Source organism: Brevibacillus sp. NPDC003359 (assembly GCF_042878995.1).
GTDB lineage: Bacteria > Bacillota > Bacilli > Brevibacillales > Brevibacillaceae > Brevibacillus.
Genome location: NZ_JBIAOR010000001.1, coordinates 1,113,969 through 1,171,639 on the forward strand (window position 1 = coordinate 1,113,969; position 57,671 = coordinate 1,171,639).

Consider the following 57,671-nt stretch of genomic DNA (forward strand, 5'->3'; position numbering starts at 1 on the left):
AGGCATAGAACTCGTCTGACCTGCCATGATTTTTGAATAATGGGCAAAACACGCTTTCAATTGGATGAACGTATCGCGTTCATTCGGATAGCGATCAAGACATTGCTGATAAAACAGTTCCGCATCAAGACTCTTTGCTTGAGCAGCAAGTCGATATCCTCCTGCCACTTGTTCAACAAGGGAGGCTTGAACGACAAGTCCAAGCATAAGTTGGTAGATGTGTTCATTTTTTCCATCAAACTCTACAGCTTCACGCAATTCTTCCTGTGTATACACTTGACCCTGCTTGTGGAAAACGCCCAGTTGCTTAAAGCACGCAAGCGATGACAAGCCGGAATAAAGAGCCTCATCCTCTTCCAAACCAGTTTGTTTTTGGACATTCAACTGATGGAGCAAGCTTTCGCCGAACGTAAAGAATGTGGAAGCGATTTTATGAACATCAGATGTTTCGTTCCCATGAGCCTCTGGTACTGCAGCAACCGATCGTTCAACGACGTCGATTGCAGGCTGATCCGATTGGACCCAGTGACGGGTTTTGGCAAAGGAATAGGTTGGCAAAGGTACCTTTTTCCATTTGACAGAACGATAGTATTCATTCCAATTGATCGGCACCCCTCGCACATACTCTTTTGCCATTTCAACTGGGTCAGAGCTGTCTATTTGCATGCTGATCGGCAAAGAACTTTCTCCACCGGAATTCAGTACCCCGTAGAACACCTGGTTCCCCTCAAGAAGTGGAGCGCCATCCTCCGTCCGTTCTCCCTCGCACAGGAGATGGATCTTTTGCAAAAAGTCCTCTTTACTGTTGATAACGAAGGCAAGACGATACCGATAATGACCACGCCCAATATTAGCCGTAGCGCACATATCAAGAAGGGATTGCTCAGAAGGCCCTGATAACAATGCTTTGTATTTCTCAAGCAAGTCCCATAGCGACTCACTTGTCTTGGCAGATAACGTAAATAGGTAATCACCAGATTCCGGAACTTTTGTCTCCTCGCGCTTAGGAGGCTCTTCCAATATGACGTGGGCGTTTGTCCCGCTCAGGCCGAATGCGCTAACGCCGGCTCTCCTTACAGGTTGGTCCGCCTCTACGTCCCAAGCCTTTAGCACATCATTTATATAAACAGGTGAATCGATAAAAGGAATTAAGGTATTCGGCCGTTTCACATGCAGAGTCGGCGGAATCTGGCGATGCTTCATCATCAGAACCGTCTTAATGATTCCAGCCACACCTGATGCCGCTATTGTGTGCCCGATATTGCTTTTGACCGAACCTATCCCGCAAAATTGCTTGCGTTTTGAAACTTTCAAAAACGCATGCATGATCCCCTCAATCTCAACAGGGTCGCCTAGTCTTGTCCCCGTCCCATGTGCCTCAATATAGGAGATGCTCTCCGGATTGATTCGCGCCCGCTCCCAGGTTGTTCGCAACAAAGCAGACTGGGAAATCGCATTGGGCGCTGTAATACTGGTAGAACGACCATCACAATTGACCGCGGTGCTTTTGATCACTGCATGGATATAGTCGTTGTCCTTGACTGCTTGTTCGTATGACTTCAAAAGAACAGCGCCAAGACCTTCTCCCCATACAGTTCCATCAGCAAAGTCATCAAATGCTTTGGTTTTGCGTTCTACAGAAACGATGCCAAAGTCAGTATCTTGTTGAATCGGAAACAGTGAAAGGTTAACTCCACCTACGAGAGCCATTCGACAATCGTTATTTCCAATCGCCTGACATGCTTGATGCAGAGCGACCAAGGAGGAAGAGCAAGATGTATTAATCAGTTGACTCGGACCTGACAGATTCAGCAAATAGGAAATTCGTGAAGCGATAATCGCTGCAACATTGCCAGCCAGCGAAGACGAATCAATGTCTTTCAACACACGCTGGTATTGTGATTCATTGTCACAATATCCCAGAAATACGCCTGTAGGAGAACCGCTGATCATCTTCTCGCTATAGCCGGCATGTTCAAATGTTTCCCATGCCAACTCGAGAAACATCCGCTGATAAGGATCCATGGTTCGAGCCTCTGCAGGTGATATCTCGAAAAACGCATGATCAAATAAATCCACGTGATCGAGATAACCCATCCGCTCATACTTAAATTCAGTGTCATTAAAAAATTCTCTCGCTACCCTTTCGACATCTGGACGTCTTGCAGCAGGGATATCACCGATTGAATCGTGCCCCTGTTTCAAATTGTTCCAGTATTCTTCGAGGCTGCTGGCTCCGGGAAAACGACAAGCCATACCGATGATCGCGATATCTTGGCGTGCATTTACGTTGGTAGAGGACAGTTCTTTCAGCAAAGGAAGTGCTTCTTTCTCTTGCAGTCGATGAGCTGCCACTTGCTCCAAGATGTATTTTTTTAGCAAACTCATCCTAATTCCCCTTCCTTTTGTCGATCAGTTCGGCACCCTTGTCTACGGAGAGAACTCCCTCCTTGACCTCCCTCAGCAATTCCAGAAGGGATTCATCATCATCGCTATGATCTTCCATAGATGCAAATTGATCCTGTTTTCTTTGTTCGAGAAAATCCACAAACATGGCAATCGTATAGTAGGAGAACAAATGTGCGACGCTAATCTCGGCATCGATTTTTTTGACAATTTCCGCATGCATTTTGAGCAACAGCAGGGAATTCCCTCCCAGCTGGAAAAAGCTGTCGTGTACCCCCACTTTTTCGATTCCCAAGATTTCTTTCCAGATGGTAACCAGCTGCTCTTCCTTCTCGTTTCGGGGGGCTACATATTCAGCATCGGACGCCAGTTGTTCATCCACTTCTGGCAGTAACTTGCGATTGATCTTACCCCCTGCTGTTAAAGGCATTTTTTCGATGCTGACAAAAAAGGAAGGGATCATGTGATCGGGAAGCCGTTCGCCGAGATAACCTCGCAAGTCGCTAGCGGTCAATTCCTCCGCATTTGATACGTAGTACGCGCACAAACGAGCTTTCTCTTGTTGATATAGCACGGCGCACTCTTTTACTTGCGGGTGGGACAATAGCACCTCATCAATCTCGCCAAGCTCAATTCGGTGCCCGCGTACTTTTACTTGATGATCGATGCGACCGCAGAACTTGATATTGCCATTCGGCAAATAACGCCCAAGATCGCCTGTCCGGTACATCTTTTGATAACCAATTTCCGGATATGGGTTGTCAACAAAGCTGGCTGCTGTTTTCTCAGGATCATGCAAGTAACCATGCCCCAAGCACAAGCCTGTTATATAAATCTCCCCTTGATGTCCAGCAGGAACAAGTTTGCGATTAGCATCCAAGAGCAGGATTTTCGTATTGGCTATCGGTTTTCCGATCGGTATCGTTCCCTGATGGGTATGGTCGATCTCAAAGTAGATGACACCAATAGACGTCTCCGTCGGACCGTACAGATTCGTGATACGAATGTGAGGGAACCGCTGAAGAAACAGATGCACGGTGTGAGCCGTAATTTCCTCTCCCCCCAAGATCAAGTGGCGAATCGAAGAAAGTGAATCGTGTATCTCCGTCCGTGTTTCCATTTGATCTACCAGCAGATTGAAGACCGACGGCACAAAGTCCGTAATCGTAATCTGATAGGTTGTAATGGCGTTCAACACTTGATCGAGCGTCATTTCAAATTCAGGAATCGGCAATACCGTACGGCCACCATGCAAGAGCGGCCAGAAAAGTTGCCAGACCGAACTGTCGTAGTGATGGGGAGTCGTCTGGAAAATGGCGTCCTGTTCTGTACAACCGTAATGTTCATCCATCCAGCGGAACCGATTGAAAATACCGATATGAGGAACGACAGCTCCTTTTGGTTTGCCAGTGGAACCAGATGTATAGATCACATAAATCGGGTCGTCAATATCTACCTGGACATTCAAGTCTCCTTCTTCCCTGATTCCATCCGCATCGACGATGACAGCATGTGTCATTTGCACAAATGACGGTTCTGGATGTATTTCTGGTCCGATCAGCGTCACCGCACAATCCAATTCATCCAGTAGCTGCTTTTTCCGTTCGTTCGGACTTTGAACGTCTAGCGGGACAAATGCCGCACCTGTTTTCATCACAGCTAGCAGGGAAATGACCAAATTCAAGCTACGATTCATCAAGACTGGAATATGGCTTCCTCTTCCAATGCCGCGGTCCTTCAACATACGCGCAAGGGAATTGGCTTTGCCATTAAGTTGAGCGTAGGTAAGGGTTTTGTTGCCAAAGACAGCTGCTGTTAGATGAGGAGTACTCGCTGCCTGTTCCTCGATCAGTTGATGAATCGGCTTTGGAGCAGAATGAAGAACATCCGTATAATTGCGGGTATACAACAGATCAGTTCGCTCTGCCTCAGTCAACATATCGATGGTGTTAACCAACCGTTTGGGATCGGCGACCACTTCACGAAGAATTTGTTGATAATGGCTGATCATCCGTTCGATAACTGCCCCTTGGAACTGCTCACCCGCATACCGCACGCGTCCTGTAATTCCATCTTCTGTTTGCTTGAATACAAATACCACTTGCAGTGACAGACCTTCTAAAGCAGAAATATCCTGCATGTCTTCTAGTACGAAGGCAGTATCTGTCAGTGTCTTCAAATCCGTGTCGGATAGATCAATCCATTGCATCATTTGCGAAAACGGATAGTTCTGATGCTCAATTGCCTCTTTGACCAGTTGCTTACCCTCTTTCGCCACTTCTGCAAAAGTAGCTTCTTGATGCATCCGTACACGCAGCGGTAGCACCCGATTCCAAGCATTAGGGGGAAGCGGATTCTGAAAGACTGGCGTGAGAATGATCATGTCGTCTGTCTGCTTATACCGATTCAGCATGATTTGAAACGTCGATAGAAGGAACAGATAGAGCTTCATTGGATGATGATCGCAATGGGCCACAACGGCAGCGTTCAAATCATCGGGAAATACAAAAGCTATTTCTTTTGTCTCCGCCTCTTCCCCATCGCCTTCCTTGCCCGTCCCTTCGGTTGGAAGGAGGGAGAGTGTCCACTCCCCCTGTAACTTCTCGTGCCAGTACTGCTCCTCCCGGCTAAATTTCCGACTGGTTAGCAGAATGTTTTGCGAAATAGTAGTCTCCATATGCCTTCCCCCTCTTACTCACCGCTTGCTCTAAAATTCAAAATCCCAATCAACGCCCTGTGCCTGAATAAGGGCCACGTCACGGGTCAATTCAAAGTCCTGCAGGAGGCGCTTAGGATCTTCCATCACCTGCTGCAATAAGCTTTTGAAGTCACTCACAAACTGTTCCATCGTTTCTCTTCGGAACAGGTCACTGCGGTAATCCAGCTTACATGTAAGTCTGTCAAAAACAGGGTAAGCCGACAGATGAAGGTCAAGTTTAGCCGTGTCATTTTGCAGTGGATAGTTTTTGATGATCATATCCTCAAGCTCCAGTTCCCCTTCCGGATTGTCCATGTTTTGCAGGACAAAGATCGTATCAAAAAGGGGCTGGCGACCTATATTTGGCTCAAGGCCAAGTGTCTGGACAAACAGATCAATCGGGTAATCCGCTTGTTCAAACGAGGTTAGCGTATGCTCGCGGACCTCCGCAAGAAACTCCCGATAGTTTTTCTCGCCTTTTGGATAATTGCGTAGGGGAATGGTGTTGATAAACATCCCGATTACTTCATCAAACTCTGCAAATTTTCGCCCAGCTACCGGAGTTCCGACAACGATATCCTCTTGACCGCTGTATTTGGCAAGCAACATGTTGTAAACCGACAACAGCACCATGTAGAGTGTCGCATGTTCCTGCGCTGCCAGCTCCTGCAACTGCTGCCTCTCCTCTGCCGATATCTCGAACTCAATCGTCGCACCAGGAAACGTAAGAGCTTCTGGCCTTTCGTTATCAGTCGGAATCGAAAGAAGTGGAGCCGGGCTGGTAAACAAGTTTGCCCAATAGTCAGCTTGAAGCTCCCCTGACTCCAGTGCAGATTCCTGCCAAACTGCAAATTCTTTCTGCTGAACATCCAAGGCAGGAAGTGTCACGCCTGTATAGAGACGAACAAAGTCGTCCACGAGAATATCCATGGATACACCGTCTGAAACGATATGGTGCATGTCGAACAACAAGAGATGCTTTTCCGGTGCAATCCTGATTAGCCCTGCACGCAGCAAAGGCGCTTGACGCAAGTCGAATGGCCGTACAAACGTTGCCAGGCTGGCATCCAACTGTTCCGCACTTGTTTCGCTCTCTTCCATATGAAAGGCCAACGAATCGGGTACGATTTGAACCACTTGCCCGTCGATATAATCAAACGAGGTTCGAAGAGCTTCATGGCGGTCAATCAATCCTTGAAAAGCATGTTGTACCTTCTCTCGGCTCAAATCACCCTCGATGAAACGGGCAGCCGTAATGTGGAGACTTGTGTCAGCCGGATTCAACTGTTGAAGAATAAAGAATTTACGCTGGGCAGGAGTAACAGGATAGTACGATCTGGCTTCGACTGGGAATTGTCTTTTCATAATCATCTTGTCTGCTTCATCAATCACCTTGCCAAGCTCCTGAATAGTTGGGTGATTAAACATGGTTCGCAGTGGAATCTGTACGCCAAACTGCTGTGCAACCTGAGCAGTCACCGCGTTGATTTTTAACGAGTGCCCCCCTAGAGCGAAGAAATTGTCCCGTGCGCTGATTGTTTTTGGATCGAGCTGTAATACATGAGCCCAGATATCGGTGAGAACTTTTTCCGTCTCAGTTGTTGCTGACACAAAACTTGATGTGTCAACCCGATCCTGTGTGTCAGGCTTCGGTAAAGCCCCTCTGTCCACTTTTCCGTTCGGGGTGAGCGGCAAAACGTTTTGTTTTACATAGTGCATCGGCACCATGTACTCCGGAAGCACAGTAAACAGATAATCACGCACATCGCTGGCGGAAAAATCCTCCACTGGAACGACATAGGCACATAAGTACTTTGCGCCCGTGTCCTCTGAGAGCGCCAAGACCACTGCATCCTTGACCGCAGGATGTCTGCGCATAACCTGTTCAATCTCACTCAATTCGATTCGGTACCCCCGAATCTTGACTTGATTGTCCATTCTCCCGAAGTACTCAATATATCCGTCCTCAGTGATCCGGCCTACATCACCTGTTCGGTAGAGGACTTGATAATCAGGGTCTTCTACCCAGCTGGCATACGGATTTGCTACAAAGACTTTTTGCGTCCGTTCCTCATCTTTGTAGTAGCCGTACCCAACTCCCGGACCGGCTACACAAATTTCTCCTTTAACTCCTCGCGGGCAGATACACTGATGTTGATCGAGTATGTAAATATGAGTGTTCTGAATCGGTATGCCAATGGGAACCACTATCTGCTGTTCGCTGGGCATTTTCCGGATAATATGGTGGGTAATATCATCCGATGCTTCCGTTGGCCCGTACATATTCACCAATGGAATTTTCGAATAGCAGGCAAACCATCGCTGCACCAAAGGGGCAGACAGCTCCTCTCCTGTCACTGCCATCCACCTTAGATCAGGGAAGCTGCGTTCGGAATCGGGCCATTCTTGAACGAGGTCAAGCAACACGGACAGCAGAGATGGCACCACTTCCGCTACGGTGACGCGGTTGGAACGGAGAACGTTATGAAGGGCCTGCGTATCCATTACCGTCTCCGTATCGACCACCAGCACAGAGCCACCCACCAATAAAACAGCCAGATATTGCCAAACAGAAATATCGAAGCAAAGGGATGCCGTCTGTGTGACAAGATCATCCTCGCATAGGGATAGGTCGTTGATTTTACCGAAAATGTGGTTAATCATTCCACGATGGTGCACCATTACGCCTTTCGGTTGTCCAGTCGTGCCCGATGTGAAGATGATGTAAGCCAAATCTGTTGCCGCACTCTTCCGTTCGATGTTCTCTCCCGAAAGTGACTCTAGTGATTCAACTGATTGACCAAAGACATAGAGATACTTCAATTCAGGTGAGGATGCTCGAATCGGGTCCAGTCCATCTAGCAAATCAGGCTGAGTAATCAACCCAGCAATCTCGCTTTTTTGCACGATATACAGAATTCGATGCTGCGGATAGTCTGGATCAATCGGTACGTAGGCTCCTCCCGCTTTGAACACCGCTAGAATCGCAATAAGCGTATCCACGTTACGCTTCATATAAATACCGATTTTCGTGCCAGGTCGTAATCCTTGCTGGATAAAATGACGCGCGAGTCGATTGGAACGCTCGTTTAATTCCTGATAGGTTAAGGTTGTTTTTCCGTCTGTCACCGCTTTGCGATTAGGAGTCTTTTTTACCTGCTCCTCAAAAAGGCGATCAAAGGTTTGATCACGCGGAAAATCAACTCGGTTGTCGTTGAATGAAAGGACTAACTCCCGAACCTCTGACTCAGATAAGCACTCCATTTCAGCGATCTTTTGATCCGGTTGGGCTACGATAACCTGATAGATACGGACTAAATGCTCCATCATTCGTTCCATCATGGGGAGTTGGTATCTCTGGCCAACGTAACGCACGAGTAAGCCGAGCGAGTTTCCATTTTTAGAAAAAAGGAGCTGCAACTCGCTCGAAATTTGTTCTAGGTCGTCCTGATCATGAAGTACGTCCAATAAGCAAGTCGCCTCAAAGAACGGTGTGCTGTCCCCCTGCTGCGGTACCTGCAGTTCCTCGATTAACCGCAAGATTGGGTAGTTCTGGTGTTCCACAGCAGCCTTTAAGGTCTGCCGCACTTCTTGCAGCAGCTCCTTGATACTCCATTCCGGGAGTACCTGGTGACGCAAGGGCAGTACCTTGTTCAAAAACTCACCCGGCTCTGATTGACGAAAGATAGCTGTTCCAACGCATAGGTCTTGATGTCCCGTATATTTGGACAACAAGATGCAAAATCCACTCAGCAAAGCCATGAACAAACGCTGATCCGAGCCATTGCTCAATTGAATCAGTGCCTTGCTCAGCTCCTCCGGAAACGCGATGGTCAGCTCACGAAGCTCAGACTGACGCTGAAACGAGGCCCGAGAGTCTGTTGGAAGGTCAAGTGAATGAAACTCTCTCGAGAGATTCTGCATCCAATAGTCTTTTTCGCGATCAAACTGCCCACTGGCCAGCAAGATGTTTTGTGCAGTTATCGTTGTCAAGCCAATCCCTCTTTTCTGTCCCTCATGTATTTCTTAAAAAGCAAAGTCATCGTCGTCCACTTGTCCCTGTGCAACTTGTACTACTCCATGACCGATCTGAAGTTGTCCAATGGTTCGGTTCGGGTGGGCTACCATTTGCTCCAGAAGAATGACAAAGTCTTGAGCCATCCGCTCGATTGTGTTTCTCTTATACAAATTCGTGTTATATTGCCAATGCATGCATAAATGATCCTCAGCCTTAACCACTTCCAAAGCCAGATCGAGCATGGCAGCTTTGCGTCTGAACTCGTAGGGAGCAAACTCGATTTGATCGAGACGGACTTTTTGCTGCTCCGCTGCATGATGCAGAGTCAGCATGGCGTCAAACAACGGGTTCCTTGCTGGATCTCGAGGCACTTGAATCTGGCTTACGAGTTGATCGAATGGATAGTCTCCATGCTCAAAACCGCTTAGCACGTTTTGGCGTACCTGCCCGATATACTCTTGGACGGTCAATTCTTTCTTCGGCCAGTTTCGTAATGCCAAGGTGTTAACAAACATCCCTACAACAGAGGAAAACTCCGCTCGTTGTCTGCCATCCATGTCGCAGCCGATGACGATGTCTTCCTGATTGCTGTATTTGGATAACAACACAGAATAGACGGCCATAAGAAGCATGTACAGCGTCGTAGAACTCTGACGGGTGAACGAGTCGAGTTTTTCCAGCCATTCTGCAGACAGCTCAGTCAGCAGCTCGTCTCCATCAAAGGTCATTGTTTGTGGGCGAGGAAAATCGGTCGGGATTGCCAACGGTTGTGGCTGACCGGAAAAAGCATCCAACCAGTAGGCTTCATGTTCGACCCAACCGCTCTCGGCAGCTTGTTCCCTTTGCCACCAAGCGAATTCCTTGGCCTGTACCGACAATTCCGGCAACACCTGTCCTTGGTAGAGGGTACAAAACTCCTCAAGCAATATGGACTTGGATATGCCATCTGAAATGATATGGTGCATGTCAAAAATCAACAGATGTTCTTCTGATGAGCGCTCAATTACACCGATACGAAGTAAGGGAGCTTGCATTAAATCGAATGGCTGGAAAAAACGTTCGATGGTCTTTTCCACATCTTCCTCGTCTGCTGCCCATGTCTCGATCTGTACGGACAGGTCACTGTGTACTTTTTGCTTCACCTGACCTTCAATCAGATGAAACGAGGTACGCAGCGCCTCGTGTCGTGCGACGAGTTGATCCGCAACCGCTTGAAGACGCCCTGGATCGAGGGAACCCGTCAACTGCATAATTCCCGGTGTATGATAGCTGGTGGCATCTTCCTCCAACTGCCACAACAGGTAAAGCCGCTCCTGGGCACGCGTGACTGGATAATATTCCTGATCACTGAGCAAGACGATCGGTTTTTGCTCCATCTCTTGGAGGCTACCTGTGATCCGATTCGCCAAGCCTCGAATCGTCGGTGCATCAAATAGATCGCGCATAGACAGTTTCACTTGGAGGTCACTTTCAATTCTGGATAAAAGCTGAATGGCCTTTAGCGAATGTCCTCCCTGTCCGACAAAGTGATCAAGGACACCGGGCGATGGAATCTGTAAAACATCCGCCCACAATTCAGCCAGCTTTTGTTCGACAGCATTTGCCGGTGGTACGTAATCACTACTGACACTGGGCTTTACAGCGGGCAAAGCTTTACGGTCGATCTTTCCATGCGGGGTAAGCGGCATCTCGGACAGCTCCGTAAAGTAACTCGGGATCATATAACCGGGAAGCCACTCCAGCAGATGCGCGCGAAGCCCATCTGGATGAACTCCGTCGTTTTGCACTACATAGTAGCAAGCTAGTTCGGTCATACCCATCTGATCAGTCATAGCCATCACGGCTACCTGGTTCACAGCAGGATGCTGAAGAACCGCGCGTTCCACTTCTTTCAATTCCACACGGTAGCCGCGCACTTGTACCTGATCGTCCATCCGCCCTAGATATTCAAATACTCCCTTTTCGCTGAGTAATCCGACGTCTCCAGTACGGTACAGGCGCTCACCGGTAATGGGATGATAGGTAAAAGCTTTCTCGGTCAACTCAGGCTTGCCCAAATATCCGTCAGTGATGCCAATTCCTCCGATGCAAATCTCTCCCTTGACATCTGGGGGACAAATTTCCCCCGTCTGCCCAAGGATGAACATATGAGTATTGGCAATGGGAACACCAACAGGAATTCTGAGAGTTTCTTCATCGGGTTGCTCTGTGCAAAGATAGACGGAAGCGTATATAGCTGATTCTGTCATGCCGTAAATATTGGCGATTCGCGCGTTACGGAACAGACGATTCCATTCGCGAACCAAATTAGCCGTCAGTGCTTCTCCACCATTAAATACCCACTTCAAATGGGGCAACGGATCTGGTTCATTACGAGAATGCACATGAGCCAGAAACACATTCATCATCGCTGGAACGAACTGGGTGACTGTAATGCGTTGCTCGCGCAGCCAGTCATACAACGCTCCTGGATCTTTGCCGTCTTCCTCTTTCAAAATAGATAGCTTTGATCCAACCATCAGCGGCCAAAACAATTCCCACACCGAGTCCGTAAAAGAAATGGAGGTTTTCTGGGCAACAACATCTGTCTCGCTTAGTGGAAAAGTCTCCTCCAGCCAAAACAACGTATTCAAGACCTGTTTATGCGTAATCATGACGCCCTTTGGTGCACCAGTCGAACCAGATGTGTAGATGACATAAGCAACATCATCCTCTGAGCCTGCCGAGGCGATCGCCTCATCCTTTTGACCGCGAATGTCAGACGCCGTATAGACCTTGTATACATCGTGATGGAAGGAAGTCTCGTCCAAACAAATGATCGTTTCGATGCTGTCCGGTAGATCCGGTATGATCTCATCCAGATAAATGGATTCTGTTACAAGCACCTTGCAGCGACTATCCTGCAAAAGGTACCGGATTCTAGCTCGGGGATAATGCGGATCAACCGGGACGTATCCCCCACCCGCTTGGAGGATGGCAAGAACTGCCGCTACCATACGGGAGCTCCTGTCTGCGAGAATTCCAACGAGTTGCGAAGGAACTACACCCGCATCTTTCAAGATACGGGCTAGCTGGTTTGCTTCAGCGTGTAGTTCTGCGTATGTTCTTTCTCGATCCGCCTCTACCACAGCGACTCTATCAGGCGTTTTTTTCGCTTGCTCTACGAACAGTTCAGCGATTGTCACTTTGTTGCGATACGGTTTGTCTGTCTGATTGACTCGGGTTAACAAGTTCGCTTCATCATCAGTGAGCAGGTTAAACTCGTTCAGATCCAGATCGAGCTGCATACGTCCATTCATTGCGACTCTTCCCCTTTTTAGGTGGTGGTGAAAAATTCCCGCAAACGGTTAATTCCCTCGTTATACTTGGCAGCGGAGTATGAGAGGCGCAGTGTGTTCGGGATACCAAAATCAGAACCCGGTACAGTAGCCACATGTGTTGCCTCGAAAATTTGCGTAGCTAACTCCAACGACGTACTGATGCCTTTTCTCTTCATAAATGCTTCGCAGTCAATTGTGAAGTAGAAGCTGCCTCTCGCTGGAAGAGCGCGGACATCCGGTACATTTTGGAAAGCGTCAATCGTGTAGTCCCGACGACCTTTGTACAGTTGGACCAAATGATCAACCTCAAGCTGGTAATCAAGCGCAGCCATTGCTCCGAACTGTACGACTGGGTCAGCTGTGAGCAGTGTGTGGTGCTGAATGACCGTCAGTGGTTGTACCAGTTCATCCGGTACGATCGCATATCCGACACGTCTGCTATACATCCGATATGCTTTGGAAAACGCATCGGTTGTGATGAATGTAGACTTAGTATTTTTCAGCTGCATCACGGATTCGCACTCGTCATCGAAGTAGGTATTCGCATAAATTTCGTCATTGATAATAGCCGCACGGCCGTCTACGATGTCGTCGATCGTATACAATTCCTCTTTGGTAAGAATATTTCCCAACGGGTTGCCAGGCGTGTTGATCACGACCACTTTCGTCTTGTCTGTAAAATTCTCTTTAAACGACTCCACATCAAGTCTCAACGTATCCATATCAATTTTGTAATAACGAACTTTCGCACCGACTAACAACGCGCAGAAATGGTAAAGCGAATAGTACGGAAGCGGCAGCAACACTTCATCGCCCTCTTTTAGCAGGAGGTAGAACAGGTTACGGAAGAGTGTGCTGGTACCGACACTGATCACGAAATTCTCCGGTTTGATTGACACATCGTATTTTGTTTTATAGTGAGTCGAGAGCTTATCTTTCAGCTCCGGCAGCCCACCTGGATATACGAGTGAATATTTTTCAAAGCTGTTCAATGCCTGTTGCATGGAATTGATAATTTCGGGATGCAGCGGCATTTCTGACTTCCCAAGAGTCATGCGGATCGCTTCTCCACCGTTTCTCTCAAGCTCATTTGCCATCTGGTCCAGTACAAACATCAAAAAGCGTTCGTCGTGAAAATTAATTGAAGATCTGATTTCCATATTTCCCTACCCCTTTTACTTTATTTTGGATTTTTCTGCTAACATTTTTAAGATTTTCACATAGCGATCCGAAAGCGATTCAACATATGCCGTCTGAAGCATAGATGGGTCATAGGCAAAAACGACATGGATACCCTCTGAAGTTTCTGATACCTGAAGAACTAACGGACTTCCCGCTATTTCTGGCTCAACTGAACGTTTGACTTCACGTTTCCAGACTGCTGACTTAGCTTTGAACGGTATCGTCTGATTGACAAAAAGTGTCGGCCATTCCATGTGCGTTGTCGCTTGCCAGTGCTCTGACGGATACAAAGCGAACGTTTGCATCTGGGCATGTACCTGCTTCGTTTGATCCAATAATTGTGAAAACGAACTGATCGTCTGCATATCGATCGTGAGTGGTACGATGTTGTCAAAGTTACCTAGCGTTTGTTCCAACACATCTTGTGTCCGATTCGTCATCACTACCCCAAGCGTCAAAGTAGGCAATTGGGTAACTTGTCGAAGCAACAACAGGTAGGAGGCAAGCAAGATGTCTCCCAGCTCCTGATTGGAATGAGTAGCTACATGCAGCAAATCGGCGTGACCTGTCGGGTCGATATACTGCTCGACTTGTCGCGTCGCCACCCCTCCCGTACCAAATGGTTGAGCAGAATGTGGATTTACGGCTGTCAACCACTCGTGACGCTGGGACTCGAGATGTCCGTGATAAAGCATTTTTTTCTGCCAAACAGCGAATGCTTCGTAGCGAGGCTGTTCTTCCGCAGCTGGTTCACGTCCTTCTGCAATCGCCTGATACAGAGCCTCCCATTCCTCCAGAAGAAGGCCGAAACCTCGCCAATCACTCAAGGAACTATGAAGACTTCCAATCAACCGATAGCGGTCTGCAGCCAGCTTTATCAGTTCAAATCGAACCAAACGGCCTGCTTTGTCCTCAAACGGCCTCTTCTGCTCGGCAGTCAATCGTTCCCGCAACCATATCCTTGCCTCTGCATCGCTTTTCTCCTGTAAATCACTTAACTCCAGCGGAATCGGTTCGGAAAAGCCTTGTGGCGACAACTGAGGAAAACGTCGCACGAGAACTTGCAATGCTTGCTGCATATACGACAGTTCGATTTTGCTCTGAAGCTCAATGTCAAAACATCTGACAGCCACAATCCCATCTTCCCGTTCCTCTTTCAGCAAACGTTCCTGAACGAAGGAATAGATGGGTGCTGATTCCGAATGAAAATCGCCTAGAATCGGCTTAGGTCTTTGTGTTGCTGATTTTCCATCGGTTAAAAGTAGGTAAGGGGCATCTGTCAGTTGCAGATTCTGTCCTGTCCGGTCTGTAAAAGAAACGGGTATGCCACACGCTATCAGTGTGTCGATCCGTTCGGTCAGATTCGCTACCCTATCCTCGATTTGGTATACGCCACAACCACTTTTCATGAGCTCCCGCTGTTCTGGTGAGTTCTCCATTCGAGGCTCGACTAACTGGATGCTGCTCTCTTTCCCTTTGCCCAGTGTAATGATACTGGCTTGTGATTGCCGATCCAGATATTTCTCGTGAACACGGTAGCCGAGGAACGTAAAGAACGACAATGACTTTTCAGCATCTGGTGTAAGCAGTCGGACAACAGATCGCTGATCGCTGCTTTGCCATTCGTCATGTGTCATATTCTCGCTCTCTACAAGTTCAATCAAGCCCACTGATTCCAGAAAGAGGAAGGCCACGTGTCTATGATTGAAAAGTACCGCTGGCTTAGGAGCGCTGACCAAATCGTATTTGAATCCAAAGTCATCTAATTTATTCATAAAAAGTGTAATATTGGAAACGGAAAAACATAGATGGTATGGACCCGTCCCCTTCTCTTCCAACAAACGAACGCAAGGTGACGTTTCATCGACAGGCGCGATTAGCTCGATTGGCACACATCCCGGTTTCATGCACATCGAGAGATACACGTTTTGTTCCGGATCATGCAGAGAATCGCTTGCATCAAATCCGAGAGTGCCGTACATGATTTGAGCCGGACCCAGTTCTGGAACGGCAACCCCGACATGATGAAGGCAGTTCATCACGCCCTCTTTTTCTGCTTGCTGTGGGACAAAGTCAACATCGTCCAATCGCTGCTTCGGAAGCTTCAGAAGTGATGCGAGAATGCGCAAAAAGTTGTCAGCGAAGCTTTCCATTGTTTTAGCTTTAAACAACTGAGTATCGTATTCAAGCACACACCTGAACTGATCAGAGACTGGTGTAATATCCAGCTTAAAGTCAAGTTTCGACGTCTTCGATTCATGCGGAACCTCTTCAAATTGCACGTCGCCCAATGTAAACCGCACTTCTTGCTCTCGCTGGTTGTGGAAGATCAGCATCGTATCAAACAATGGATTTTGCGTTTGCTGGATACCTGCGTCACTGCGAGCAACGATCTCTTCAAACGGATACTCCTGATGTTCGTAGGCCAGTAGCAGACTGCGCTGAACCTCTTGTACAAAATCGGTATACACAAGATCGGCTCGAGGACGATTGCGTATTGGAAGGAAGTTGATAAAGACGCCGACGATTCGCTCCAAATCGTGATGGTTTCGTCCAGCTACCAGTGAACCGACAACGAAATCTTCTTGAGACGTGTATTTCATCAGCAACACGTAATAAGCTGACATCAAAACAGCATGGACAGTCACTTCGTTCAGCTTGGCAAATGCATGCAAATCACTGTACGTAGAATCAGTAAGGAAGAACGTATGGTGATCTCCCTGAAATGTCTTAACAGAAGGACGCGGATAATCCAGCGGAAAAGACATGAGCGGAACTCGTTCGTTGAAAATGTCCACCCAATATATTTCCTGCTGATTCCACTGCTCGCTACCCCGCTTCTGCCACTGCCAATCGGCATAGTCCTTGTATTGAATAGGCAGTGCAGGCAGCTCTTCACCCGCATACAGTCTAGCAAAATCCTCCATTAACACATTCAGTGAAATGCCATCCAAAATAATATGATGAGAGTTGAACAGCAGATAATGCTGAGTAGCTGTGACCTCGACTAGGCAAACCTGAAGGAGAGGTGCTTTCTTCAAATCAAAAGATTGCCGGAATTCTTCCATCAGTTCGTCCAATGTCCTGCCGTCGCTATGAATGGTTTTGATCTCAAATGGCACATGTTCGCTGATGTACTGATACACTTCTCCTTCCTGTACCGCAAACGAAGTACGGAATGCTTCATGCCTTTGGATGATTTCCTTAAATACACGTTTCACTCGACTTACATCCAGTTGACCGTTCACCGCGATTACACCCGACATGTTGTAACTAGTGCTTTCTCCTTCTATTCCATGCATCACGAAAATTCGTTTCTGTGAAGAAGAAGCCCTGTATCTCTCGGCTTGACTAACTCGATCAATCGGCGCGTAGGATTTCGGCTGTCTACCTCTGATGCGATCAGCCATTTGTCGAATGGTCGGGTTCTGGAATACATCCCTGATCGTGATGTCTGTTTTTCTCTCTTTTTGTAATCTGGTCACGAGTTGAGCGGCCTTCAGCGAGTGGCCTCCTAGCGAGAAAAAATGATCGTGCACGCTTATTTTTTCAACTGCCAAAAGTTCTCGCCATATTTGCGCTAATTGCTGCTCAAGTTCATCTGCCGGGGCCTCTTCCTTTCCCGTACGATACTGCGTGTAATCCAGACGTTGCAAAGCAGTCTTGTCTACTTTGCCACTCTGCGTCCGAGGCAACGCATCAAGATGGACAAAAAAGGCAGGTAGCATGTAGTCAGGCAGATAAGTCAGCACTGCTTCTCGCAGAACGTGCTCCTCAATCGGGTGCATTGCAACCAAACATGCAACCAAATAAGGATCGCGCTTTGACTCCTGAATGGCCACTACCGCTGCTTCCCGGACACCAGGCTGACGGCGCAGGACAGCTTCAATTTCCTCCAATTCAACGCGGTTGCCGCGAATCTTGATCTGGAAATCCTTGCGACCAAAATATTGCAGATGTCCTTCATCCGTCCAGCAAGCCAAGTCTCCTGTACGATAAAGCCTGCCATATGGGGTCAGTAGATAGTTCGCTCTGGTTCTTTCCTCGTCAGCGATGTATCCTTCCGTTACCCCCATACCGCCTACGTACATTTCCCCTATTACCCCTTTTGGCAATAGATGAAAATCTTGGTCCAGAAGAAAGACACGAACGTTGTAACTCGGATATCCAATCGGAAGCGGGTTTTCAAAAGGCCCTTGTTGTGGTACACAATACCCAGATGCCGAGATACTATTTTCCGTTGGGCCATACAAGTTGTACATCTGCGCTTGAGGCAGCAAGGCTGCATGTCGTTCCACTAGCGAAGAAGACAGCATCTCTCCTGTACACAGCACTTTTTGAATCGAATCTAGCGAGCCATCAGCCACGTGGTCAAGCAAAGCGTGATACATCGTAGGGACGACGAGTATCACGTTTGCTTGTTGGCTCTCGATGGCAGCCGCGAGCTTTTGCGGGGACTTGTTTTCATGTCGCTGCAACAAGCAAAGGGTACCGCCGCTGATCAGTGTGCAGAAAATCTCGACAACCGATGCGTCAAAAGTCAGTGTGGCGATTTGCATTGTTCTCGTCTGCTCAGAGAACCCGACAAATTCGATGTGCCACCAAAGAGCGTTGATTAATTGATCATGCTTTACACGCACACCTTTTGGCGTACCTGTCGAACCAGAAGTAAAGATGGCATACGCAGTACTCGAAGGTGCCGCTTGTCGCCGTGGTGTTTGAGTTAACTCCTGTGCCCAGCTTGCTGGTTCATCCAGACGAAACACCCGTGTTTGCAAGTCAGCGACGAGTTCCAGATAGCTGCCCTCTGTCACAATCAGAATAGGCTGAATCTGGCTTACGATCTGTTCGATTCGCGCTCTCGGCAAATCTGGATCAAGCGGGACATAGTAACAACCAGTTTTGAGGATAGCCAGCAGTGCAGTAATCATTTCAGGGGAACGATCACACATGATAACTATCGGTCGACCTGCATCTGTCACCTCCTTTTGCAGAGCCCAAGACAGGCGGTTCGCTTGCTCTTGTAACTCCTTGTAGGTCACAATCTGCTTTCCTTGTACGAGCGCTACTGCATCGGGAGTTTTTTCTGCCGCTTGATCAATCAACTCGTGTACGCAGTAGTTACTTGGAACTGGCACGACTTTCATCTGTTCCTCGATCATCTCGTGCCGCTCACGATCACTGAGCAAGGTAAGGTTACGAATCTCTTGTTCCGGATCAGCGGCAATTTGCTCAAGAAGGCTCTGAAAGTGAAGAGCCAGGCGCTCGATTTCCCTCGCTTGAAACTTCCATGCCTGGTAGTTGACATGAAGTGTCAATTCATCCCCTGGTGTTACTTCCAGCACCATTGGATAATCGGTTGTTTCATGTGAAGTGATATTCTCCAGCTCGAAGTCAAGATCCAATCCAGCCAGCGTCTTGTCGATTGGATAATTTTGGAAAACAAACAAACTATGCGCCAACGGGGTTTGTGCGTCCATCTCTGAGCAGTTTTTCAACTCGACTGCGGGTACGTACAAATGTGGGGCCATCTGGTGCTGTTCTTCCATCATGACACCCAGCAGCTCTTTAACTGTTGTCGTTTCTGTCCGCTTGACTCGGAGCGGATACGTCTTGATGAAGAGACCGACGATATCCTCCACTCCGGTGAGATGGGCAGGACGTCCGGCGTACGCCACTTCAAAAAGAGCATCCCGCGTATCGCTGTATTTTTGCAGCAAAATACCCCATGCAGCTTGCAAAAGTGTGCTAATAGTCACGCGGTAACGCTTGGATGTTTCCTCCAATGTCTCCGTAAGCGTTCGACTGAGCCGAAGATGATGAGAAGAATACCGCTGCTCTTCGTTACGATCCCGAATATATGGAAGCGGTGTAGGAGAGCTAATTCCTTGTAAGGAATCTTTCCAATACGATAACGATTGTTCTTTCGAAGTTTCTTTGAGAAAACGCAGATACTCCTTGTACTTCGCTTTCTGTTTGATCGCAAGGGGCAGACCCGCGCACAATTGACCATATGCTGTAAATATCTCTCTTAGGAGAATGCCGGAACTCCACCCGTCCATGAGAATGTGATGAAACGACCAAATGATTTCATAACGATAGAACTCCATCCTGACTACTTGAATGCGAATGGTATTGCCCAACTCAAGCGTGAAGGGTGTTTGCTTGTCCTGTGACAACAAGACAGACAGTTTTCTTTCCCGCTCTGTAGACGGTGACTCGCTCCAATCGAAATAAGGAATCTCCAGTGTCTTTTGCTTGAGAATCACCTGGATAGGGGCTTGAAGCCCCTCCCAGCGAAAAACCGTACGAAGCATTTCATTGGCCTCAAACGCCATCGTAACAGCTTGAGTAAACAACTCCAGTTGAAACTTGCCCCGAAGGGTTAGCCGATGCTGTTCAAAATACAGATTGGAATCCTGTTGAAGCCGGTAGTAAAACAGCATGCCCTCCTGCGTTGGACTTAACGGCAAAATGTCAGCTATATTGTTTTTGTCGATCTTGTTCATCACAATTCTTCTCTCCTGACTCCCTTACCGAACCGCTTCACTCGGCAGGTTTTCCACGATCTCCCCATCTGCATTCACATACGGCAAGCCATTGTGTTTGAACACATGGTCGAGACAAAACATCTCTCCCTGTTTGTAGTCCAAAATCATCAAGTCTTCTGAACGGGTTGGGATTAATTCTTTCAACCGCTCTGGAAGATAGTCTGGCCCCACCGCTTGATGCCATTTCAAAATAATTTTTTCAGGGCGCTCCGCTGTAGGATAAAAGCCACAAATCTCTAATTTTCCAAAGTCGTGTGAAGTAAGAAGTACCCCTTTTTTCTCCAAGCCACCCAAATTGCGTTTGGACTCAGCCACATTCCGGAACGCCTCGTCTAGTGGAATGGCATACTGCTCGACTCCCCTGACTGGCATAAACACGGTTAAATAATACGAAATGATTCGATTGTCGAGAAACTTGCGCTGCAAGTCGATCAACGTCTCGACAGAATCGTTAACTCCACGAATGATGGCAGGCTGCCCGCGAATCTGTACGCCGACGGATAACAGGGCTTGCGTTGCTTGGATCGAAACATCGCTAATTTCCCCAGGATGGTTGAACTGAGAAATCACACTCACCTGCTTGCCAGGTGTCTGTCTTACTTGGTCAAAAAACGCTAGTAGCTCTCCATCAAGAAAACGAGCCGGATCATAGGCCAAAGCCTTGGTTGCAAAGCGAACGAGTCGAATACTCTTTACACTCAAAAGAGTGCTGATCAGCTTGATTAAGTCAGAGCTTTTACGGAAAGAAGCTGGATCTCCACCGGTAAAGAGGACGTTATCGATGTACGGATGAGCTTCCAGATACTGCACTGCCCTTTCTGCTTTATCCATAATATTGGTGTATCCAATATCCTCATGGCGGATTTCATTCACTTTATAGCAGAACTGGCAGTTGGCAATACAAAAGTCGTCGATGTGCAGCAACAATGTCTTTTTGTACTTGTGTTGCAGGAAAGCTGTTTCATCCTGACGGTACGACTTGTTTCCATACGGATCAAAGCGACCTTTATAAGGTTTTTCTCCCGGAGGCGGAAGCACGATATTGATCATCTGGGTACGATACGGCTCTGTCTGACTCGCAATCAACTCAGCATAATAGCGAGTCACCTTAAATGGCATATAAGACTGCTCCAGTAAAGCACCTCGTTCTTCCTTTTCGGCTTCTGTAAAGCCGACAATTGTTGCGAACTCCTCAAATCCTTTTTTTCCCATTAATACCTTAACACTCAACGTAATCCCTCCCGTCATTCATAAACACTCGTCTTCTTTGCTTTCTCAGAACACTCGGTCAATCATGATTCGCTTGTTATCCGAACAGCAAATCCAGTTCTTTTTGTGTCAATTCCACATCTTCAAAATCCGATGGAGTAAATTCAGGTGCCTCCTGACTGCAGCAATGATCAATGAGTTGCTCCAATTCATTGTTAAACGACTCCAGTAGCTTCTCCATCGTCTCCTTGCGATACTTTTGCAAGCTGTAGGTAATAGAAAACTGAAGTTCTCCTTGCCGAATGAGAGCTGCCATGTCAAGCAGTGCTGTCAAATGGTTAGCCGCTCCAGCATCAACCGTCAAGTTTCCTCCCACCAGAACCAGATCATCTGTTGGTTGATTATCAACGGAACCCAGATAGTTGAATCGAACCTGGGATTTTTCCTCTGCTTCTAGCAGATGAGGCTGTAGCCAACCAAACCCAAGTCCCCCCATTGGAATCTGTCGCAATTTCTCCTTTACCTCTTTCAGGTGATCAGACCGATTGGTTGCATTCGTTTCGATCAGCACAGGATACATGCTCGTAAACCACCCTACCGTTCTGGTTACGTTCATCGCATGAATAGAGGACTCACGCCCGTGCGATTCCATTACCAGCAAAAAACGTTCCCTCTTAAACACATCATGCAATGTCCGGGTAAGTGCCGCTACCAGCAGGTCTTGGGGAACCGTGTTGAACATTCGGTTAGCCATTGTCAACAACCGTGACGTTACCTCTGCTGAAAGTGTGCGCGTAGATGTAGCGCTGTTTTCAACCAAGTCTTCGCCAAGATCGTGATCAGTTGGAAGTTTGTCTGCCGGGATGGAAACCATGTCCCAATACGCTTTTTCTTTGATGGTCTGATCTGACTGGTAAAAGGCGGAAACCTCTTGTAACCATGCTTGCATCGAATGTGTTTTCTCCGGCAGGACGATAGGCTCATTGCGTTTTAGACAGGTCAAGGCACTCATCAAGTCTTCCAGAAGAATCCTCCAAGAGACACCGTCTACAACAAGATGATGGGCCGTCAGAAACAATCGCTGTGGCTTATCCGGACCGAATTCAAAGAGACAACTGGTAAAAAGAAGCGATTCTTCCAAGTTGAAGTTAGCAGCGCATGCTCTCACCGCCTCAAGCATTCTACGCTCCTGTTCGTCTTGTGGTAAGGATGACAAATCGACGCAAGTTACCGACACACTACTTGTAAGATGGCGCTCGTTGTAAAAGAGCTTTCCATCTTTTGCAGAGTAATTGAGTCGCAGACAATCGTGATGATGGACCAGCGCAGACAGACTTGCTTCGAACTCTTCGAGCGTAATCTTTTCCATGCTTTCAAGGAGCAACGACTGGTTCCAATGATCAGCATTGCGGAAATGCTGTGACAGAAACCAAGAAATAATCGGCGACAGCGGCAACTCACCAGTACACGGCACCTGCGAGATCCGTTCCACTTCCCAGTTCCAGTCCCTACTCGCTTTTAGTTCTACGATCGTGTCATAGTGCAAAATGTCTCTCACTGGAATCTTGATTCCTCGCTGATGCAATCGATAGGAAACCTGAATCGCCTTGATCGAATCGCCCCCTAGTTGGGAAAAGGGGTCATGTAGGCCAAGTGGTGAATGGCCAAGTACGCTCTCATACACTTCAACCAATAGCTTGTCAAACTCGTCACGAGGAGTGGTCTCATTCTCCTCACCCATTCGCTCGATAACAGGTTCAGGTAGCTGCTTTCGATCCACCTTGCCATTTGAGGTCAGTGGAAATTGTTCAAGCTGCATGATTTGCGAAGGGATCATGTACGTGGGCAATCGTCGTACCAGTTCCTCGCGCAGCTCTTTCTCCTGGAAAGCTGTTTCCGTAATCAAGTAAGCACAAAGGTACTTACGCCCCCACATATCTGTCCGATCGATCACTACCGCCTCACGCACAGTAGGATGGCTAAGGAGCTGCTGCTCAATTTCCCCCAATTCAATGCGGTAACCATGAATCTTCACTTGATAGTCAGCCCGCCCGAGATACTCCATGACTCCATTTGGCCGATAGCGAACAAGATCACCCGTCTTGTACATCACTTTGCCTGGCTGAAACGGATCAGGTAAGAAACGCTCTTGCGTCAATTCCTCGCGGTTAAGATACCCCCGTGCCATGCTATCTCCCGAAATGAACAGCTCTCCTGTCGTTCCGATCGGGATTGGTTTCCCATATGAATCCAGTACGTAGAGTTGTACGTTACTGATCGGATGTCCAATCGGCACAGAACCCTCGACATCGGTCTCTGGATCGTATTGATAGATCATGCAACCGACGACAGTCTCCGTAGGACCATACTCATTGAGAATGTTGATTTGTCCGTTCCATTTCGCATGAATAGCCCGAGCCATACTCACCTTCAAGTCCTCGCCGCCTACTATCACTTTTTTTACCGTAGTACAAGGCAAATCGATTTCTTGCAGCAAAAACAGATGGGCAGGTGTCAGCTTTACAACATGGGAACGTCCGTCGCTAAAGATGCGAGATAACACAAATTCTGAATCGGAGTGCGGATAGATCACCATCCGATTTCCCTTTACTAGCGGGCAAAAAATGGACGTAACCGTCAAATCAAATGCCACTGAAGAATAAAAAGCAAAGGCTTCATCAGGACTGGTAAGATAGCGGTCTTTTGCCCACCATATGTAGTTGACTAACCCCCGATGAGTAACCATGACCCCCTTCGGATTTCCGGTAGAGCCTGATGTATAAATAACGTAGGCCAAATCATCTGGCTGATTAACCGATTCCAGGATTGCGCCATCATGTCGATACAGGGACGAATCACCAAGGTCCAGGACTTCTTTGGACCACGAAATCGCATCTGTTCGAGAAGTGTGACGAAGCAACAGGTCCGCTCCAGAATCAGACAGTAGATATTCGATTCGCTGAGAAGGAAGTTGAGGGTCAATCGGAAGGTAAGCACCGCCAGCTTTTAGCACTCCCAGCAGCCCGATTATCAGCTCTGGCGAATGATCTGCCAGCAGAGCGACAATTACGCCTGGGCCAATTCCTCGGTTTCGCAACGACTGAGCTAGTCGATTTACTTGATCATCCAGCTCTTGAAACGTTAGAATGCGATCCTCTGACTCCAATGCAACTCCCTGTGGCGAGCGTTTTACCTGCTCTTCAAACAACTGGACAACCGTCTTCTCGCTGGGATAGGAAGCCGCTGTATCGTTCCACGTTTTGAGTTGTAGTGCCAACTCTTCGTCTGCAAGGAAGTTCAGATTGGAAAGCGGAACTTCTGGATTCGAGATCATCTCATTGAGCAGCCTTAGGAGATGATCCGCTATTCGGTCAACATCATCTTCCGTGTACTCGGCGATCTTATAATCCAATTCCAGCGTCAATCGTTCATCTGTAGCCCATTCCCTGATAATTACTTGGAGCGAGTACAACTGGTGACCGTTATAAAACTCCTCATTCGTAACGGGGTACCCGCCAACGGTGAAGGGAAGCTGCGTGCTGTAATAATTTACACAAATCTGAAACAGGCTGTCATAGCCATGTTTCTTCAATTCCAACTCTTGAGCCAGCAAATCGTAGGGATATTTCTGATGAAAAAAACAGGAAGTCAATTCCCTGTTGACATATTTGACATAATTGACAGCATCCATTTCCATCGGAACTGCCAGACGAAATGGCATGGTGCTGGTGAACATCCCGAATATTTTGCGCTCTACTTTGCCTGAACGGTTTAACAGCGGTGTACCGATCACGATTTCTTCTTGCCTCGTACAGCGCTGAAGGTAAAGACTGACGAGAGCCACAAACAAGGAATTTAACGAGCATTTCATCTGGGTTGCAAACTCGCGTATTCTTGTCGAATCTTCACGATTAAATGAATACACTTTGCGCTTGCCTTCCGAAGTAGCTGTTGCCTTTTGTAATGTCGTGATCACTGGCAAGCTCTGAAACTTGTCCCGCCAGTATCTCTTGTCCTTTTCAAATCGCTCAGACAGAGAATAGGCATGCTCCCTGTCGACAAAAGCTTGATAAGCGTGTTCATCTCCTACATGAACGGTACCGCCTGCCAGCAACGTGTCATAAAATTGAGCAATTTGTTCTGTCATGATTGAGATTGACCATCCATCAGCAATCAAATGGTGCAGCTTTACAAAATACCCCGACTCTTCGTCACTCAGTTGAATCAGACTAAAGTAAAACAGAGGCTCCTGTCCGATGGAAAACGGCTTTTCAAACAAAGCTTGCATGAATTGTCTGCACCGATCAGGGGCATTCGGTTCCCGTCTGAAATCAAACACCTGCAATGGCTGTGGTTCATACTCTCCAACAAACTGAAGGACTGTCTCTTCCTCCTGATAGTTGAGTCGCAAAGCATCGTTCTTTTGAATGAACAGATGAATGGCCGCTTCTAGTACATCCAGTTTCACCTTTCCTTGAACCCGTACCATCCCCCCTAACGTATGGACAGGGAGATGTGGATGTAATTTTTCCGTATACCAGATACGCTTTTGAGGATGACTTAAAGGATATCCGACCTTCCATTGCTTCTTATCCTGGCGCAATGCATATCCCCCCTTTCGGAATTGTGCAGATGTAATCACAATTCAGACATGGCAAAAAATCTAATTGATTACAAATACTTCCATTCCAACTATATAGATGACTCTTCTATAGTGTCAAATGAATTTTCCATAAAATGTTATTTATGAAAATTAGATGAATTTCTTCTGTTTTCCCTTCCTATTTCGCTGCATAGAATGGAAACAAATTTGTGAACGCTATTGCTTTTGGCTGTCTTTTCACGTAGGATAAAATGTAATATATTGGCAAAAATAAGCTATTGGAAGGATGAATGTGATTAGATGTCTGTGACACTTCATGAAGTAACTCTGGAGAACTGGGAAGAGTGTATTGAACTGGAACCAACTCCCGAACAAAGTGAGTTTGTTGCCCCGAACCTCTACTCTATCGCTGAAGCAAAGTTTCAAACTACCTTTGTCCCTTTGGCCATCTACCACGATGAGACGATGGTTGGATTTGTCATGTATGGACTTGACCCCGACGATGGAAACTACTGGATTTACAGACTCTTAATCGATGCGAAGTATCAACGGCAAGGCTACGGACGTACTGCGATTTCGCAAGTCATTGATTTGCTGAAAGCAAAGGAAGGTTGTCAAAAAATCGTTATTGGTTACGCCCCAGCCAATGTCGCAGCCGAAAATCTTTACGCGTCACTTGGATTTCAAAAAAATGGTATGGTTCTGTTTGGCGAGACTATTGCAGAATTAAACTTTTAACTCTTCAACAATGGATATGGCGCCATGCCCCAAAATGAAACAGCGGCGAGCTAAGACCTGAATATCAAGTCTTAGACTCGCCGCTGTTTGAATTGTTTTCCAACATACTAAAAAAGCACACTTTCCATGTGTTCGTGAACATCACGGATCGTGTGCATTCGTATTTGATATGGTGCCGGTGAAGGGACTTGAACCCCCACGGTTTCCCTCACGATTTTGAGTCGCGCGCGTCTGCCATTCCGCCACACCGGCATGTGAAACTATGATTAAAATTGCACATCATCGATAGAAAATCAATGGTGGGGAGAGACGGATTCGAACCGCCGAACCCGGAGGGAGCAGATTTACAGTCTGCCGTGTTTAGCCACTTCACTATCTCCCCACAATATGTGCCGTCTATCTTCTAGGTCTACTTTCTTCAACCAGAAGCGACATTTATTAATCTACCATGAACTTCGTTTTACGTCAACATATTTATTTGGATTGACTCTCTTTTTTCGCCAAGATTTCCTGTGCCCACTCGTGAAAGACGCGCAGCGCTTCGTCCACCTCTTGAAACGTTGCTTCTCCCTCACAGGTGTATTCAGGGAAGTCTAGAATGCGGTTTTTGCGAATCTTCACTTGCTCTTCTTCGCATTTTATTTCCAAGAAGTAGGGAACTGCTTCATCTATCCCATAACTGTTTTCTAAAAACTCGTAGGTACGTACCCACTCCAGAATTCGAACTTCCGATGCTTTTAAGCGAAGCACCTGCTCCAAGGACATAATAGTTTCATTGCCGTAGTAATACATGTAATTCAGCCCTTCTGCATGAAAATGGACGGAGCCTTGACTCCGCCCTGTTATTGGTGTGATGAATTAGATCGAGGAAAGCAGCTCTCTCAATTCTTTGACAATCACTTGCTGGTAGGCAGTGCCTTCTCCATACTGCTCAAGCATTTCGGAACGCGCCACTTTGATCTTGTCTTCATAATCTGACGCGTTTCGGTCCGGGTTTTGCTGTTTAAAGGCCGTCATGACAGCTTGGACATGCTTCGGTCTCGGGCCCCATTTGGCCAGAACATGTCCGCCAGTGTCCGCGAAGATAACGACAGGGATCGCCCGACCGCCCATCGTGAGAAACTCATCCATGAGATCGAGGTGTTCTTCCATCACCATAATTTCCACTGGCATGTCTGTTTCTTTCAGGGCATGCAATACGACTGGCAAGTTGCGAACGACGTCGCCACACCAGTCCGCTGCCAAAATCAAGCATCTGAGGTCATCACGATGCTGGAGAGAGGCAAAAAACGCACGGTCTTGTTCATCCTCCCATGAAAATGCATCCGACCAGTTTTGGTATGTATCCTGATTTTTTGTCATGTTTTCCACGAACGCTTGTGGCTTGAGCCCTGTACGGAATTTATTTGCTACGTTTGCCCCCATCTTTTCTCCTCCTCGTGTGTAACGAATCTAGTCTTTCTTTTCAGGTTCTGCTTCACTTGCTTCTTTCTCTTGCTTTGCCAACTCCATCATTTTTTGCAACAAAATATGCTGTGGCATGTGCATAAGGCGCTCTAAAGGTACCTGGAGTGCTTCAGCTAGCTTGACAGCCGTATCAGGTGATATTTGTAACGGACGCATGTATTTCCACTCCTTCCGCTTGCCTTCATCAGTCCCTCCAGTATAATACACGGCGGTTAAACCTGCCAGCTTGGCGTCTTTTGGCTCATCTGTTATCCCTGCCGACCAGAGTGACCTGCGAATGATCCGAGAACAGCATATCCAGCAGTTCTTGTTCTAGCTTGCGCCAATGGCGAAATCGCTCTGGAACGAGCCGAGTCCAAGTCACCGCAATCTGTTCCCAATGCTCCATACGACGATTGTGCTTGACGAGCCAACTATCTAAAAAATTCGTCGACGCCAAATGTCCGTAGCAGAGCTGCGCCAGTACCGTTTGCCACTCTGATTTTGGCAGCGGATGATGAGCCTGATACCCTGCACAGAACGCAAGAATCCCCTCGTGCTGGAGGGCTGACAAGTGAAGCCCTGCAACCAGATCTTTTGCCCAATACCCTTCCCTTCCAGCACCATCTGTCCAGTCTACGAGTGCAGCCACCTCGCCATTTGGATGAAAAATGAGCTGTTCGACCCAATATGAATGAAAGCATCTGCCTCGTAGTGAGGGTACTGGCAATCGGACAACATATTCATGGCTAACCGTCTCCAACAAGGAAATTTGCTGCTCGAGTATTTCGCGTACGTATACTGGAAATGCTCCCTGCTTTTCCTGATACTGACTCAATAACCCTCGACAAGCTGCAATCGCTTCGGAAGGCGAGAGCATCGGAATGTCCTCAACAGGTGGAAGCGGATCAAATTGGCGATGAAATTGGGCTAACAACTCCCCCATAGCCTTTGCTTCACGAAGAGGCAATTCCCCTGGGTGATAGCTGCGTCCGTCTATCCATTCATTTACTTGGTACGTCTCTCCCTGATCATGGGCAAGCCATTCCTGATGAAGGGGGAAAAGCAAGCGCGGCGCTGGAAAGCCTTTCTCTCGCAGTTCTTGGCTGAGTGCTAGACCAGTCAGCATCTCCTCATAGCGAGTTTGCAAGCGCCATTTTGCATAAAAACGTTTTACATAATAACGTTGATTGCTTGTCCAAGCGGAAAAGCTCTCTTCCCATAAGCCATATGCAATTCGCTCGATATGCACTACGTCTAATTGATATTGTTTTTTTAAAGCTTCTCTCACCCGCTCCGTAGGCAATTCCCCCTCCGATTTCTTCTGTATAGCTCTCACTTCTACATGCAAATCTGCTTTTCCTCGCTTTGCACACCAAAAAAGATAATCCCTTCTGAATGAAAGTGAAGGGACTATCTCTCGTGAACCGACACCTGCACATGGAAAAGAACGGACTATGGCTTTGGCTTAGTGAGGATGCATGGTACACCAAAGCCGATCGCGCCGGGCTGGGACATCTGTTCCAGATATGCCAACCCTCGTGCACATTGCTGTTTGCATACTCGGCATGTATGGGACGTTACGATTTTCAGCTGTACTTGATTGGGGTGCTGTTTCGTATTCTTCTTCTTTATCTTTTTACCCTTGGCCATCCGTTTTCCTCCCTCTGCCCTGGATCACTCCAGTCTATGAAGGAGAACAACCCCGCTCTTTAGGCAAACATACAAAATCAAGATATTCACCTGCAAAATGGGCCATGTCATACGTAATAACAAATAGAAAAAGCCGCCGGAGAATTCTCTCTCAGCGACTTATTAGCCTTCTTTATGACTTTGGACTTAGCAACTGGCGCAGTTCCAGCTCCAGTGTAGGGGCATCAACCATGCCGATTATCTTCTTTCGTATAACCCCATCTGCGTCAATCAAGTAAGTAGTTGGGAATGCCATCACCTTGTAACGATTCGACACTGTTCCAGCTACGTCCATCGGTATCGGAAATGTCAGCTTGTAGTTGGTGACAAAGGCCATGGCCGCTTCCGGGCTGTCATTGCTCGTGACGTTCACGCCATACAGATCAACCTGTCCACCATATTTTTCGTAGACTTTTTGTAAATCAGGCGCCTCCAACTTGCATGGTCCGCACCAGGAAGCCCAAAAATTCAGGACTAATGGTTTCGCTCTTTTTCCTTCTACCTTGTACGTCTGCTGGTCCAATCCGGTCAGTGTAAAATGAGGAGCCGCAAAGCCAACCTCCGGCTTTTGAACCTCTGCTACGATGGCGGCTGTTTCTTGAGGCTTTTCCCAAACAGCAAGTCCGACCCCCAATAATACGAGCACCGCGAGCAACAGCTTTTTCATTTTGTCACCTCTGCCCTACTGAGTTAGAATCCCGTAAAGCCTCCGTACATTTGAATAAGCACGCGTGTAATATCCGTCAGTTTATCGGTATACAGAAGAATACCAAACAAAATCATAATGGCTCCTCCGATTTTCATAAACAGGTCGGAATACTTCACAATCGCGTTCACCTTACTGATGAAGAACGTCATGACAAAAAATGGGATGGCAAATCCGAGCGTATACGCCAAGGTGTAAGCCAAGGCGCTTGAAGGATTGGAGACACCCATGACGATAATGCCAGAAAGAATTGGTCCCACACAAGGTGTCCATCCAGCTGCATACGTCATTCCCACCAGTATGGACCCAGTATACCCCAATGGCCTTGATTTTAAATCGATTTTAAAAGAACGCATCATCCAGTCCATTTTAAACACGCCAAGCATAACCAACCCAATGACAGCAAGCAGAATACCGCCCAGTTGACGAATCAAGTCCTGTTGGTCGGTGAACAAGCTTCCAATCCAAGATGTAGACAGCCCGAGCGCAATGAAAATGATCGAAAACCCGACAATGAAGAAAAAGGTATGCAAGAAGGCTTGCTTGCGGAATACTGCTCTCCCTTTCTTCACTTCATCTACCGTAACCCCAGTTATGTAAGACAAAAAGGACGGATAAAGCGGCAGGCAACAAGGGGAAATAAACGAGAGGAAGCCTGCGGCAAAAGCCAAAAACACAGAAATATCGCCAGTCATATGTACCTCCGGTGGGTATTTTATCCACTATCCTCTCATTGTATCGAATCTTTTCGCCCTTCAAAAGTAGAAAAGACACTTTGTCTTAAATCCGTGACAATTTACTTTACATAATACCGATTATGTCTTGCATTTCTGCACGAAACGTAACGATTGGATGGATAAATCTGGTCCAATTCAGAAAATAGATCAAATTTTTGACAAATGTGACAAGTACCTTTCACGGAAGACATGTAGGTGATGAGCAGCATGCCCAAGGATAAAATAGACAATTGCAGCTGCGGTTGTCTTGTCTTGAATAATCACTCCCGAACGATTCAACTCTTCTTCCGTAAGGCCTTTTACCAGTGATCGGGTAGCAGCGCGTACTGTCCGATACTCCTCGATTAGATCGACAAGCGGTCGGCTGTCAAAGCTCGTAAGGCTGACGAAGATGTCCTGATGTCTTGGCAAGGGTGTCTTGTCACCTCGGGAAGCACACAGCAAGCGATAGCTCATGATTCTTTCTGTATCCATAATATGGCCGAGAACTTCCTTTACACTCCATTTACCTTCCTGATAACGGAACATGCTCTGTTCCTCCCCGTAAGATCGAAACAAAGCGAGAATTTCTTCCTCCTGAGCGAGCAGCAGTTCATTCAGATCACCTTCAGAAGTGATTTTGATGTAGGCTTCAAACTGCACAGGATAATCATCAGATTGTGGTTTACGGAAGTACATACAAAGTGCCTCCTTTGTGAACAGTGAGACGAATACTCTCATTGTACACAAAAAAGAGGCGGATGTACTCCGCCCCTTCCCTGTTATTCTTTTTCTTACTGAATAGTAACCTTGCCACCATCTTGGAGCAATGTTTGCCCTTTTACCACGATCTTATCGCCGGCAGCCAAGCCTGTCAAAATTTCGATCTGATTACTGGAGGATTTCCCTGTAGTGACCTCGATTTGTTTTGCAACGTCACCTTCCAGCTTGAATACATATTGTTTGCCGTCGCGATCAAATACTGCACCGCGAGTTACAACGAGTGATTTTGCTCCACTTTCCCCAACCGATGGGAAGGATACATTCACGACCATATCGGACTTTAGTTCATTGGATGGGTTTGGAATCGTAATCTCTACTGGGTATGCCTTGAGCTGCGTATCCATTACTGGACTAATTGCTGTTACTTTTGCATCAATCGTTTTTCCTGTCGATTGTACGTTTACTTTTACAGTTGTTCCTACTTTTACTTTTGTGATATCTGCTTCTGACAGATTCGCTTTTACCAGGAGTGGGTTCGTGTTAACGACAACCACAACCGGCTGCTGACCTGCCATTTGACCAACTGCTCCATTTACGCTGGAAATATATCCGTTGATCGGTGACGTCACAGTCGCATTCACTAATTGCTCACGAGCATTTTGCAGACTCACTTGTGCTTGCTGCACAGATGCTTCGGAAACTTGCACACTCGTTTTTTGCCCAGCAGATTGCACGGCCTGCTGCGCGTTATCATAAGAGGTCTGTGCTGTTGTCAGTTGGGAATTTGCCTGTTCCATCTGCTGAGCGGAAATCGCTCCTTGTGAAAAGAGCTGTTGCATCCGCTGCTGGTTTACTTTTGCATCCGCAAGTGCAGTTTCTGCCTGCTTCAGGCTATTTTTCGCTTGAACCAAGCCTTGATCAGAGCTGCTACCTGCTTGGTTTAAGCTCGCCTTTGATACGTTGTAAGCTGCTTCTGCTTGTTTGACACTGTTCACCAGATCTTTTTCATCGAGTTTGAATAATACTTGACCTTTTGTCACGTATTGACCCAGTTTCACTGGCAGGGAAGAAATTTTCCCACCCATTTTCGGGGAGACTTGCACTTCCTCACTCGGCGCCAGCTTTGCCGTGAGACCAGAATCGGATACCACTGTGCCCGTTGCAACAGTTTCAATCTGTACAGGGGTTGACGCTTCCACCGTTTCCGTAGGCGGCGTTGCCGCTTGCGGGCTGGAGCACCCTGCCACTAGCGAGATGGCTAGCAGTGCCAAAATGACGGGTTTTTTACTTAGTTTCATGTATGTCCCTCCTCTTCCCACAAACGTCTTACGATTCCAAAGCGGGATTGATTGTCTTTTGTTTCTTAGCAAGTTTCTTTTCGAGTTTCAACTTTTTCTTCAAGCGTCTCTTTTTCCCTAAATCATCAAACCAGGAAGCAACGACAGGAACCAGAACCAGTGTAATCAGTGTAGAGAATCCGAGACCGAAAATAACCGTTACGGCCATTGGTGCATTCGTCTCAGATCCGGCACCGCCAGAGAATGCGAGCGGTCCAATCGCCAGAATGGTGGTGAGTGTCGTCATCAAAATCGGACGAAGACGAATCGGTCCAGCATGCAGGATCGCATCATACAGCTCCATACCTTTTGCGCGCAGTTGGTTCACGTAGTCGATCAATACAATCGCGTTGTTCACGACCAGACCGATCAACAAAATGTACCCGATCAAAACCCCAACGCTGATCGTTGTGCCTGTCGCCAATAGTCCAAGCAGAACGCCTGTAACGGTCGGTGGCACGGAGAACATGATGATAAATGGGGTGTAGAGCGATTCAAACTGCGCTGCCATTACCATATAGAGCAACACGACTGACAGTACAATCGCGAGAGCAAGGCTACTGAATGATTCCATCATTTCTTCACTTTGCCCGCCAAAATCGACTGTGTAACCATCTGGGAGATTCAGCTTCGAGATTTTCTCTTGCACTTCCCGTGTGACAGAGCTCAGGTCACGACCTGCCAAATCACTCGTTACTTGCACTTCACGGCTTGAGTTGGCACGGTTAATCGATACAGGAACATCTACCTTACTGATAGTCGCAACCGAGGTCAGCGCGATCTGTGCTCCACCTGGAGCGGAAATTCGCATATTGTTCAAGAAGTTGATATCTTCCTGATACTCTTTCGGCAGCTTGAGGTTGACGTCAATCTCATCATCGCCTGTGCGATAGTACGTTACCGTTTGACCTTGGAAGGAAGTGCGAACACTGGAGAGAATTTGTCCGGTCGTCAAGCCGTACAAGCTCGCTTTCCCAGCATCGATCTTCACTTCCAGCTCTTGTCTTGATTCTTCCAAGCTGGTTGTTACGTTACTTGTACCAGGTACCTTCTCAATTTCACCTTTAATGATACCACTAATGTCTTTCAATACGTCCAGATCATCCCCACTAACCTTCAGTTGGATTGGGGAACCCGTAGACATACCGGCTGGTGCGCTTACCTTAATTTCAGGTCCAGCAATATCTTTCAGCTTTTCCTGGAGATCCATCACAACTTCATTGGAGGAACGTGTGCGCTGGTCGAGATCTACCAGCATCAGGCTGATCGTCCCCTGATTGGATGACAAGGTGCTCGCTATCGGTGATGCATTGCTACCAACCGAAGTCGCTACAATTTTCTTCTCCGGAACCGTGTTGACAATTTCTTCTACTTGTCTGGTTACTTTTTCTGTTTCAGCCAGAACGGTACCATTTGGCATTTTGATGGAGACATTTACTTGACCTTGGTCCATGGCCGGGATAAACTCTGCCCCGATCAATGGAGTCAATGCGAGAGAGCCCACCATCAGGACGACCGAAGAAATCATGACCGTTTTACGATGGCCCAATGCCCATTTTAACAATCCTTGGTAACCTTTTTCTACTTTGCTAAATCCAATGTTGAACCAAGTAACAGGATTGATTCCACGATAGTTCTCATGATGCGTATGCGACGGAATTTTGTTCAAAATTCTCGAACTCAGCATCGGCACGAGCAAAATAGAGAAAACAAGCGCCGCAATATGTGAGTAAACTACCGTCAATGCAAGTGGTCCAAACAACTCAGAAGCAATACCCTCTGTGAGGGCAATCGGCAAGAATACGCAAATTTGCGCCAAAGCCGAAGCCATAACTGCTGTACCTACTTCTTTGGAACCATCCAAGGCGGCTTCCATCATGCCTTTTCCCTGTTCTCGATGGCGGAAAACATTCTCGAGCATAACGACCGCAAAGTCAATCAATGATCCCAATCCCAATGTCAAACCGGAGAGGGAAATCAGGTTGATCGTCTGTCCAGTCATGTACATCAGCAAGAACGTAGCAACGATCGATACTGGAAGTACGATGACCGCAATTACCATGGATCGCAAGCTGCCCAAGAAGAAGAACAGCAAGATCATACCGATACCGCCACCCAACAGGGCATGTTCAGCGGTGGTGTAAACGGAATCCTTAATGTAGGTGGATGTATCCAGAGTCGTAATGATTTCTACGCCTTCTGGCAGCTCGCTTTTGATTTTCTCCAGCTCAGCTTTTACATCATCTGCTACCTCAATGGTGTTTCCGCCAGAAGCTTTTGTCACTTTAATACCCAAGCTAGGTGTTCCATTTACGTAACTCATTTGCGTTACATCTTGATGCGTGTCTTTTACTTCGGCAATATCGCTGAGCCTAATGGAGTTTCCTCCCACAGAGATTGGTGTCAGCGCGATTTGTTCGACATCAGCAAACTCACCTTGTACACGAATATTGAGCTTGGCGTCACCCTCGCGTACCGCTCCACCGGAACCTGACATGTTGCTCGTCTGGAGAGCTTGCTGAACTTGGTCAAGTGACAGTCCGTACGCCGCCAGTTTGGCTGGGTCGACTGTAACATCGATGATCCGGCTTTGTCCGCCGCTGATGGAAGCAGATGCGACCCCATCAATACGCTCTAAGCGTGATTGGATCATATCCTCTGCCATCTTTTTCAATTTGTTAATATCTTGCTCACCGGTCACCGCAAACTCAATGATCGGTGTACTATTCGGGTCAATACGCAGTACGCGTGGCGCTCTAGCTGAGTCAGGCAAAGAGCCACGAACCTGATCTACCTTCTCCCGCATGTCGAGAGTCGCCTGATCAAGGTCTGTCCCCCAGTTAAACATGAGGATAACCTGCGAAGCGCCTTCCATCGATACCGATTGTATACTATCTAAATCGGATACCGTTGCAAGTGCGTCCTCAATCGGTTTCGTTACCAGTTTTTCTACCTCACTCGGAGATCCGCCGTCAACGGATGTAACCACGACAGCAACCGGGAAGTTAAGATCCGGCATCAGATCAATCGACAAGCGAGGCAGTGAGACGAAACCAAAAATCATCATGGCCAGAGTCAACATAATCATGGTGACCGGGCGTTTAATCGATAGTTCAGAAAGATTCAATCCACTCACCTCTTCTTTATATATCTGTTAATTTTTTGTGAGCAATAGTTCGCATGACGAAATGCATAAGGTGAACCTCGTTGTTAACATTTCGTTTAACGAAATATCAAGGGATGAAACCATTTTTAGACGGTTTGTGAATTTCCCCATTTCACATCTCGCTGTTGGTATACACGCTCTGTCAGTGACACCCACACAACTCGTCGATCTGATTGGTCTCGGAACCTGCGTACCAGGTTTTCCTGCTCCAACCGGTTAATGAGACCGGAAGTTGTGCTGTATGAAAGACCGACAGTCTTACTTATGTCCCCCATTGTTTTTGGCCCGTTTCCAAGCTGCTCCAGAATCAAGACCTGTTGCCAGGTTACATCGCTTGTATCCAGCTCTTGCTCAGAAATCGTGGTAAACAAAACACTGGCTTCTTGCAGGAGTTTTGCCAACTGAATCAGTTCTTTCATGAGAACCTCCCTTGCCATCCTTACTTAACCACTTCACACTCATAACTAATCGTTTATTTCCCAAAAATAATTCTACTGAAATGTATATGTAGTGAAGTCTACCCAGGGGTAGATTTCTGACAGGGATTTATCTATCTGGAGATAGACGACAACGCATGCTAGAATGAAGTTAAGTGATTATCCGGCAGAGAAAGAAGGACTTCTCATTGTTGAAGATAATGATGAAAGCCATACAAAGACGTTTACTGATCATTTGGTTTTCTATCTTAATTGTATTAGCTTTGCTTCCTGATTCGTTTAAACGAGAAACTCCGTTGCAATTTTCTCTTACCATTGTACTATTTATTTGTTACCTTGTGGTATTTTGGACTTCTAAGAAAAAATGGAAGCCTTTCCAATTTGAGTTAGCGACAGTTGTTCTCGGAATCGTTTCCTTGCTGAAGTCCCTCATCTTAGGGGGAGAAGGCTTCGGCTTGATGCTCCCACTCGCTGTTTTTATCGGATTTCACATTCATGGGCGCCGTGCGTTGGCCTATGCTACTTTTTTTGGTACATGCAGTACGCTTTTTTTATATTTCGAAGAAAACCTGAAATTCACGCACATCATCTCCTATATCCTTACGTATGTCGGATGCTATATCGGCGCACGTGGCTATCGGATTCAAACAGAAGCATACGAAACCAACCAACAGCACCTGAAGCAATTGCAAAAAGCACATACAGAGTTGCAAGAGGCGCACTCACAGCTTCAAGAAGCAGCGCTTCATTCCCTTCAAGTTGCAGTTCTTGAGGAGCGAACGAGAATTGCCCGTGATATTCACGATGCATTGGGCCATAGTTTGACCTCACTCATAGTCCAACTGCATGCCTTGAAGTATATGTTGCAGGATGGACCTGACAACGCACAAGAAGCCGTGCGCAATATGCTCGGTGTTGCCAAGCAGAGTTTGGAGGATATACGCACGTCTGTCCATACACTGGCTCTGGATAAAACCTCCCTAGGACTTACTCCTTTGAGGGCGCTCTTGTCACAGGCTCAAAAGCATACAGGAATAAAAATGGAACTGATATGCTCCGATCTGGACATCCCGCTCTCTCAGGAAATGACAATTACGTTTTATCGAATTTTGCAAGAAGCGATCACCAATTCACTACGACACTCTGACGCAAAAGAAATTCTCGTCATCATTGAACAAAAGAAGGACATCCTTTTGTTATCGATTCGAGACGATGGCAGCATCACGAGCGACCAAAAAATCAAACCTGGCTTTGGCCTAACTGGCATATCTGAACGAATTCAATTATTGAACGGAACTCTCGCGTATCGCATTCGAGAGCCACACGGTTTTCAACTCGATTTCAGCTTTCCGATTCGCCAGACAGAACCTGAAAGGAGCATGCGAACATGACCGGTAAACAAAAAGAAGGAGCCATTCGCGTGGTCCTAGTCGATGACCAAACCATGATTCGCCAAGGTTTGGGTTATGTCATTCAAATGCAATCTGATATGGAAGTAATTGGGGAAGCTTCCGATGGCGTAGAAGCAGTAGAACTGATTGGCGCCCTTGCACCTGATGTCGTTTTAATGGATGTTCAAATGCCCAACAAATCTGGCATTGAGGCCACACGAGAAATCATGCAGCAGCATCCTCGCACGAAGGTATTAATTCTTACAACCTTTGACAATCACAATTATGTGGTGGAAGGGATTCGAGCTGGAGCTGTCGGCTACATGCTAAAAGATGCCGACTCTCAGGAAATGCTTGATCTGATTCGCAGAGCCCATCAGGGAGAAGCCCTCTTCCACACCGTGACAGCTGCAAAAGCCCTTGCCGAAGCTCTGCAAGGTCAACGTGAGACGCCTGATTCGACTACCACTTCCCACTCAGTCTTGCTAGATGAACTGACGGATCGAGAGCTGGATGTACTTCAACAGCTCGCAGATGGCTATCGAAATGATCAGATTGCGCAAAACTTGTTTATCTCAGAAGGCACTGTAAAAACACACGTGCATCGGATTTTGCAGAAAATGGGTGTCGAGGATCGTACACAAGCAGTAGCAAAAGCTCTGCGGCACAAAATCGTGAAATAAATCAGACAGTTTCAGGCAGGAGGATTAAGTCGAATCAAGTTTCCATCCTCCTGCTTTATACTGATGGAAATCCCTTCTACCAGCTGTGCGCTGGACATAGCTTCAATTACAGCAGCAGCCGCTTTCTTCGTATCGATAACTCGGCAAATCACGGCCAACGTCCTCTCGCTGTCTTCCCCACCGTCGCTGTGACCATTCCCCGTTTTTCCCAAACATTTGTCCAAAAGCTGTTCGATCAAATAACGCATCTCAATCTCTGACTCACACAAATGGGCAAAGCGAACGATCATCGGGTGGAAATCGTTTTCTTTCATGATCTCATATCCTTGTTCTTTCATCTCTTCTGCCCAGCTCTGCAAAACATCGTCAGGCCTTCCCTCGATCTGCTCCGCTTCTACAGCAAAATGCTCACCAATTTCCCCTACATTTCCATAATGAACGGTGTAAAGGTGCTCCTTTTCCTCATACCAAACCTCCCAGTAGCTCCACCTCGTTTCGTTTTTTTTCAGCATCCGAATCACCGTCGTTCAACTCCGTTCAAATTGTAACCGTTTTGTAAATTATTCCACTGAACGACAGGACTTGACAACAACTTACAAAGAGATTGATTCCAAAGACTTGCAACTTTTTCGCAAATGGGACTATCCGCTTATTCAGACATAAAAAAAGACGGATAATTGATCCGTCTACAGTCACAATCTTCTTTCGTTTTTTTAGGAAATTGAAAGAGGTAAACGAATTTCAAAACGGGCTCCTTTCAACTTCGGAGAGTTTTCCGCAAAGATTTCGCCACCGTGATCCGCGATGATGCGTTGTGTCGTAGACAAACCTAACCCCGTCCCCTCTTGTTTGGTCGTATAAAAAGGAACGAATAAATTTTGCAGGCATGAATCTGAGAGACCAGGTCCGTTGTCTTCCACAACAATGACTACTTGATGAATTGATGAGTACACTTTAACATGAACAAGGTTGCCTTGGGTCATCAAAGCTTCAAGCGCATTTTTCAAGATGTTCAGGATGGCTTGCTTGATCCGCGAACGATGGCCGAATACATGCCATTCGCCTTGTGCAATGTCCAGCTCAAGCTTGATTCCTCTTCGATTCGCTTCTGGCTCCAGTAAACGAATGACTCCATGTAACTCGTCCATCACTAAGAAACGTTCCGATACGATTTTGTCATCCCTGTACCGGGCCAAAACAAGAACATCGTTCAATAGCCCATCAATGCGTTCAATTTCTGTTAATATGACAGAAAAATAAGATTCACTGCGATTTGCTTCCCCTTGCTCCCGCAACAACTGAATAAAGCCCTTGATGGCTGTCAGCGGATTCCGAATCTCATGCGCCATCCCAGCGGCCAGTTGTCCAACTGCTGCCAATGCTTCACGCTTACTCAATTCTTCTTCGTACTTTTTGCTGTCCGTGACATTCCGCAGAACAGCAATCGCTCCCCACATCTCGCCATCGTAATAAATGGGGCTCGTACTAACTGTGGTCCATTTGCCGTTGTATTCCGCAACATAATGGCCGGATTGTCCTCTTTCAATCACCCACTGGACAAAACGCTCGCTTACATGAGGACGCAATGCCCGATCAATGTTTTGGCCTATCATTAGATTCCGATCCACGCCAAATAAATGACAGACTGCGTAATTCGCTTCAATTACTCGCAGCTGACGATCGATCATCAAGACGGCAATATCGCTGGACTGCAGAACCAATTGAACAAGCTCCTGTTCTGCGAGCATCGTAACATCTTCTCCTTTGGCCGTGCTTGTAGGAGAAGGTGATGTTTTTTCAACCGGAAATGGATGCGTATTTTTGTTGAAGACATCGTCCATTTGATGCAAAATATAGTCCATCGATTGATAGAGACGAATCTGTCCTTGCAAAAGCTCTACGTGCTCCATTTCCGACGTGGCAAGAGAAATTGCGTTGTTATTCATTTCTTCAACAATAACGTCTCGACACTTGCGCAAAAATTGCTGCAAATACGTAAGATTCATTCCGAGCAATGAAAATTTGTACGCAATTTCGCTCAATTCTCGCTCGAATGCATAAATGTCGATTACTTTTACGACTTCAATCCATTTCGTGATTTGCTGAACAAACAAAGCCTCTGTATTTTCGCGGTCTTCTAGAAGCAAAGCAGAGTAATGATGATCTGAAAGAAAGGAAAACGTCTTGGCCACCGCCGCAGGGACCAAATGAGTAAGATACTTACTTATTCGATTTTTCAAAACACTCTGGCTCCTTTTCTCCGTGCTTCATTGAGGCTAATTTTCCAAGTATGTATAGGCTCTATTATGGACGTAAATGAGACAAGATGTAAAGCGGCTTGATGATATCCTGGTGCAGAGTATGACACCATCCAATCAAGTTCTCTTCTTATCCTTACAGACAAACAATCTCGGCTAGCATCCTATTATCGCGCATTTTGTATTGTCTATTTTCGGACACCTTCACCTCCTGATCATGTTTGACTGAAAACGCTTTCCCAATATTTTCTATCATATCACGATCAAGCATAAAAAAGGAAAGGATGTTTATTATTCAATCATCCAGAAAGCATTTGCCCCCATAGAGATAGAGACAAATGCTTTCGCTTTATGAATGGGCTTTGACAGCGTAATTGCGCAAATCCGATTTTACCGGGCTATTTTGGTTGGTTCCTGTATGCGCGCGCTTGAAAGCCTCGCTTTGCGTCCAATTTTTAAACGATTCCTCATCTGTCCACTTCGTAAAAACGATGTATTCGTCACCTTCCGTTGGTGCCAGGAAAAGGAACTCCAAAAAACCCGGCACCTCCTTCATCCGCTCTCCCCCATTACCAAATGCGCGTTCCAAATGGGATTGGTAGTCTGCTGATACTGTCAGTCTGTTCATGGATACATACATGATGGTCACACATCCTTTTCATTGGGTTCTTCTACCAACTCCCATTATACTACTACTTTGGCGAAAAACCTAAAAACCGCAAACGCTATTCGCGCCTGCGGTTGATTTGTTGCTCGAGCATGATATCCATCAAGAGTGTGTCCTGCAATGGATCTCTGGGGTTTACCGTCAAAAGGGCAGCGACAGCAGCCATGGCACATCGAACCGATTGGTAGGAATAAAAGGCCTCTCGCTCCGATTCGCTGAACAAAGATAAATCCGCTCGCTCTTGGGCCGGGTACGGGAAGTCAGTCTCGACACCCGCACGATCGAGAACGATGAGTGCCTGTTTAATCGCAATTAATGCCGCACTGACACTAATCCCGTATTCTTGGCGTAGATCCTCCCACACCTGAAAAGCTGATTTTTCTACCCTCTCCTGATTGGGGCGCGTGATAATTCCCGTTTTGCGCCCTTCTTTCAATAACCAATCCACAAAAATATCGTTGCGTGGAGGAAAAGCGTATACTTGCAGCTTCATTTCCAATTCTGTCGGGTTATCCTTGGCAAAACGCGCGTGAGCCAACGACATTTCGTATCGCCGGGACGGATGCCCAGGAACCGTGACAAAAACCGTATCTTGTCGTACGGCTGCGATCTGCAGCTTGGTTCGTGCGGGTATCCTGCCTTGAGGTGCTTTTTCCCTGCGAATATTGCCAGGAATCAATTCTACACCGAATTGATGGTACTCCAAAGGTGAATCGATCCAAGGGATAGGCTCTCTCGACTGTATTTCGTATAGCCCGTTGAATTTCACCCATTCTCCCGGGCGGCGCTGGCTTCGAACCAATACAGCATGGACTTCCTTTTCCGGTGGCAATTCCGTATCTTGATCCTCCGGTGGGGGATGCATTCGCTTGTGTTCGATAAGAACGCAGTCGGTCATGAACAATCGTTCGAGCAATTCCCGTTTGCTCACCCATTCATATCCGATACGGTAAATCCGATTTTTCATCGGCTTCACCTCCTTTTGATCGCCAATATCGCAACATCCTGGTTTGTTTCTATTACCCTACCATATGTAGTCGTCGCTTTGTCCGTGCTAACTCGATCTTACAATCCGCTGTAGCGCTTGCGCTGCTTCTTCAGGTGATTCTGCTTGGCTGATCGCACTGATAATCGCGACTCCATCGGCCCCGGCAGCGAGCACTTCAGAAGCATTTTCCAGTGTAATGCCACCAATCCCGACGATAGGCAACTCAGTACCCACTGCCTTACGGATCTCCTCTAGCCCCACTGGACCGATAGGCTCGCCAGCATCTGCCTTGGAACGGGTAGCGAACATCGCTCCTACACCGATACAATCAACGCCGCCGTTTTGGGCAGCGAGCGCCTCTTCGACCGTACCTGCAGAAACACCGATGTACATCTCGGAGCCAACTTTGGCTCGTACCTCCGACAACGTCATGTCATCTTGCCCGACATGGACGCCGTCTGCCTGCAAGCGAATTGCCAGATCCACATCGTCATTCACAAGAAAGACGGTATCATGGTCACGACATAACTGTTGCAGCTGTCGCCCCAGCTCGTATTGTTCCTCAGCAGTCAGCTTGCTTCCTTTATCACGCAACTGAAGCGTGCCCACTCCTCCGCGCAATGCTGCTTCCACAATTTGCACGGTCTTTTCACTGGAATACCCGCAGTCCTGCGTACCAACGACAAAGTATACACCCATCTTTTCACGAAGTCTTTGTATATTTCGCATGCTTTACTTTCCCTCCCAACGATCCAATACTTCTCGATAAGCGCTGGCTGCTGACTTGGCATCCGTTGTATCAGTGATCCCCGATAAGACAGCAATGCCTGCACACCCTGCTTCCAAAACTTGCGCCGTCCGTTCCGGTGTGACGCCACCGAGTCCGATGATTGGTACTGTCAATCGTGCCGTCATTCGCGCGAGTTCTGTTGTTCCTCTTGGCGCAAGACCTGGCTTCGAACCACTCGCAAAAATATGCCCGTAGAGCAAATAATCGACTTGTGCGGCAATGGCTTGCTCTGCTTCCTCTGCGGAATGGACGGAACATCCCATTTTTTGACCAGTCTTCAGCACCATTCTCGCTTCCGCTGGAGACAGACTATGGTAAGCCAGGTGAGCACCTGCACAACCCGAGGCAGCAGCCACGTCCACCCGATCATTCACGATCAAGGACGAAAGGGGGATGACATTCGCCAATGCCTTTACCCAATCCATGCATTCCTTTGCTGTTCGCTGTTTTTCCCGTATGTGTAAAAAGTTCATACCACCCGCATAAGCAGCTTCTGCCATTCGCAATACTTCATCAAGCGAATGCCGACCGCTCGTAATCACATGCAACTCACGAGTGCTTGACATCTGGTTGGACACCGCCTCCAGCGAGTGCCGTCACACATTCCTGTAGCCATTGAGTCGTTCGGTCTTCTTTGTCCGTCGGCGACTGAGCCAACAGCTCAACCACGAGCCGACGCAAGAAAAAGGCTTGTTGCACGGTAAGTGGGAAGGTAATATTTTTCGGCTTGGTTTCCTGTTTCTCCAACGTCTCCACACCCGCCAACAAAATATCACCGATGGACTCCACAAGCTCGCGAGCCTGCTCATTTTGCTTCAATTCGTCATAGCAGCCATCGTATAGTCTGCATAAAAGTAAAAACGCCTGTGACGACAAGGTCACCGGCTGTACATTCTGCATCGGTTCCGTCATACGTTTCCCTCCACTCACTAGAAAAAAACAAAATCTATTATATCACATCATGACCTGTATCTATGAAGAAAACCGCTGATTGCTCAGCGGTCTTTTGCAGTTCCTTCATTTCGATCATTATGGTTCGATTGTCGTAAATTTGTGTTGCGATCTTTTTCATCCAGCGTTTTTCCACGGTTTTTTCCGAGATCCTTGCTGTTGTTGTTCTTTCCCAATTGATTCACCTCCTACGTCGTTCATAGGATAGCGTAACCAATTCGGGTCACTTTATTAGCTCGTCGCGAGTAGTCTATTGCGTTTGTAGATCGCGTAGCCGATGGCGAACGGTACACGCCAACCGAGCAAAAACGCCAGTGTAATGAAATAAGTAACACCTGCAAAAATAAGCGTAATCGGTACACCTGTCCACCAAGAGCGGATCAGCAAGCCAATTGGTGCCGCTACTGTCCAAGTAATCAGTGCCGATAGTAATTGTCGACCCGCAGATTCATACGTTCGCTGTCCGTAGCTCTTGAAAAGCAGAATCGCAATGATCCATCCCACCAGGAAAGGCGCTAATGTTTCGATGATCCCCATGACAGTGACAGGGTAGTTATGAATGATTTTTCCGTAGTAAACAAAAAGTACGAAGGCGATCAGATCCCCGAGCAACAATAAGTAGCCCGGTGGTGACAAACGCAGTCTCATGTATACCCTCTTTTCCGGATCTTGTCAGAGTAACCCCTCTTGGTTCACCCCTATTGTACACATGCTCTGAACGCCCTTCAATCAATCCAAGCCTTTATTCACCAAACAGCAACAATTGTAGCTTTTGCTTCGCTTCTGGCCATTCACGATCGAGAATGCTGAAATATACCGAGTCGCGAATGTATCCATCTGGCATCACCATGTGATTACGCAGGACACCTTCTCGAATGCCACCGATTCGGGCAATGGCCCGTTGCGAATTCAAATTGCGCGAATCGGTCTTGAGCTGTACGCGTATACAACCCAGTTGTTCGAAGCAATGGTGCAAGAGAAGCCATTTACATTCCGTATTGACGCCCGTTTTCCAGACGGACGGGGTCAGCCATGTAAACCCGATTTCCAATCCGCGATCCTTTTTTGCAATCCCTAAGAACCTTGTGCTCCCGATGACTCTCTCATCTGCTTGACTGATGATGACGAACGGCAGCTCTGTTTGGGCTTGTTCATTTTTCAGAGCCTGCAGGGTGAAAGCCTGAGCATCTTCTCTTGTTCGTATTTTCGTAGACATATGAGGCCAAATCTCTTCGTATGCACCAGCTTCCCAGATTCCGTCCACATGAGTCATTCTGAGCGGCTCCAATCGGACTAGCTTGCCTTCCAAGATCACAGGTTCAATGTTTAGCATGTCTGTCTCTCCTCTACTGTTCTGCCTCAACCATCAAGCAGAACAGTTTCCCGAAATTTTTCCAATGTTACGGGCTAAGGAGGACTTTGTCAAGTGAGTTATGCTTCTTCGCTGATAACGACTTGCTTCCCTCTACGCTTCAATAAGATGGGAATGATCAACCACAGGAGCGAACATACAAGAAAAGTAGCGGAAAGCGGCTTCGTCAATAAGATAGAAAAGTCTCCATTCGAAGTAGTCAACGCTCTTCTCATATTATTTTCAATCATCGGTCCCAAAACAAGGCCAAGTACGAGCGGAGCCAGTGGGAAGTCGTTTTTCGTCAAGAAATACCCAGCTACCCCACAAATCACAAGCAGGATCAAATCAAAAGTACTGATCTGCACAGCGTATACACCGAACACAGAAATCGCGATAATGAGTGGAATCAAAAAGTGTGAAGGTGTTTCAATAATTTTTGCAAAAACTTTAACGAGCGGCATGTTCAAAATCAGCAGCATCACATTTCCGATAAACATACTGGCAATCAAGCCCCAGGCAATCTGCGGGTGATCACTGAACAAGAGCGGCCCTGGTTGTACGTTGTACATCAATAAGGCACCCATTAAAATCGCAGTCGTACCAGACCCAGGTATCCCCAACGTTAGCAGTGGAATCATCGCACCGCCAGAAGCAGCGTTGTTTGCAGACTCTGGTGCTGCTACACCTGCGATCGCTCCTTTTCCAAAACGACTAGGATCTTTGCTCAGTTTTTTCTCAAAAATATACGAGAAGAAAGAGGCCAGGGTAGCACCAGCACCCGGCAAAACACCAATGAAAAACCCGAGCAAGGAACCGCGCGCAATCGGTCCGGCACTTTCCTTTAAGTCTTGCTTGGTAGGGAGTACTCGCCCCACTTTAATAAGTTCCTTTGTGGATTGATCGTCTTCGATAATTGTCTTGAACACTTCTCCTAGAGCAAACAAACCAACCGCTATCGTGAGGAACTCCAGACCTTGATACAAATCAGGAATATCATAGGTGAATCGCGCCACGCCCGAAACGGTATCCATCCCAATTGTCGCAAGCAAGAGTCCCATGACTGTCATAATGAGGGCTTTGGTCATCGACTTTCCCCCGAGTCCGCTGACCGCACACAAGCCGAGAAGCATGAGGGAAAAATATTCAGCAGGGCCGAATTTCAAAGCAAGATCGGATAATGGATCCGCCAAAAACACAAGAGCAATCAACGCTACGAGCCCCGCGACAAAAGAACCAATCGCTGCAATCGACAACGCTGCACCAGCACGTCCCTGTTTGGCCATTTGATAGCCGTCCAATGTCGTGACGACAGAGGAGGATTCACCCGGCGTATTTAACAAAATAGATGTCGTAGAACCACCGTACATCGCGCCATAGTAAACGCCTGCCAACAAGATCAATGCGCTAGCCGCTGCGCTTTCTGGAGGTAAGCCAGAGGTCAAGGAAGCCGTAACGGGCATCAGGAGCGCGACTCCACTCATTGGACCGATGCCGGGAAGGACTCCTACCGCAGTACCGATCAGGACACCAATAAAGGCAAAAACAAGATTATGCCACTGTAAGGCAACGAGAAAACCGTCCGCCAAAAATTGCAATGCACTCATGCTATCCTATCCCCTCCCTAGACGCCTAGCCAGGTAGGTAATCCTGGAAGCGTACCTTTTAGCAAATGCACATAGATGACATAAACACCTACTGAAAACAGTAAGGAAACGATCACGGATTTTAGTACGCTTTTGCTTCCCATCATGGTGAAAGTGTACGTAAGAAAAGCGAAGCTCGAGATGACATAACCGAGTTTCTCCAATAGCAATACGTACAAGACTGTCGCTGCCAAAATGAATAAGAACCGCTTGTATCGCAGTGGGCTCTGTGACTCGGATGAGGAAGCAGCCGCGCCTTTCTTATAGGTCTCCCGCAACAGCCGCAAGCTCAACAGAATCAGGATGATGCCAAGTCCGAACGGAAACATATTTGGCCCGACCTGACTTCCGTATGCACTGGACGAAATATTTTGGCTTTCAGCGATAAAGAGCGCACCTACTAACGCAAAAAACAAGCTGCCAATACGATCAAACATCAGGTTCATGTATACCTCCTAAGGTGTGAAAAAGGAGGGGATTGCCCCTCCTCTCCCTACTTCGACATACCAAGTGATGTCAACAGTTCTTTGACTAGCTTATCTTGTTCATCCAGGAATGTTGTGAAAGCAGCAGCGTCCTTGTACTCGCTTTCCCAACCGTTTGCTGCCAATTCTTTTGTCCAAGTCTCATGAGTGGAAAGTTCTTTTAGCTTTGCATCCCAGTAAGCTTTTGCGTCTGCTGGCATATCAGCAGGACCGAAGACACCGCGCCAAATCGTGAACGTTGCATCTATGCCTTGCTCTTTTAGTGTTGGGATCTCTTTCAAAACGCCGCCGAGACGTTCATCGGAAGTGACACCGAGTACGCGGATTTTGCCTGCCTTCAGGTATTCACCCACGCTAGAAGCATCCGTCGCAATGATATCCGCATTGCCGCCCAACAAGGCTGCCATTGCTTCGCCACCACCATCATAAGAAACGTATTTCACGCTTTTCGGGTCAATCCCGTATTTGGATGCTGGCAATACGCCGATCAAATGATCCATCGATCCTGGAGCAGAGCCCCCTGCCAGCGTAATTTTGCTTGGGTCAGCCTTGATTGCGTCCAATACACTCTTGATGTCCTTATGCTGTGAATCCGCTTTCACAACAAGGGTGCCGAAATCTTTCGTCATTTGCGCCAATGGTGTGACATTCTTGTATCCAAACGGGCTGTTCCCCTCTTTTTTATTATTGTTAATCAAAATAGGAGGAGAGCTAACGAATAACTTATAAGGATTTCCTTTGTCTTTGCTTACATACTCAGCCAAGAACACGGTTCCCCCACCACCCGGCTTGTTTTCTACCGTGATGGTTTCTGTCACCAGCTTGCTTTCAGCCAACACCTTTGCTACCGAGCGAGCTGTCTTATCCCAGCCCCCTCCTGCACCGGATGGAGCCACGTACACGATCGGCTTTTCGGGATATTTAGATGCCTCTGCGGCAGGTTGTGCCGCTTGCGCTGGTTGCGTTCCCGGACTTGCTGTTCCCGAATTTCCAGTTCCGCCACCACAAGCAGCCAATGCTAGTGTAAGAAAAGTGGACACTGTGATTAGCACTTTTTTTCTTTTCATCAAACAAATATCCCCCTTAAACCCGCTTATTTGTAAGCGCCGTCACGCTTTCACATAATGTATCACCGCGGAAGTCAGAGGAATAGTTTTCGTGCATAAGGTCTATTTTGAAAATTAATCACTTTTTGTTCGTATTGTTCATGGAACATTATGGAAGATAGCGGTATTTTCTTTCAGGTCTGCCCACTGTGCCATAAATCAAGTCAGCACGCGCCTTTTTTTCCAGGACCAAGTATTCTAAATACCGTCGCGCCGTTGTTCGGCTGGTACCAATCTCGCGGCCGATCTCCTCCGCCGATACCCCCTTGTCTCCCGTTTGTCTGATCGCTTCAATCACTTTTTCCAAAGTTAAGAGGTCAATTCCTTTTGGTGCGAGCACATCTCGATTTTTAGGGGCGACCAGTCTTCTCGTCAGCATTTGGTCAATGACTTCCTGGTCCACCTCGACAGCTTCTCTCGTCCGAATGACGTGCTCGCGATAGCTATCCAACCGTTCACGAAAACGCTCGAAAACCAGCGGCTTGACGATGTAATCGAATACTCCGCCGCGCAGCGCTTCCTGTACCATTTCCATCTCCTTGGCTGCGGTGATCATAATAACGTCTACTTCGCGGTAATGTTGCCGAATAAACCAGACCAGCTCCGTTCCCAGCATGTCAGGCAAGTACACATCCAACAAAACGAGCTGAGGGCGCGTATAAGACAGTAATTCTTTGGCATCTGTACCATTCGTTGCTGTAGCAATTACTTCAAAACCTTCAATCTTGCTGACAAATCGCTTGTTGATATCGATAATCCGCATATCGTCCTCTACGATGAGAACCTCCAGCTTCCTCAAGACGCCACCTCCATTCTTTTGCGCAGGGATACTGTGAAAAGTGCGCCTCCTAGCTCGCTTTTTTCAACGAGTATATAGCCGTCCAATTCTTTACTAATTCCATGTGCCTTGGCCAGACCAATTCCACGATCTTCGCCTTTTTTCGTGGAGAAACCGGGCTCGAATATTTTTTCTCGCAGCTCTTCCACAACTCCTGGTCCCGAATCCTCGATTTCGAACATGATCTCATCGCCCGTGTCAGATAAGTAACATTCCACTCGTTTGTGCTCGACACTTGGCTCAATGACGGCTTCCATCGCATTTTGGATCAGTGTCCCCAATAAAACCACGATCTGCTGCCGGTTGATCGTCGTTGGTAGCGCCTTCAAGTGACTGTCGTGATGGATAATGAATTGAATTTTCAGTTCTTTGGCTCTATTGTGCATCCCTAACAGCAGAGCCCCTATTAACGGATCAGGAATTTGCTTCGCCAAAAACAATATCATTTCTTGCTGTGCTGATGTTTCACTCGTAATCAGCTCGACTGCTTCCTGAATAGAGCCAAGCTGCAACAACCCGGAAATGGTATACAACAAATTGTGAAATTCATGTGTTTGGGCGCGAAGGACATCCGCATACCGCCTCGCTTGAGATAGTTCGGAAGCTAGCTGATCAATTTCCGATTTGGGACGAAAGCTGCTGACCACTCCTACGATCTTACCTCCGAACTTAATCGGAAGTCGATTCACGATGATTTCTTTTCCGCTCATGATAGACTCCCGATCTAATTGATGCTCGCCTGATTCCAGTACTTCTGGCATACGACTGTCTGGAAGCACTTCAAATATTTCTTTGCGATGAACGTCTTCTTCCGGTAAGTTCAGAATACGAATGGCAGCCTGATTCATCATCGTGATGCGTTTATTGCGGTCAATCGCCACGATTCCTTCGCGGACTGACTCCAGTACAGCATTTCTCTCCACGTAAAGGGAGGCGATCTCCTCCGGCTCCAATCCCAAAATTAAGCGCTTTAAATAGCGACTGAGTGCAATGGCACCAGCAACACCGCACAACAAGGCGAGAAGAGTCAGGATCAAAATGCGGTCTTGGTAGAGGTCAATGGCCTCCTCGATATCTTCAAGCAGGAATCCAACAGAAACAATCCCGATAATTTCCCCTTTTTCATTTTTGATCGGCACTTTTCCCCGCAGTGATGGACCCATGCTGCCGATAGCCTTCGATATGTAAGATTGACCATGCGAGAGTCCGGGCTCGTTATCTCCTCCCACCATTTCCTTTCCGATCCGTTCTGGAATCGGATGCGCATACCGAATTCCCTCATGGTTTCCCACGACCACAAACTCTGCTCCAGTTTGTATCCGGACGTTTTCAGCGATGGGCTGGATCAGCGCTGGAGGGTATTCGCTTGAAAAAGCGTTACGCAGCTCAGGATCACTAGCAACGATCTTTGCCACACTCAATGCTTTTTTGCCCACCTGCTCTTCGATCGAAGACGCAACAATGGAAGAAAACACCGCCCCAACTGACGAAACAATCAGAATAATGACAATAGTAATCAATAAGATCATTCTGGTTTGCACAGACATATGGATTTTTCTTGTCGTCACAGCTCGCTCACCCCTTGCCTCATCTTACCATCCCAATTAGGTAAAAAGGTAGAATCATTCCCTTTGTCAATGGCGAAGCTTGTCGTCGCAGGCTGTCTTTTTACGACGAAAAATCAGGTATTAGGCCTTCTTTCTCCCAATATAATGTTACAACTTGTATTCAAGACAAACTAGGGCGCTTGTCCGAATACGAGACATCTTGATAAGCAAAGGAGGGAAAGAAATGAAGACGCAAACGGTATCAAATGGAATTGTTACCCTGACGAAAGAAGGCGAAGAGGCAATCAAGAACAGTCCGCTTTATAATGAAGGTCTTCGGCCGACGACGACAGCAGAGCACAGCTGGACATCTTATAACTTCGCCAGCTTGTGGATCGGTATGTCGATTTGTTTGCCGACGTATGCAATGGCGGCAGGGCTGATTTCCTTGGGTATGAACTGGTGGCAGGCCATTTTGACGATCATTCTCGGTAATTGTATTGTCCTTATTCCCATTCTTCTCAACTCTCATGCCGGGACGAAATTTGGCATTCCGTATCCAGTTTTTGCGCGCCTCTGGTTCGGCTCTAAAGGAGCGCACATCCCTGCTGTCGCACGCGGATTGATTGGTGCTGGCTGGTTTGGCATCAACTGTTGGTTCGGAGGTGCTGCCATCGATACGCTCCTGATGTCGATGACAGGCTGGGCTAATGTGCCCGGACATCTCTGGATAGCCTTCTTTGGCTTTTGGCTGTTAAACGTATGGGTCGCTTATCGCGGTCCAGAAGCGATCAAAAAAATGGAGGCTTGGGCTGCTCCCATTCTGATCATCATGAGTTTGGCTCTCCTCGTCTGGGCGCTTACGAAAGCAGGCGGATGGGGTCCTATGCTCTCGGCACCTTCGAAATTCACTTCCACTGCAGATTTCCTGAAGATTTTCTTCCCCGCATTGACGGCAGCCATTGCTTTTTGGGCAACGATGGCCCTCAACATTCCGGATTTCTGTCGGTATGCCAAAAGTCAAAAAGCCCAAATCATCGGACAATCCTCTTCGTTACCGACCACGATGGGTTTCTTCTCCTTCATCGGAGTTGCTGTCGCTTCTGCTACCGTCGTCATTTACGGAGAAGCGTTATGGGACCCTGCTGCCGTGTTGGCTAAATTCTCGCCTTTTGCCATTTTCCTTGGAACGATTGGAATTATTCTTGCCACATTGACGACCAACGTAGCGGCCAATATCGTTGCTCCCGCCCGGGCAGTGGAGAATCTGGCCCCTCGCCGTCTCTCGTATGAAGCTGGCGCCATCATCGCCGGGGTCGTGTCGCTCTTGATGCAGCCTTGGTACATTTTGGAGAACTTCGGCAACTACATCTTTCTATGGCTTGGAACGTACGGAGCCTTGTTAGGACCCATCGACGGAATCGCCATTGCTGACTATTGGCTCGTGCGTAAGCGGCGCATTCATTTAACAGAACTGTACAAAACAAACGGGATCTACACCTACAAAACGGGCTTTAATGGCAGAGCCATCTGGGCGATGCTAATCGGGATTGCGATTCCTTTTATAAGTAAATACATTCCGGGCTTAACCATTATTTGGGACAATGCTTGGACTATCGGACTTTTGATTTCTCTCGTAATTTACACATGGATGATGAAAAACGACTCCTCGATTTTGAGTGCTAACGATTACGAAAAGATCACAGCAAACAACAAACAAACGATTGCTTCCTAAAAGCAAGCTATCAAAAAAAGACTGGCTACCCTGTTGGGTTTGCCAGTCTTTCGTTTGTTGAGTCTACCATTTGAATTGGCTGATGGACTCTTGCAACTCTTGAGAAAGCTCATTCAGATTCGCGCTGGAACGGGCGATTTCTTGCATGCTGGCAAGCTGTTCTCCTGCCCCTGCCGATACTCCTTGGGTATGTACGGCTGCTTCCTGAGCGAGGCGATTCATTTCATCCATAGCAGATGCGACTTGCTGTATGCTTGCCGACATTTGCTCGGTAGCAGCGGATACGTCCTGAATTTGACCGGCAACCTCCTGGGAAGACGCGACGATACGCTGGAAGGTGACACCCGCTTCTTGAACGACTTCTGCACCCTTTTTAGCCTCTTTGGTTCCATCCATCATGACGTGCACGACTTGCGTGGTTTCTTGCTGGATTTCCCCAATCAATCTCGAAATCTCACGCGCAGATTCCTCTGACTGTTCTGCGAGTTTACGAACCTCATCGGCAACGACAGCAAATCCCCTGCCGTGTTCTCCTGCACGTGCCGCCTCAATCGCAGCGTTGAGGGCCAAGAGATTTGTTTGAGAGGCAATTCCAGTAATCACGTCAACAATTTGACCAATAGCTTCTGACCGTACACCGAGCAGCTGCACGAGATCCGCAGCGTGATTCACCGAGTGGGAGATCGTATTCATTTGATCAACGGCTTGCTGAATATGAATGTTTCCTTGCTCCGCATCCTCTGCTGCCTGCGCCGATGATTCAGAAACGGCTCCAGACGTATCGGCAATCCGCTGAATGGCAATCGACATTTCTTCCATGACACGAACACTTTCTTGTGTACGTTGCGTCTGTACTTCGGAGGCAGATGCAATTTGCTGCACACTGCTGATCGATTGTTCCGTTGCATAGGCGGACTGCTCCGCACTCGCCGACAATTCCTCAGAGGAAGCAGCCACTTGCTCACCCGCCACTTTTACTTGTTCAATCAATGAACGGAAATTCGTTACCAATTCATTGAACGCAGTACCGAGTGTACCTACCTCGTCCCGAGTCAGGTAAGTGACGGGAGCAACCGCCATATCCCCGTTTGCCAACTGTTGCATGCGGCTTGAAACAACGCGAAGTGGATCAGCGATCATACGGGAGATGATCCACCCCAGTACACTACCGATAATAATCGACAGTACGCCAACCACGATCAGGAATGTCATCGCTTCTTGCGTTTCATCTTGGTTTTCCTTTTGCATGGCGACTGCCTGCTCTGACTTGTAATTCGCCCATTCGAGCTGCTCCTGATTAATCCAATTCAGCGTCTTATCTGTTGCACGATAAAACGAATAGGCTTGATCCGCTTTCCCTTCCTGGATCATTTTCATGACCTCGCCCTGGTCTTTGCGATACTGCTCGATGAGCTCCTTTAGCATCGTCACTCTTTCTTGTTCTTGTGCATCCAGCTTCGCATTCTGAAGATATTGGAATGTTTGATCCGCTGTTTCCATTCGTAAATCCAGTTCAGTCTTGTATTCGGCAAAGACCGCAGGAGAAGGATCGAGAATCATTTTATAAACCAATCCGTCAATCGCGCGGATTTCTTGTCTCCAGTCGTTAATCCACTTAACGGGAAGAAGCTGCTCTTCGTACATGGCCTGAATGCGTTCACCCGAGACTTGCACATGAAAATATCCGGTGAATCCGACCGCGCACAAAAAGAGCGCCATCATCACAATCAAGCTAAACAGTTTGGCTCGGGTGCTGAGGTTACGTAATAGACTCATCGTTGCGGCAATCCTTCCTGTGTCAAATAGGTAAGCTAGAAAGTGCGAATATTGTCTAATCTTACCAAGATATGTCGAATAAGTCGATAGTCTTAGTCGCTTTCTCACACATCGAGCACAGATAGAATCGCAATCTCTTCAATTTGAGCGTCAGGCTCATAGCAGATATAATAGGTCAGCTCCGGGCTGATTCGATACCGAATCCCTCGGTATCCACAGGCCACCAAATACGCACGCACCTCATCCCCTGTCCATTCCAGCCACTCTTCATGGCCCATGCCGTTCTGTCTTCGTTCGAGTTCCTCTTCTGAATAAGCAGCGCGCAACGCATCGATGCGCAGTTCATTTTCCCCATAGCGCTCGTCCAAACAAACGAGACCCTGCAAGTGTAGCTGCTGGCTCAACACAACTGCCTTCTCCCCATTCGTCTCTGCATGACAAATCGCATACTGTGCGGCGATTTCCGGATTGCTTACTAAGTAAACACCAGCGCCAAACACTGCCTTTGCACTAGCACCATTTGTAAAATGACGCCGTTCTGCCCGCTCATACTTTTGCGCTTTCACAACGCGAAGTCCCTCGCCGTATTCGACTCCTCTATATACAATCTGCCTCATTCCTGAACGCTCCTTTTGACTCTGTTGGAATCCTTCCAATGATGCGAAAAGGAGGAAGGCGCGTATCCGGCACCTCCCTCACTCTTGTATTAAGGTAATAGCTTTACCATATCTTCGTAGGTCTCCGGTCTGCGATCCCGGTAAAATTGCCACGTATCCCGCACCTCATGAATTTTGTTACGGTCCATTTCAGCGATAATGACCTCATCCTGATCCCGACTCCCCATGGCGACAAATTGACCCCGCGGATCGACCAAGTACGATTGTCCGTAAAACTCGCCCATATTCCACGGTGCTTCTGTCCCTACCCGATTGATCGCTGCCACATAATAACCGTTGGCAACGGCATGAGCAGGCTGTTCGAGCTTCCACAAGTATTCGGATAAGCCGGCGACAGTCGCAGACGGATTGAATACGATCTCAGCCCCGTTCAAGCCCAGCAGTCATGCGCCTTCCGGAAAATGGCGGTCATAGCAGATATAGACCCCGACCTTGGCAAAAGCGGTTTCAAAAACGGGGTACCCGAGATTGCCGGGCTTAAAGTAATATTTCTCCCAGAAGCCGCACCCGCTGCTGCCTACTCCCACATGCGGAATATGCTGCTTGCGATATTTGCCCAAATACGTGCCATCCGCATCAATCACAGCCGCCGTGTTGTAATACGTACCGATCCCCACGCGCTCGTACACAGGTAGAATGAGTACGGTCCCCAATTCGCGGGCAAGGGAAGAGAACAGTTGCACGGTGGGGCCATTTGGGACTTCTTCCGCTGATTCATACCATTTCGGTTGCTGCTCGGCACAAAAATACGGGCCATAGAAGATTTCTTGCAGACAGATGATTTGTGCCCCCTTGGCTGTCGCCTCCCGCACCATCCTCTCATGCTTCTCAATGGCTTTTTCTTTGTGCAAATGAACCGATTCGTCTCCGGGGACATCGTTTTTCGCCTGAATCAAGCCGATTCGAATAATATCTGCCATAATCGCCCTCCTCGCCTTTATACGCTCTCATGAATTACGGTCTTGCAAAGGTCGATCGTTTTACAAAGCGTCCAGCCCCAGCTTGACCGACGAACTGCTGATCGCGAATGACAAAGGAGCCGCGCGAAAGCACAGAAATGATATCGCCGTTCACCACCATACCTTCAAACGGATTGTAGTCGACATTCATATGGTGAGTTTCAACGGAAATGGTGCGCTTCAGCGTTGGATCAAACAACACGATATCGGCGTCTGAGCCTACCGCAATCGTTCCTTTTTGCGGGAACATCCCAAACAGTTTGGCTACTTTTGTAGAGGTCATATCGACGAATTGATTGAGGCTGATCTTGTCCTTTGCTACACCTTCCGAGAAGAGGAGGCGCATCCGGTCCTCAATGATTGGTCCTCCATTCGGGATTTTCGTGAAATCCCCTAGCCCCAACTCTTTTTGACCGGAGTAATTAAAGGAACAGTGATCAGAGCCGACCGTTTGCAAAATGCCATTTTTCAATGCGCTCCACAGGACGTCCTGATTCCACTTTTCCCGGAGCGGAGGGGACCAGACGTACTTCGCCCCTTCAAAGCCCGGCTTCTGTAGATCGGTAATATCGAGCACCAAGTATTGCGGGCACGTCTCCCCGTACACATTCCATCCTTTTTCGCGAGCCTCTGCGATTCGGCGCACCGCCTCTGCACACGATACATGCACGACATACAGTTGTGCATCTGCCAGTGCAGTCAATGCGATCGCACGTCCGGTCGCTTCACCTTCCGCTTCAGGTGGGCGGGTGTAGGCGTGGTACACGGGGTCTGTCTGCCCTTTTGCAATCGCCTGCTTGATCAAATAATCCAGTACGTCGCCATTCTCCGCATGGACCTGCACCAAGGCACCTAGCTCCTTGGCCCGAACCAAT

At 47.5% G+C, this 57,671-nt stretch carries 41 protein-coding genes, 2 tRNA genes and 1 pseudogene (2 of these 44 cut by a window edge); 4 read left to right on the forward strand and 40 right to left on the reverse strand.

Annotated elements, in window-relative coordinates:
• The 8 genes from edeI to edeP form a co-directional block, all read right to left on the reverse strand.
• Nucleotides 1-2,388: the 5' portion of an edeine biosynthesis hybrid PKS-NRPS EdeI gene (edeI, locus tag ACFYU8_RS04945; RefSeq protein ID WP_390295271.1), read on the reverse strand. 6,276 nt of this gene lie to the left of the window's left edge; 2,388 of the gene's 8,664 nt are visible here — the first part of the coding sequence; its start codon is at nucleotides 2,386-2,388; its stop codon lies off the left edge, out of view.
• A gap of 1 nt (nucleotide 2,389) precedes the next feature.
• Entirely contained in the window at nucleotides 2,390-5,083 is a 2,694-nt protein-coding gene (edeJ, locus tag ACFYU8_RS04950; protein WP_390295268.1) for an edeine non-ribosomal peptide synthetase EdeJ, read from the reverse strand.
• A gap of 30 nt (nucleotides 5,084-5,113) precedes the next feature.
• On the reverse strand, nucleotides 5,114-9,097 hold the full coding sequence (gene edeK, locus ACFYU8_RS04955; protein ID WP_390295266.1) for an edeine non-ribosomal peptide synthetase EdeK: 3,984 nt from the start codon (nucleotides 9,095-9,097) through the stop codon (nucleotides 5,114-5,116).
• Nucleotides 9,098-9,130: 33 nt separating this feature from the next.
• Nucleotides 9,131-12,421 carry an edeine non-ribosomal peptide synthetase EdeL gene (gene edeL, locus ACFYU8_RS04960; RefSeq protein ID WP_390295264.1) on the reverse strand — a complete coding sequence of 1,097 codons (3,291 nt, stop codon included), beginning with the start codon at nucleotides 12,419-12,421 and terminating at the stop codon, nucleotides 9,131-9,133.
• Between the two features lie 17 nt (nucleotides 12,422-12,438).
• On the reverse strand, nucleotides 12,439-13,602 hold the full coding sequence (locus tag ACFYU8_RS04965) for a pyridoxal phosphate-dependent aminotransferase (protein WP_390295262.1): 1,164 nt from the start codon (nucleotides 13,600-13,602) through the stop codon (nucleotides 12,439-12,441).
• A 15-nt stretch (nucleotides 13,603-13,617) separates the two neighbouring features.
• A complete protein-coding gene (gene edeN / locus ACFYU8_RS04970) occupies nucleotides 13,618-20,133 on the reverse strand; it encodes an edeine non-ribosomal peptide synthetase EdeN (protein WP_390297253.1) in 6,516 nt (2,171 codons plus the stop codon).
• 24 nt (nucleotides 20,134-20,157) lie between these two features.
• On the reverse strand, nucleotides 20,158-21,405 hold the full coding sequence (locus tag ACFYU8_RS04975; protein WP_390295259.1) for a lysine 2,3-aminomutase: 1,248 nt from the start codon (nucleotides 21,403-21,405) through the stop codon (nucleotides 20,158-20,160).
• A 76-nt stretch (nucleotides 21,406-21,481) separates the two neighbouring features.
• Nucleotides 21,482-25,987, reverse strand: a complete 4,506-nt coding sequence (edeP, locus tag ACFYU8_RS04980; protein WP_390295257.1) for an edeine non-ribosomal peptide synthetase EdeP — start codon at nucleotides 25,985-25,987, stop codon at nucleotides 21,482-21,484.
• Between the two features lie 300 nt (nucleotides 25,988-26,287).
• On the opposite strand from edeP, the gene edeQ reads away from it, so the two are divergent.
• On the forward strand, nucleotides 26,288-26,725 hold the full coding sequence (gene edeQ, locus ACFYU8_RS04985; RefSeq protein WP_390295255.1) for an edeine self-resistance N-acetyltransferase EdeQ: 438 nt from the start codon (nucleotides 26,288-26,290) through the stop codon (nucleotides 26,723-26,725).
• Between the two features lie 170 nt (nucleotides 26,726-26,895).
• Here edeQ and ACFYU8_RS04990 read toward each other — a convergent pair.
• From ACFYU8_RS04990 to ACFYU8_RS05050, 13 genes are all read right to left on the reverse strand, one after another.
• A tRNA-Leu gene (locus ACFYU8_RS04990) sits at nucleotides 26,896-26,977 on the reverse strand.
• Nucleotides 26,978-27,022: 45 nt separating this feature from the next.
• Nucleotides 27,023-27,107 (reverse strand) — tRNA-Tyr (locus tag ACFYU8_RS04995).
• A gap of 92 nt (nucleotides 27,108-27,199) precedes the next feature.
• Entirely contained in the window at nucleotides 27,200-27,517 is a 318-nt protein-coding gene (locus ACFYU8_RS05000) for a hypothetical protein (RefSeq protein WP_390295252.1), read from the reverse strand.
• Nucleotides 27,518-27,583: 66 nt separating this feature from the next.
• Nucleotides 27,584-28,150, reverse strand: a complete 567-nt coding sequence (locus ACFYU8_RS05005; RefSeq protein ID WP_390295249.1) for a thioredoxin family protein — start codon at nucleotides 28,148-28,150, stop codon at nucleotides 27,584-27,586.
• A 27-nt stretch (nucleotides 28,151-28,177) separates the two neighbouring features.
• Complete coding sequence (locus ACFYU8_RS05010; RefSeq protein WP_390295246.1) at nucleotides 28,178-28,348, reverse strand: YycC family protein; 171 nt, start codon at nucleotides 28,346-28,348, stop codon at nucleotides 28,178-28,180.
• Nucleotides 28,349-28,433: 85 nt separating this feature from the next.
• Nucleotides 28,434-29,477: a phosphotransferase enzyme family protein gene (locus tag ACFYU8_RS05015; RefSeq protein ID WP_390295243.1), complete on the reverse strand. Its 1,044-nt coding sequence runs from the start codon at nucleotides 29,475-29,477 to the stop codon at nucleotides 28,434-28,436.
• A gap of 149 nt (nucleotides 29,478-29,626) precedes the next feature.
• Nucleotides 29,627-29,824, reverse strand: coding sequence for a hypothetical protein (locus ACFYU8_RS05020; protein WP_390295241.1), 198 nt, complete (start codon nucleotides 29,822-29,824; stop codon nucleotides 29,627-29,629).
• A 172-nt stretch (nucleotides 29,825-29,996) separates the two neighbouring features.
• Nucleotides 29,997-30,530: a TlpA family protein disulfide reductase gene (locus ACFYU8_RS05025; RefSeq protein ID WP_390295239.1), complete on the reverse strand. Its 534-nt coding sequence runs from the start codon at nucleotides 30,528-30,530 to the stop codon at nucleotides 29,997-29,999.
• A 23-nt stretch (nucleotides 30,531-30,553) separates the two neighbouring features.
• Entirely contained in the window at nucleotides 30,554-31,264 is a 711-nt protein-coding gene (locus ACFYU8_RS05030; protein WP_106840713.1) for a cytochrome c biogenesis CcdA family protein, read from the reverse strand.
• Nucleotides 31,265-31,453: 189 nt separating this feature from the next.
• Complete coding sequence (locus ACFYU8_RS05035) at nucleotides 31,454-31,984, reverse strand: DinB family protein (protein ID WP_390295237.1); 531 nt, start codon at nucleotides 31,982-31,984, stop codon at nucleotides 31,454-31,456.
• A 95-nt stretch (nucleotides 31,985-32,079) separates the two neighbouring features.
• Nucleotides 32,080-33,306, reverse strand: a complete 1,227-nt coding sequence (locus tag ACFYU8_RS05040; protein ID WP_390295235.1) for an efflux RND transporter periplasmic adaptor subunit — start codon at nucleotides 33,304-33,306, stop codon at nucleotides 32,080-32,082.
• A 28-nt stretch (nucleotides 33,307-33,334) separates the two neighbouring features.
• Nucleotides 33,335-36,472, reverse strand: a complete 3,138-nt coding sequence (locus tag ACFYU8_RS05045) for an efflux RND transporter permease subunit (RefSeq protein WP_390295232.1) — start codon at nucleotides 36,470-36,472, stop codon at nucleotides 33,335-33,337.
• 125 nt (nucleotides 36,473-36,597) lie between these two features.
• On the reverse strand, nucleotides 36,598-36,930 hold the full coding sequence (locus ACFYU8_RS05050) for a MarR family winged helix-turn-helix transcriptional regulator (protein WP_007727206.1): 333 nt from the start codon (nucleotides 36,928-36,930) through the stop codon (nucleotides 36,598-36,600).
• Between the two features lie 173 nt (nucleotides 36,931-37,103).
• On the opposite strand from ACFYU8_RS05050, the gene ACFYU8_RS05055 reads away from it, so the two are divergent.
• Together ACFYU8_RS05055 and ACFYU8_RS05060 are read left to right on the forward strand one after the other, a co-directional pair.
• Nucleotides 37,104-38,339: a sensor histidine kinase gene (locus ACFYU8_RS05055; protein WP_390295230.1), complete on the forward strand. Its 1,236-nt coding sequence runs from the start codon at nucleotides 37,104-37,106 to the stop codon at nucleotides 38,337-38,339.
• On the forward strand, nucleotides 38,336-39,022 hold the full coding sequence (locus ACFYU8_RS05060) for a response regulator (protein ID WP_390295228.1): 687 nt from the start codon (nucleotides 38,336-38,338) through the stop codon (nucleotides 39,020-39,022). Before ACFYU8_RS05055 ends, ACFYU8_RS05060 begins: the two co-directional genes overlap by 4 nt.
• 11 nt (nucleotides 39,023-39,033) lie before the next feature.
• Here ACFYU8_RS05060 and ACFYU8_RS05065 read toward each other — a convergent pair whose 3' ends face one another.
• The 15 genes from ACFYU8_RS05065 to ACFYU8_RS05135 form a co-directional block, all read right to left on the reverse strand.
• Nucleotides 39,034-39,543 (reverse strand): hypothetical protein, encoded by a 510-nt coding sequence (locus ACFYU8_RS05065; RefSeq protein WP_390295225.1) that lies wholly within the window; start codon nucleotides 39,541-39,543, stop codon nucleotides 39,034-39,036.
• Between the two features lie 192 nt (nucleotides 39,544-39,735).
• Entirely contained in the window at nucleotides 39,736-41,262 is a 1,527-nt protein-coding gene (locus ACFYU8_RS05070; RefSeq protein WP_390295223.1) for a two-component system sensor histidine kinase NtrB, read from the reverse strand.
• A 367-nt stretch (nucleotides 41,263-41,629) separates the two neighbouring features.
• Nucleotides 41,630-41,920, reverse strand: coding sequence for an antibiotic biosynthesis monooxygenase family protein (locus ACFYU8_RS05075; RefSeq protein WP_390295221.1), 291 nt, complete (start codon nucleotides 41,918-41,920; stop codon nucleotides 41,630-41,632).
• A gap of 85 nt (nucleotides 41,921-42,005) precedes the next feature.
• Nucleotides 42,006-42,914, reverse strand: a complete 909-nt coding sequence (locus ACFYU8_RS05080) for a hypothetical protein (protein WP_390295219.1) — start codon at nucleotides 42,912-42,914, stop codon at nucleotides 42,006-42,008.
• A gap of 87 nt (nucleotides 42,915-43,001) precedes the next feature.
• Complete coding sequence (thiE, locus tag ACFYU8_RS05085; RefSeq protein ID WP_390295217.1) at nucleotides 43,002-43,664, reverse strand: thiamine phosphate synthase; 663 nt, start codon at nucleotides 43,662-43,664, stop codon at nucleotides 43,002-43,004.
• Nucleotides 43,665-43,667: 3 nt separating this feature from the next.
• The gene (locus ACFYU8_RS05090; protein ID WP_390295215.1) at nucleotides 43,668-44,291 is read right to left on the reverse strand and encodes a thiamine phosphate synthase; all 624 of its coding nucleotides are present in this window, start codon (nucleotides 44,289-44,291) and stop codon (nucleotides 43,668-43,670) included.
• The gene (locus ACFYU8_RS05095; protein ID WP_390295213.1) at nucleotides 44,275-44,637 is read right to left on the reverse strand and encodes a hypothetical protein; all 363 of its coding nucleotides are present in this window, start codon (nucleotides 44,635-44,637) and stop codon (nucleotides 44,275-44,277) included. Before ACFYU8_RS05095 ends, ACFYU8_RS05090 begins: the two co-directional genes overlap by 17 nt.
• Before the next feature lie 83 nt (nucleotides 44,638-44,720).
• Entirely contained in the window at nucleotides 44,721-44,852 is a 132-nt protein-coding gene (locus tag ACFYU8_RS05100) for a hypothetical protein (protein ID WP_255344520.1), read from the reverse strand.
• Between the two features lie 55 nt (nucleotides 44,853-44,907).
• Nucleotides 44,908-45,324 carry a DUF3054 domain-containing protein gene (locus ACFYU8_RS05105; protein ID WP_390295211.1) on the reverse strand — a complete coding sequence of 139 codons (417 nt, stop codon included), beginning with the start codon at nucleotides 45,322-45,324 and terminating at the stop codon, nucleotides 44,908-44,910.
• Between the two features lie 94 nt (nucleotides 45,325-45,418).
• Nucleotides 45,419-46,009 carry a GNAT family N-acetyltransferase gene (locus ACFYU8_RS05110; protein ID WP_390295209.1) on the reverse strand — a complete coding sequence of 197 codons (591 nt, stop codon included), beginning with the start codon at nucleotides 46,007-46,009 and terminating at the stop codon, nucleotides 45,419-45,421.
• Nucleotides 46,010-46,107: 98 nt separating this feature from the next.
• Entirely contained in the window at nucleotides 46,108-47,634 is a 1,527-nt protein-coding gene (locus ACFYU8_RS05115) for a tripartite tricarboxylate transporter permease (protein WP_390295207.1), read from the reverse strand.
• 17 nt (nucleotides 47,635-47,651) lie between these two features.
• Nucleotides 47,652-48,119: a tripartite tricarboxylate transporter TctB family protein gene (locus tag ACFYU8_RS05120; protein ID WP_390295205.1), complete on the reverse strand. Its 468-nt coding sequence runs from the start codon at nucleotides 48,117-48,119 to the stop codon at nucleotides 47,652-47,654.
• Between the two features lie 47 nt (nucleotides 48,120-48,166).
• Nucleotides 48,167-49,225, reverse strand: a complete 1,059-nt coding sequence (locus ACFYU8_RS05125; protein ID WP_390297250.1) for a tripartite tricarboxylate transporter substrate binding protein — start codon at nucleotides 49,223-49,225, stop codon at nucleotides 48,167-48,169.
• A 148-nt stretch (nucleotides 49,226-49,373) separates the two neighbouring features.
• A complete protein-coding gene (locus ACFYU8_RS05130) occupies nucleotides 49,374-50,027 on the reverse strand; it encodes a response regulator (RefSeq protein WP_390297247.1) in 654 nt (217 codons plus the stop codon).
• A 32-nt stretch (nucleotides 50,028-50,059) separates the two neighbouring features.
• Nucleotides 50,060-51,670, reverse strand: a complete 1,611-nt coding sequence (locus ACFYU8_RS05135; protein WP_390295203.1) for an ATP-binding protein — start codon at nucleotides 51,668-51,670, stop codon at nucleotides 50,060-50,062.
• Between the two features lie 223 nt (nucleotides 51,671-51,893).
• On the opposite strand from ACFYU8_RS05135, the gene ACFYU8_RS05140 reads away from it, so the two are divergent.
• Nucleotides 51,894-53,384, forward strand: coding sequence for an NCS1 family nucleobase:cation symporter-1 (locus ACFYU8_RS05140; RefSeq protein ID WP_390295201.1), 1,491 nt, complete (start codon nucleotides 51,894-51,896; stop codon nucleotides 53,382-53,384).
• A 63-nt stretch (nucleotides 53,385-53,447) separates the two neighbouring features.
• Here the strand turns inward: ACFYU8_RS05140 and ACFYU8_RS05145 are convergent, their stop codons facing one another.
• The 4 genes and pseudogenes from ACFYU8_RS05145 to hydA all read right to left on the reverse strand — a co-directional run.
• Nucleotides 53,448-55,160 (reverse strand): methyl-accepting chemotaxis protein, encoded by a 1,713-nt coding sequence (locus ACFYU8_RS05145; protein WP_390295199.1) that lies wholly within the window; start codon nucleotides 55,158-55,160, stop codon nucleotides 53,448-53,450.
• Nucleotides 55,161-55,264: 104 nt separating this feature from the next.
• Nucleotides 55,265-55,777: a hypothetical protein gene (locus ACFYU8_RS05150; protein WP_390295197.1), complete on the reverse strand. Its 513-nt coding sequence runs from the start codon at nucleotides 55,775-55,777 to the stop codon at nucleotides 55,265-55,267.
• 89 nt (nucleotides 55,778-55,866) lie between these two features.
• Nucleotides 55,867-56,757 (reverse strand): annotated as a pseudogene (locus ACFYU8_RS05155) (nitrilase-related carbon-nitrogen hydrolase).
• A 34-nt stretch (nucleotides 56,758-56,791) separates the two neighbouring features.
• Nucleotides 56,792-57,671, reverse strand: partial view of a dihydropyrimidinase gene (gene hydA, locus ACFYU8_RS05160; RefSeq protein WP_390295195.1) — the 3' portion only. 506 nt of this gene lie beyond the right edge of the window; only the last 880 of its 1,386 coding nucleotides appear in the window; its start codon lies beyond the right edge, outside the window; its stop codon occupies nucleotides 56,792-56,794.

Bases quoted from the DNA above. Each gene is read 5' to 3' on its own strand.
- edeQ (WP_390295255.1), top strand. From the start codon at position 26,288: ATGTCTGTGACACTTCATGAAGTAACTCTGGAGAACTGGGAAGAGTGT.
- ACFYU8_RS05075 (WP_390295221.1), bottom strand. From the start codon at position 41,920: ATGTATGTATCCATGAACAGACTGACAGTATCAGCAGACTACCAATCC.
- ACFYU8_RS05010 (WP_390295246.1), bottom strand. From the start codon at position 28,348: ATGCGTCCGTTACAAATATCACCTGATACGGCTGTCAAGCTAGCTGAA.
- ACFYU8_RS05150 (WP_390295197.1), bottom strand. From the start codon at position 55,777: ATGAGGCAGATTGTATATAGAGGAGTCGAATACGGCGAGGGACTTCGC.
- ACFYU8_RS05145 (WP_390295199.1), bottom strand. From the start codon at position 55,160: ATGAGTCTATTACGTAACCTCAGCACCCGAGCCAAACTGTTTAGCTTG.
- ACFYU8_RS05090 (WP_390295215.1), bottom strand. From the start codon at position 44,291: ATGTCAAGCACTCGTGAGTTGCATGTGATTACGAGCGGTCGGCATTCG.
- ACFYU8_RS05005 (WP_390295249.1), bottom strand. From the start codon at position 28,150: ATGGGGGCAAACGTAGCAAATAAATTCCGTACAGGGCTCAAGCCACAA.
- ACFYU8_RS05030 (WP_106840713.1), bottom strand. From the start codon at position 31,264: ATGACTGGCGATATTTCTGTGTTTTTGGCTTTTGCCGCAGGCTTCCTC.
- ACFYU8_RS05025 (WP_390295239.1), bottom strand. From the start codon at position 30,530: ATGAAAAAGCTGTTGCTCGCGGTGCTCGTATTATTGGGGGTCGGACTT.
- ACFYU8_RS05110 (WP_390295209.1), bottom strand. From the start codon at position 46,009: ATGCTAAACATTGAACCTGTGATCTTGGAAGGCAAGCTAGTCCGATTG.
- ACFYU8_RS04965 (WP_390295262.1), bottom strand. From the start codon at position 13,602: ATGGAAATCAGATCTTCAATTAATTTTCACGACGAACGCTTTTTGATG.
- ACFYU8_RS05050 (WP_007727206.1), bottom strand. From the start codon at position 36,930: ATGAAAGAACTGATTCAGTTGGCAAAACTCCTGCAAGAAGCCAGTGTT.
- edeN (WP_390297253.1), bottom strand. From the start codon at position 20,133: ATGAACAAGATCGACAAAAACAATATAGCTGACATTTTGCCGTTAAGT.
- ACFYU8_RS05040 (WP_390295235.1), bottom strand. From the start codon at position 33,306: ATGAAACTAAGTAAAAAACCCGTCATTTTGGCACTGCTAGCCATCTCG.
- ACFYU8_RS05095 (WP_390295213.1), bottom strand. From the start codon at position 44,637: ATGACGGAACCGATGCAGAATGTACAGCCGGTGACCTTGTCGTCACAG.
- edeJ (WP_390295268.1), bottom strand. From the start codon at position 5,083: ATGGAGACTACTATTTCGCAAAACATTCTGCTAACCAGTCGGAAATTT.
- edeL (WP_390295264.1), bottom strand. From the start codon at position 12,421: ATGAATGGACGTATGCAGCTCGATCTGGATCTGAACGAGTTTAACCTG.
- thiE (WP_390295217.1), bottom strand. From the start codon at position 43,664: ATGCGAAATATACAAAGACTTCGTGAAAAGATGGGTGTATACTTTGTC.
- ACFYU8_RS05125 (WP_390297250.1), bottom strand. From the start codon at position 49,225: ATGAAAAGAAAAAAAGTGCTAATCACAGTGTCCACTTTTCTTACACTA.
- ACFYU8_RS05130 (WP_390297247.1), bottom strand. From the start codon at position 50,027: ATGCGGATTATCGATATCAACAAGCGATTTGTCAGCAAGATTGAAGGT.
- ACFYU8_RS05115 (WP_390295207.1), bottom strand. From the start codon at position 47,634: ATGAGTGCATTGCAATTTTTGGCGGACGGTTTTCTCGTTGCCTTACAG.
- ACFYU8_RS05105 (WP_390295211.1), bottom strand. From the start codon at position 45,324: ATGAGACTGCGTTTGTCACCACCGGGCTACTTATTGTTGCTCGGGGAT.
- ACFYU8_RS05000 (WP_390295252.1), bottom strand. From the start codon at position 27,517: ATGTATTACTACGGCAATGAAACTATTATGTCCTTGGAGCAGGTGCTT.
- ACFYU8_RS05020 (WP_390295241.1), bottom strand. From the start codon at position 29,824: ATGGCCAAGGGTAAAAAGATAAAGAAGAAGAATACGAAACAGCACCCC.
- ACFYU8_RS05080 (WP_390295219.1), bottom strand. From the start codon at position 42,914: ATGAAAAATCGGATTTACCGTATCGGATATGAATGGGTGAGCAAACGG.
- ACFYU8_RS05035 (WP_390295237.1), bottom strand. From the start codon at position 31,984: ATGTACTTCCGTAAACCACAATCTGATGATTATCCTGTGCAGTTTGAA.
- ACFYU8_RS05060 (WP_390295228.1), top strand. From the start codon at position 38,336: ATGACCGGTAAACAAAAAGAAGGAGCCATTCGCGTGGTCCTAGTCGAT.
- ACFYU8_RS05140 (WP_390295201.1), top strand. From the start codon at position 51,894: ATGAAGACGCAAACGGTATCAAATGGAATTGTTACCCTGACGAAAGAA.
- ACFYU8_RS05120 (WP_390295205.1), bottom strand. From the start codon at position 48,119: ATGAACCTGATGTTTGATCGTATTGGCAGCTTGTTTTTTGCGTTAGTA.